This window comes from Streptomyces sp. NPDC048248 (assembly GCF_043201875.1).
Taxonomy (GTDB): domain Bacteria; phylum Actinomycetota; class Actinomycetes; order Streptomycetales; family Streptomycetaceae; genus Streptomyces.
The window spans coordinates 196249-246211 of sequence record NZ_JBICZL010000013.1 but is presented as its reverse complement, the minus strand read 5'-3'; the positions used below and the strand labels follow the sequence as shown (position 1 = coordinate 246211).

At 71.7% G+C, this 49963-nt stretch carries 38 protein-coding genes, 1 tRNA gene and 2 pseudogenes; 25 read left to right on the top strand and 16 right to left on the bottom strand.

Features of this window, described 5'->3' with window-relative positions; translation table 11 throughout:
- A pseudogene (locus ACGFZW_RS28205) lies at positions 1-100 on the top strand (IS481 family transposase); the annotation flags it as partial.
- Between the two features lie 58 nt (positions 101-158).
- Here ACGFZW_RS28205 and ACGFZW_RS28200 read toward each other — a convergent pair.
- A complete protein-coding gene (locus ACGFZW_RS28200; protein WP_393896035.1) occupies positions 159-692 on the bottom strand; it encodes a hypothetical protein in 534 nt (177 codons plus the stop codon).
- Between the two features lie 133 nt (positions 693-825).
- Here ACGFZW_RS28200 and ACGFZW_RS28195 point away from each other — a divergent pair, with 133 nt between their 5' ends.
- Together ACGFZW_RS28195 and ACGFZW_RS28190 are read left to right on the top strand one after the other, a co-directional pair.
- A complete protein-coding gene (locus ACGFZW_RS28195; RefSeq protein ID WP_393896034.1) occupies positions 826-1554 on the top strand; it encodes an MBL fold metallo-hydrolase in 729 nt (242 codons plus the stop codon).
- Between the two features lie 44 nt (positions 1555-1598).
- Positions 1599-2074: pseudogene (locus ACGFZW_RS28190) on the top strand (GNAT family N-acetyltransferase).
- A 93-nt stretch (positions 2075-2167) separates the two neighbouring features.
- On the opposite strand, the gene ACGFZW_RS28185 reads toward ACGFZW_RS28190, so the two are convergent.
- Positions 2168-3211 carry a LacI family DNA-binding transcriptional regulator gene (locus tag ACGFZW_RS28185; protein WP_393896033.1) on the bottom strand — a complete coding sequence of 348 codons (1044 nt, stop codon included), beginning with the start codon at positions 3209-3211 and terminating at the stop codon, positions 2168-2170.
- A 150-nt stretch (positions 3212-3361) separates the two neighbouring features.
- On the opposite strand from ACGFZW_RS28185, the gene ACGFZW_RS28180 reads away from it, so the two are divergent.
- Entirely contained in the window at positions 3362-4057 is a 696-nt protein-coding gene (locus ACGFZW_RS28180) for an alpha/beta fold hydrolase (RefSeq protein WP_393896032.1), read from the top strand.
- A 90-nt stretch (positions 4058-4147) separates the two neighbouring features.
- On the opposite strand, the gene ACGFZW_RS28175 is transcribed toward ACGFZW_RS28180, so the two are convergent.
- Positions 4148-5047 carry a hypothetical protein gene (locus ACGFZW_RS28175; RefSeq protein WP_393896031.1) on the bottom strand — a complete coding sequence of 300 codons (900 nt, stop codon included), beginning with the start codon at positions 5045-5047 and terminating at the stop codon, positions 4148-4150.
- 267 nt (positions 5048-5314) lie between these two features.
- Between ACGFZW_RS28175 and ACGFZW_RS28170 the strand changes: the two genes are divergently transcribed.
- The gene (locus tag ACGFZW_RS28170) at positions 5315-6124 is read left to right on the top strand and encodes a S1 family peptidase (protein ID WP_393896030.1); all 810 of its coding nucleotides are present in this window, start codon (positions 5315-5317) and stop codon (positions 6122-6124) included.
- 236 nt (positions 6125-6360) lie between these two features.
- The gene (locus ACGFZW_RS28165) at positions 6361-9447 is read left to right on the top strand and encodes an endo-alpha-N-acetylgalactosaminidase family protein (protein WP_393896029.1); all 3087 of its coding nucleotides are present in this window, start codon (positions 6361-6363) and stop codon (positions 9445-9447) included.
- A 57-nt stretch (positions 9448-9504) separates the two neighbouring features.
- Here ACGFZW_RS28165 and ACGFZW_RS28160 read toward each other — a convergent pair whose 3' ends face one another.
- Positions 9505-11316, bottom strand: a complete 1812-nt coding sequence (locus tag ACGFZW_RS28160) for a beta-galactosidase (protein WP_393896028.1) — start codon at positions 11314-11316, stop codon at positions 9505-9507.
- A gap of 211 nt (positions 11317-11527) precedes the next feature.
- On the opposite strand from ACGFZW_RS28160, the gene ACGFZW_RS28155 reads away from it, so the two are divergent.
- Entirely contained in the window at positions 11528-12415 is an 888-nt protein-coding gene (locus ACGFZW_RS28155) for a helix-turn-helix domain-containing protein (RefSeq protein ID WP_393896027.1), read from the top strand.
- Positions 12416-12575: 160 nt separating this feature from the next.
- Here ACGFZW_RS28155 and ACGFZW_RS28150 read toward each other — a convergent pair whose 3' ends face one another.
- Positions 12576-14036, bottom strand: coding sequence for an MFS transporter (locus ACGFZW_RS28150; RefSeq protein WP_393896026.1), 1461 nt, complete (start codon positions 14034-14036; stop codon positions 12576-12578).
- A 369-nt stretch (positions 14037-14405) separates the two neighbouring features.
- Here ACGFZW_RS28150 and ACGFZW_RS28145 point away from each other — a divergent pair, with 369 nt between their 5' ends.
- From ACGFZW_RS28145 to ACGFZW_RS28095, 11 genes are all read left to right on the top strand, one after another.
- Complete coding sequence (locus ACGFZW_RS28145) at positions 14406-15932, top strand: aldehyde dehydrogenase family protein (RefSeq protein ID WP_393896025.1); 1527 nt, start codon at positions 14406-14408, stop codon at positions 15930-15932.
- A gap of 45 nt (positions 15933-15977) precedes the next feature.
- Positions 15978-16910, top strand: coding sequence for a VOC family protein (locus tag ACGFZW_RS28140; RefSeq protein WP_393896024.1), 933 nt, complete (start codon positions 15978-15980; stop codon positions 16908-16910).
- Complete coding sequence (locus tag ACGFZW_RS28135) at positions 16907-17785, top strand: aspartate dehydrogenase domain-containing protein (protein WP_393896023.1); 879 nt, start codon at positions 16907-16909, stop codon at positions 17783-17785. Before ACGFZW_RS28140 ends, ACGFZW_RS28135 begins: the two co-directional genes overlap by 4 nt.
- Before the next feature lie 113 nt (positions 17786-17898).
- Complete coding sequence (locus tag ACGFZW_RS28130; RefSeq protein WP_393896047.1) at positions 17899-18669, top strand: alpha/beta fold hydrolase; 771 nt, start codon at positions 17899-17901, stop codon at positions 18667-18669.
- 45 nt (positions 18670-18714) lie between these two features.
- Positions 18715-19236, top strand: a complete 522-nt coding sequence (locus tag ACGFZW_RS28125) for a cupin domain-containing protein (protein WP_393896022.1) — start codon at positions 18715-18717, stop codon at positions 19234-19236.
- The gene (locus ACGFZW_RS28120; protein WP_393896021.1) at positions 19236-19988 is read left to right on the top strand and encodes a 3-oxoacyl-ACP reductase family protein; all 753 of its coding nucleotides are present in this window, start codon (positions 19236-19238) and stop codon (positions 19986-19988) included. Before ACGFZW_RS28125 ends, ACGFZW_RS28120 begins: the two co-directional genes overlap by 1 nt.
- A 46-nt stretch (positions 19989-20034) precedes the next feature.
- Complete coding sequence (locus ACGFZW_RS28115; protein ID WP_393896020.1) at positions 20035-20823, top strand: SDR family oxidoreductase; 789 nt, start codon at positions 20035-20037, stop codon at positions 20821-20823.
- 44 nt (positions 20824-20867) lie between these two features.
- Positions 20868-22526, top strand: a complete 1659-nt coding sequence (locus tag ACGFZW_RS28110) for a thiamine pyrophosphate-binding protein (protein WP_393896019.1) — start codon at positions 20868-20870, stop codon at positions 22524-22526.
- Between the two features lie 47 nt (positions 22527-22573).
- Entirely contained in the window at positions 22574-23509 is a 936-nt protein-coding gene (locus ACGFZW_RS28105) for a PDR/VanB family oxidoreductase (protein WP_393896046.1), read from the top strand.
- 44 nt (positions 23510-23553) lie between these two features.
- Entirely contained in the window at positions 23554-23769 is a 216-nt protein-coding gene (locus ACGFZW_RS28100) for a recombinase-like helix-turn-helix domain-containing protein (protein WP_393896018.1), read from the top strand.
- A 4-nt stretch (positions 23770-23773) separates the two neighbouring features.
- On the top strand, positions 23774-24820 hold the full coding sequence (locus ACGFZW_RS28095) for a Rieske 2Fe-2S domain-containing protein (protein ID WP_393896017.1): 1047 nt from the start codon (positions 23774-23776) through the stop codon (positions 24818-24820).
- Positions 24821-24875: 55 nt separating this feature from the next.
- On the opposite strand, the gene ACGFZW_RS28090 is transcribed toward ACGFZW_RS28095, so the two are convergent.
- A complete protein-coding gene (locus ACGFZW_RS28090; protein WP_393896016.1) occupies positions 24876-25412 on the bottom strand; it encodes a MarR family winged helix-turn-helix transcriptional regulator in 537 nt (178 codons plus the stop codon).
- A 173-nt stretch (positions 25413-25585) separates the two neighbouring features.
- Between ACGFZW_RS28090 and pepN the strand changes: the two genes are divergently transcribed.
- The 3 genes from pepN (at position 25586) to ACGFZW_RS28075 (ending at position 31217) form a co-directional block, all read left to right on the top strand.
- Positions 25586-28129: an aminopeptidase N gene (pepN, locus tag ACGFZW_RS28085; RefSeq protein WP_393896015.1), complete on the top strand. Its 2544-nt coding sequence runs from the start codon at positions 25586-25588 to the stop codon at positions 28127-28129.
- Positions 28130-28338: 209 nt separating this feature from the next.
- Positions 28339-29778 (top strand): pyridoxal phosphate-dependent decarboxylase family protein, encoded by a 1440-nt coding sequence (locus ACGFZW_RS28080; protein ID WP_393896014.1) that lies wholly within the window; start codon positions 28339-28341, stop codon positions 29776-29778.
- Positions 29775-31217, top strand: coding sequence for a lysine N(6)-hydroxylase/L-ornithine N(5)-oxygenase family protein (locus ACGFZW_RS28075; protein ID WP_393896013.1), 1443 nt, complete (start codon positions 29775-29777; stop codon positions 31215-31217). The genes ACGFZW_RS28080 and ACGFZW_RS28075 overlap by 4 nt, the downstream gene beginning before the upstream one ends.
- A gap of 218 nt (positions 31218-31435) precedes the next feature.
- On the opposite strand, the gene ACGFZW_RS28070 is transcribed toward ACGFZW_RS28075, so the two are convergent.
- Positions 31436-33244, bottom strand: a complete 1809-nt coding sequence (locus ACGFZW_RS28070) for a bifunctional metallophosphatase/5'-nucleotidase (RefSeq protein WP_393896012.1) — start codon at positions 33242-33244, stop codon at positions 31436-31438.
- A 225-nt stretch (positions 33245-33469) separates the two neighbouring features.
- Here ACGFZW_RS28070 and ACGFZW_RS28065 point away from each other — a divergent pair, with 225 nt between their 5' ends.
- Positions 33470-34216 (top strand): SIMPL domain-containing protein, encoded by a 747-nt coding sequence (locus ACGFZW_RS28065; RefSeq protein ID WP_393896011.1) that lies wholly within the window; start codon positions 33470-33472, stop codon positions 34214-34216.
- 145 nt (positions 34217-34361) lie between these two features.
- Entirely contained in the window at positions 34362-35798 is a 1437-nt protein-coding gene (pyk, locus tag ACGFZW_RS28060) for a pyruvate kinase (protein WP_393896010.1), read from the top strand.
- Positions 35799-35849: 51 nt separating this feature from the next.
- Here pyk and ACGFZW_RS28055 read toward each other — a convergent pair whose 3' ends face one another.
- Positions 35850-36638: a helix-turn-helix domain-containing protein gene (locus tag ACGFZW_RS28055; RefSeq protein ID WP_393896009.1), complete on the bottom strand. Its 789-nt coding sequence runs from the start codon at positions 36636-36638 to the stop codon at positions 35850-35852.
- A gap of 83 nt (positions 36639-36721) precedes the next feature.
- Positions 36722-36804 (bottom strand) — tRNA-Leu (locus ACGFZW_RS28050).
- Positions 36805-36893: 89 nt separating this feature from the next.
- Between ACGFZW_RS28050 and ACGFZW_RS28045 the strand changes: the two genes are divergently transcribed.
- Positions 36894-37547 (top strand): ANTAR domain-containing response regulator, encoded by a 654-nt coding sequence (locus ACGFZW_RS28045; RefSeq protein ID WP_393896008.1) that lies wholly within the window; start codon positions 36894-36896, stop codon positions 37545-37547.
- A gap of 73 nt (positions 37548-37620) precedes the next feature.
- Here ACGFZW_RS28045 and ACGFZW_RS28040 read toward each other — a convergent pair whose 3' ends face one another.
- The 7 genes from ACGFZW_RS28040 to ACGFZW_RS28010 form a co-directional block, all read right to left on the bottom strand.
- Positions 37621-38337: an ABC transporter ATP-binding protein gene (locus ACGFZW_RS28040; protein ID WP_393896007.1), complete on the bottom strand. Its 717-nt coding sequence runs from the start codon at positions 38335-38337 to the stop codon at positions 37621-37623.
- Complete coding sequence (locus tag ACGFZW_RS28035) at positions 38334-39344, bottom strand: ATP-binding cassette domain-containing protein (protein ID WP_393896006.1); 1011 nt, start codon at positions 39342-39344, stop codon at positions 38334-38336. The genes ACGFZW_RS28040 and ACGFZW_RS28035 overlap by 4 nt, the downstream gene beginning before the upstream one ends.
- A gap of 7 nt (positions 39345-39351) precedes the next feature.
- Positions 39352-41157 carry a branched-chain amino acid ABC transporter permease gene (locus ACGFZW_RS28030; RefSeq protein WP_393896005.1) on the bottom strand — a complete coding sequence of 602 codons (1806 nt, stop codon included), beginning with the start codon at positions 41155-41157 and terminating at the stop codon, positions 39352-39354.
- A gap of 5 nt (positions 41158-41162) precedes the next feature.
- Entirely contained in the window at positions 41163-42092 is a 930-nt protein-coding gene (locus ACGFZW_RS28025) for a branched-chain amino acid ABC transporter permease (protein WP_393896004.1), read from the bottom strand.
- A gap of 126 nt (positions 42093-42218) precedes the next feature.
- Positions 42219-43442, bottom strand: a complete 1224-nt coding sequence (locus ACGFZW_RS28020) for a branched-chain amino acid ABC transporter substrate-binding protein (RefSeq protein ID WP_393896045.1) — start codon at positions 43440-43442, stop codon at positions 42219-42221.
- A 482-nt stretch (positions 43443-43924) separates the two neighbouring features.
- Entirely contained in the window at positions 43925-44398 is a 474-nt protein-coding gene (locus ACGFZW_RS28015; RefSeq protein ID WP_393896003.1) for a PaaI family thioesterase, read from the bottom strand.
- 115 nt (positions 44399-44513) lie between these two features.
- Entirely contained in the window at positions 44514-46826 is a 2313-nt protein-coding gene (locus ACGFZW_RS28010; RefSeq protein ID WP_393896002.1) for an FdhF/YdeP family oxidoreductase, read from the bottom strand.
- Between the two features lie 255 nt (positions 46827-47081).
- Here ACGFZW_RS28010 and polA point away from each other — a divergent pair, with 255 nt between their 5' ends.
- Positions 47082-49820: a DNA polymerase I gene (polA, locus tag ACGFZW_RS28005; RefSeq protein ID WP_393896001.1), complete on the top strand. Its 2739-nt coding sequence runs from the start codon at positions 47082-47084 to the stop codon at positions 49818-49820.
- Positions 49821-49963: the final 143 nt, after the last annotated feature.

Sequence of the window (49963 nt, the reverse complement as noted above, 5' to 3'; positions counted from 1 at the left end):
AGACTTCCTCCACACCTACAACCACCACCGAAGCCACACCGCACTCGGCGGCCAGCCACCCGTCAGCCGAGTTAACAACGCTCCAGGTCAATACACCTAGGGCGTGGAGCGCACTCCAACGCGGCGCCGGGCTCGGCGTGCGGGGGCGTCGCCGCTGGTCAGCCGGTGAGGAGCTGCTTGCCGGTGGCGGCGTCGACGACCTTGCGGTCGTCCAGCGCGCTCTTCAGTCGCACCTTCACCTTGTCGGTGGCGAGCTGCGCGGTGCACATGCCCTTCGGGTTCTTGGGCTTTCCCCAGCCGGAGATGACCACGAAGTCCTTCGACTCGTGGGTGTGCACGCCGTAGCGCGCGTCGCACCCGCCGTGGCCGACGGTCACCGTGATCTCCCGTACGCCGGTGTCCTTGGGGCGGTCCGCGCCGGCCAGCGGCAGCATCGTGTCGTGCCGGCCCTGGACGGCGGAGACCTTCGGCCAGTCCCGCTCTATCTGGTCCGCCCGCTTCTCGAACGGGTCCTTCTTCTTCGGGGGCGCCGTGCCCACCTTCTGGGTGTCGCCTCCGCAGCCGGACAGCGCCAGCGTGCCGGCGGCCGCCATCGCGAGCACGACGGCGAACGGACGGAACGGGGAGCGGACGCGGGAGGGGGCGGCGGTACCGGCCTCGACGGGCGTCTGCTGTGCGGTGGGTCCTCGCATGACTTGCCTCCTTGGGTCACCGGTGGGACGTGGCCGGCCCGCGTCGGGTTCCGATGACCTTCGCCGTACCGCTCGATCCGCCCCCGGCGAAACCGGCGGCGCGGCGGGGGCGTGCGCCGCTAGCGTCCGCTCCATGGACTCCCTCACCCAGGTCGCGCCCCATGTCTGGCAGGTGCCGTTCCCCGTCGGGCATGTCCACGTCGTCGCGCTCCCCGACAGCGGGTACGCGGTCGTCGACACGGCCGTCCCCGGCTCGGCCCCCGCCATCCTCGACGCGCTGGCCCGCCTGGGCGCCAGCCCCCACGACCTGCGGCAGATCGTGGTGACCCACTCCCACATCGATCACATGGGCTCGGCGGCCGACCTCGTCGAGGCCACCGGCGCCCGGGTGCTGGCGGGTGCCGCGGACGCCCCGGTCATCCGTGGCGCCGCCCCCGAGCGGCAGCCGGTGCACACCCCCGCGGAGCATGACCTGCACGAACAGATCATGGTGGGCTTCGCCGCGGCGGGGCTCCCGCCGCTGCGCCACGTCGGTGTCGATGTCGAGCTGCACGACGGCGACACCCTGGACGGCTGGCCGGAGGAGGTCCGGGTCCTGCACGTGCCGGGACACACACCGGGCGGTATCGCCCTGCATCTGACCGGCAGCATGCTGCTCTTCCCCGGCGACATCATCGGCACTGTGGGCGGGCGCGCGGTGCTGGGTCCGTTCAATGTGGACCGCGCCGGGGCCATCGCGTCCTTCCGCCGGCTGGCAGCCCTCGGCGACGTCGACACCGTGTGCGTGCCGCACGGTGAACCGATCCGGACGGGGGCGCGGGAGGTGCTGGCCTCGGCCACTCCTGAGGAGGACTGGCTGTGAAGGCGGGCGCGGACGTACCCGCACGGGGGCCGGGCTCCCCGGCCGTGACGTTGCAGCTGACCGTGCGCGACCTGCTGCCTCCCGACTCCCGGCGTGCGGCTGGTCAGGGTCTCCCCTCCATCTGCGGTCCGTGGCAGGGGAGTTGGAGCGCGCCCGACAGGGCGACGTGGACTACCTGGCGGTGTGCCCGCCGTCCGGTCTGCCGGTGGCGATCGGCGGCGTCGACTACCGGGCGCGTACGGACGCCGGCCTTCTCCGGCAGCTCGCGGTACTGCCCGCTCTTCAGTCCTGCGGCATCGGTAGCGTCCTGATCGCCGGGGCGGAAGAGCGGATCCGCGGCCGGGGCCTGCGCCACGCCGAACTCGCCGTGGAGGAGGAGAACCCGAGGGCGCGCGCCCTCTACGAGCGGCTCGGTTACGTCGCGTACGGGCAGGAGGCCGAGGTCTGGGGCGAGCAGGGGCCGGACGGCGCGGTGCGACGACACGAGGCGATGTGCATCCGGATGCGCAAGGCGCTGTAGCGATGAACTCCGTTTGGCTGTGCGGCCCGCGGGGCGCCGACGGGGCAGCGCAATGCCGCGATGCCACCGGGCCGGTCCTCGCACGGGCGCCCGTCAGCCGGACTCGCGCGCCTCGATGTGGAAGGTGCCCAGGCGGTGCGGGGCGGGTTCGGCGTCGGGGTCGCGAATCAGGGTGTCGACCAGGCGGGCGATCCGGTCCGGCGGGGTGATATCGGCCCGCACACTGGTCAACCGCGGCCGCAGCAGCCGGCCGAGCAGCAGATCGTCGGCGCCGACCACCGCGATCGAGGGGGCGGCGGCGCCGATGGTGTGCCCGGCGTCCTGGAGGGCTCGCATCAGCAGCATCGCGTACTCGTCGTTGTATGCGAAGACCGAGTCCAGACCGAGGTCGGGCCAGGCGGCGGCGAGCCGCGCGGCGGATTCCTCGGTGAGCGACAGGCCGAGCGGCCGGACCTCCGCGCCGGGGTGCCGGGCGGCCGCTGCCCGGACGCCCGACAGACGCGGTGCGGCGAAGGCCGCAAGACCCGGTTCGGCCGGCTCGATGACGCCTATCCGGCGCCGGCCGCGGGCCAACAGGTGCTCACCGGCCCGCATCCCGGCTTCCCGTTGGTCCAGGACCAGGGTGTGGGTGCCCGGGGTGACCGGCGGGCCGTGGGTGAGAACGGCGGCCGTGCCGGAGCGTTTGAGGAGCGCGACGGCGCCGGCGTCCAGCGGGGGATCGTGCAGGGCCAGCACCGCGGCGGGCCGGAGTTCCGCCCAGGCGCGGGCGGCCGCGTCCGGGGAGGCGGCGGGCGCGCCGTGCAGGACGCCGGTGTAGCCGAGGCGGAGCAGCGAGGTCTGAAAACCGGCGAGGAACGTGGTGAAGAGCGGGCCGAAGGCCGGGGCGGTGTCGGCGGGAGCGGCCATCAGCACGAGACTGCCGCGGCCGGCCCGCAGGCTGCGTGCGGCGGCGTGCGGTACGTACCCCAACTCCTCGGCGGCGGCCCGGACCCGCTCTTGGGTGCGGGCACTGACGCGCCCGGCGGCCTGCCCGTTCAGGACGTAGGAGACGGTCGCGCGGGAGACCCCGGCGCGCCGGGCAACGGCCGCGCTGGTCGGGGGTGTTGAGGTGGCACGGGGGCCGGCTGCGTCAGTCATGTGCTGGGCATCCTCGCACAAGGGTTTGTGCGGCGGACGGCGGACGGCGACGCTTCTGGGCGTCGGGGGGTTACACGTGTAATCTTCCGGCGGTTCCCCGGTGCGGAGCCGGGGGCGGCCGGGGGCCGGTGACGGGAGAGAGGTACGGGCATGCAGCTGCACACCCAGGAATGGGGCGCGGGCGACCGGGTCGCGGTGCTGGTCCACGGGATCATGTCCGATCACCGCACCTGGCGCCGGGTCGGCCCGGCACTGGCCGAACGGGGCTACCGCGTCATCGGCGTCGACCTGCGCGGCCACGGCCGCAGCCCCCGTGGCGACTATGCCCCGGAGCTGTTCGCCGACGACCTGGTCGACACCCTGCCTTCCGGGGTGGAGGTGGCGCTCGGCCACTCACTGGGGGGCCTGGCGCTGTCGCTGGCCGCGGAGCGGCTGCGGCCGCGGCGGGCGGTCTACAGCGACCCGGCGTGGTCCCTCGGTGCGTCGGGGCAGGTGGTGGACCCGGCCGTGTTCGTGTCCTTCAAGAGCGCCTCCCGCGCGATGGTGCGGCAGTTCAACCCGCGCTGGGAGGAGGCCGACGTCGACATCGAGCTGGAGACGGTGGCGGCCTGGGACTCCGGTACCGCCCTCGCGCTGTCCGGCACCCGCCTGGAGGATCGCACGCCCGCGCGGCCGGTCGTGCCGTCCCTGGTGCAGATCGCGGGGGAGGGGTTCCTCTTCACCGAGCCGTCGGCGGACCGGCTGACGGACCGCGGCTTCGCGGTCCGTACGGTGCCCGGCGCCGGGCACACCATTCACCGCGATGACTTCGATGCCTTCATGGCGGGCCTCGCGGGCTGGGTGTAGGACGCCGTGCGGGAGCAGGAGTATCGGGGATGTCGCGCCAACTGCTTTCATTCCAGGGCTGGTTGACTGTAGGGGCGTCGCGCTGTCCCGTCAGGTGTCGCAGTCCAGCAGGGTCTTGCACAGGCCGCAACGCGCCTGAACCCGTCCGCGGACCGGTACGCGGATGCGCTGGTGGCAGGTGGGGCACGGGAACGACACCCGCTCCGGCCCCGGCCCTTCGAAGGCGTAACCGTCGCCCGCGGCCGGCGCCGGGGCGCCGGGCCGGGGGTCCCGAGCCGCGCGGCGGTCCTTGGCGTAGCGGTGCCGCGCGGTCCAGCCTGCGGCGGCCAGCGGTGGCCGGCGGGCCTCCCGGCGGGCCATGGCCTGCCCCGCCGTATACGCGTCGTACGCCTGTGGGCTGGTGAACCACGGCGCCGGGTCCTCGTCGAAGAACTGCGCGCGCTGGGCCAGTACGTAGCCGAACTCCTCCGGCGTCAGATATCCGAGCTTCTGTGAGAACGGACCGTGCTCGCGGTAGGCGTCGAGCAGCAGCCAGCCCGCGCCGAGATAGGTGGTGGCGGTGTCGGTGAGGATCTCGTTGTCGCGGGTGCCGGGGAAGGACAGGTCCAGACGGTGCAGCCAGACGTGCGCCACTTCGTGGGCCAGGGCCGCGCCGATGTCCTTGCGGTGGGTCTTGAACCGCTCGTTGAGTTCGATGAAGTACTCCGGGCCCGCGGTCAGTTCGACGTTCGCGGCGTGTTCCATCTCGCGGAAGCCGACGACCACCCGGGCTTGCGGCAGCCGCAGATGCCCGACCATGACCCGGGCGATCCGCTGCGCTCCGAGGTAGAGGTCCTCGCTGTCGTCGAAGGCGACGTCGACGGGCGGCACGCTGGTCGCGTAGGTGCTCACCGTGTCATGACTCAGGCGCCGGTAGAGGGCCGTGACGGCCGCGCGCACCGTCTCGATGTGGGGAAAGCCGTGCTCGATGTCCTTGCCGCCCGTTGCCACCGGGCCACTGTACGGCTGACCGTGATCGACCGGTATGAGCCGTACGGGGCGTCATCGGTACCGGAGTTGGCCGGATGCATCCTCTTGTCACCCTGAACGACCACTACACATAATCAACAGTGCGCTTTACGGACTCATCCCCCACTGGGTTCGGACGCCTTGCGGCGTGCTGCCGTCTTCCACGCACTTCTTGCGGCGGCCACGTCCGGCTCCGGTGGTTGGCATGGGCTCGTCACAGACGTGCAACCCCCCACGAAAGGAAGCCCGTTGCGCAGCTACCTGAAGCACCTCAAGAGAACCACCGCAGTCGGCGCGATCGCCCTGGCCGCCTTCAGCCTCCAGCCCGGCTCCGCCTTCGCCGGCCCCGCGCCCGACCCCACCGGCACCGTTGACACCAAGGTCGTCGGCGGCACCAAGGCCGAGCAGGGTGAATTCCCCTTCATGGTCCGGCTCTCGATGGGCTGCGGCGGTGCCCTCTACGCCAAGGACGTCGTGCTGACGGCGGCGCACTGCGTCGACGGCAGCGGCCCGAACACCTCCATCACCGCGACCGCGGGCGTGGTCGACCTGGAGGACTCCGCCGCGGTCACCGCCAAGTCCACCGAGGTCCTCCAGGCTCCCGGCTACAACGGCAAGGGCAAGGACTGGGCGCTGATCAAGCTCGACAAGCCGCTCGACCTGCCGACCCTGAAGATCGCCGAGGACGACAAGCTCAACAACGGCGACTTCGAGATCGCCGGCTGGGGTGCCGACAAGGAAGGCGGCGAGCAGCAGCGCTACCTCCTCAAGGCGACCGTGCCCTTCATCGACGACGCCACCTGCGAGAAGGCGTACGGCGACTCGCTGACGCCGGGCGACGAGATCTGCGCCGGGAAGCTCGACACCGGCGGCGTCGACACCTGCCAGGGCGACTCCGGCGGCCCGATGTTCCGTAAGGACGAGGCCGGCGAGTGGCTCCAGGTGGGCATCGTCTCCTGGGGCGAGGGCTGCGCACGGCCCGGCAAGCCCGGTGTCTACAGCGAGGTGAGCACCTTCGCCGCGGACATCAAGAAGGCAGCCGGGGAGCTCGGCGGCTGACCCACGCAGTGACGGACGGGCCCGGGGACGCGTTCCCCGGGCCCTTTCGCCGTTGCCGGGGCCCGGCCGCACCCGCGCCGTGCTCCGCCCTCTCGTACCCCGCGCACTCGTGCGCCCCTCCCGGCCCGCGCCCGTTAGTCCAACACCTGTCCCTCCTTTGTCCATAGGCGCACGCGCCACGCGGGAAGCACGCTGTCCGGCGACAGGCAGTGCAGGTGCGAAGGAGGACAGCGCGCGTGAACGAACAGACAGGTGACCGTCGCGGACCCAGCCGCCGGAAGGTCGTCGCCGCCACCACGCTCGCCGGGGTCGCCACCGCCCTCCCGCTCGGCGCGCAGTCCGCCGCGGCCGCACCCCGGGCCGGCCAGGCGGTGCTGCGCTCCGGCGCCCTGGAGGTCCGCGTCGACACCGCCTTCCCCCGGATCGTCTCCTACACCGATCGCGAAAACGGGTCCGTCCTGCACGCCCGGCAGGCACCCGTCACCCAGGTCCTCATCGACGGCACCGCCCGCACCCCCGCCGTCCGCCACCAAGCCGGCGCCGACCGCGCCACCTACGCCCTCACCTTCGACGGCGGCACCGAGATCACCGTGCAGATCGCCGTCGAGGGATGGCAGGTCACCTGGCGCGTCACCCGCATCAAGGACACGGCGGCCCTGCGCGTGGGCACTCTGGAGATCCCCGATCTCGCCCTGCTGAGCGTGCGCAGCGACCAGCCGGGCGCGACGCTGCTGGCCGCCCGCATCGAACTCGACAAGTCCAAGAGCGGTGACACGCTGGTCCAGGTCACCGCCGACACCCCCGCGGAGGCGGCGCCCACCGGATGCGCCTACGCGGTCGTCGCCACCGACGAACTGGCCGCCGCCGTCGAGACCAACACCGTCCAGGACAAGCCCGCCGGCGCCACCACCTGGGAGAACGGCCGGCTGCTGCGGCAGACCGTGCGGGGCGACGGCTGGGTCGAGGCGCAGCTGCGCTGCGGCCAGTGGACGTACCGGGCGGCCGGGCAGTCGCCGGACGCCACCGACCCGCTGCCGTACGCGACGGTGATCGTCACCCGGGACCGCAACGGCGACGGCAGGACCGACTGGCAGGACGCCGCCATCGCCCTGCGCGACATCATGGTGATGCCGCTGGGCGCCGACGAGCAGCATCTGCGCGTCGTGCCGCACATCCCGTTCAACTTCGCCAGCCAGGCCACCAACCCGTTCCTCGCCACCCTCGACAACATCAAGCGGATCGCCCTGGCCACCGACGGGCTGCGGCAGTTCACCCTGCTCAAGGGCTACCAGTCCGAGGGTCACGACTCCGCGCACCCGGACTACGGGGGCAACTACAACAAGCGGGCGGGCGGGCTCGCCGACCTCAACGCGCTGGTGCGGGCCGGCAAGAAGTGGCACAGCGACTTCGCGGTGCACGTGAACGCCACCGAGTCCTACCCGGTCGCGCACGCCTTCTCCGAGACGCTCGTGAACAAGGACGACGAGCAGTGGGACTGGCTCGACCAGTCCTACCGCATCGACGCCAGGCGCGACCTGGTCTCCGGCGACATCGCGCGGCGCTTCGCGCAGCTGCGGAAGGAAACCGACCCGGGGCTCAACACCCTCTACATCGACGTCTTCCGCGAGTCGGGCTGGAACTCCGACCGGCTGCAACGCCACCTGCGCGACCAGGGCTGGCAGGTCACCACCGAGTGGGGGCACGGCCTGGAGCGGTCCTCGCTGTGGTCGCACTGGGCGATGGAGCCCGACTACGGCGGCGACACCTCGCGCGGCATCAACTCCCGGCTGATCCGCTTCGTGCGCAACCACCACAAGGACGTCTTCGCCGACAAGTGGCCCACGCTGCTGGGCGCCGGCCGGATGGGCAACTTCGAGGGCTGGGTCGGCAAGACCGACTGGCACGCCTTCTACAAGATCATCTGGACCGACGCGCTGCCCGCCAAGTACCTCCAGGCCCACCCGATCAAGACCTGGGACGCACACGAGATCACCTTCGAGGGCCCCACCCGGACCGGTGTCAGCGACGCGGACGGCACCCGCAAGATCACCACCGACGGGCGCCTGGTCTACGACGGCGGCACCTACCTGCTCCCGTGGCAGCCGCGCCGCGCCACCGATCCGGACAAGCTCTACCACTACAACCCCGATGGCGGCACGACCAGTTGGGCCCTGCCTCGCGGCTGGTCCGGCACCGCCGCGGTCTACGCCTACCGCCTCACCGACCAAGGGCGCGCCGACGAGACCCGGGTGCCCGTCAACGGCGGAAAGGTCACCCTGACCGCGCGTGCGGGCGCCGCGTACGTCATCCTCCGTGACAAGGCCCCCGCCCAGGAGGACCCTCGCTGGGGCGAGGGCACCGCTCTGCACGACCCCGGCTTCCACTCGGGGACGCTCGCGGGCTGGCAGGTCGGCGGCAGCGGCCCCGCCTCGGTCGAACTCAGCGAAACGGGCGACTACGAGCTGGTCATCGGCGCGGGCGGCGCCGTCACCGTCGGCCAGCAGCTCGCACGGCCCGAGCCGGGCAGCTACGCCGCTTCGGTGCAGGTCGAGGTCGGCGCGAAGGCGGGGGAGCGACGGCGGGCGGGACTTCAGGTGCGCACCGCCGACGGCGTCACCGCGGCCAACTGGACCGAGACCTCCACCGCGGGCAACTACGTCGCCGCCGACCGCAAGTCCGGCACCCGCTTCCAGCGGCTGTTCACCTACTTCACCGTGCCCGAGGGCGGCGGTCCGGTCACTCTCGCCCTCACCGCGGCGGCGGGCGCGGCACGGGTGCGTTTCGACAACGTACGGATCGTTCCCGCGGAGCGCAGCGGCAGGAAAGGCACCCTGGTCCACGAGGACTTCGAGCACGTCCCGCAGGGCTGGGGAGTCTTCGTCAAGGGCGACGCCGGAGGGATCACCGATCCCCGCACCCACATCGCCCAGCGGCACGCGCCGTTCACCCAGCGCGGCTGGAACGGCAAGGCCGTCGACGACGTCATCGACGGCGGGGAATCGCTCAAGTCGCGCGGCGAGAACACCGGGCTCGTCTACCGGACGGTTCCGCACAGCGTGCGCTTCACCGCCGGCCGCCGCTACCGGGTCGGCTTCCGCTACGAGAACGAGAAGGCCGGCCAGTACGCCTGGGTCACCGCCGTCGACGCGCCGGGGACCCGCGAGCTGACCCGCACCCCACTGCCGGTCGCCACCCAACCGACCACGTACACCTACGAGTTCACCGCCCCTGCCGATGGTGAGGCATGGGTGGGGCTGCGCAAGGTGGGGGACGACGGGAAGGCCGAGTTCGTGCTGGACACCTTCGAGGTGCGCGAGCTGTAGTCGCGCGGAAGGGGCGGGCCCGCACGGCCCGCCCCTTCATCTCCCGGCTCCGGCACGTCAGCCCGCGCAGGGATACAGGCCCGGAGACACCGCCCCTTCCCCTGTGAGGCACGGTGCGCTCTCCAGTTCCCACACCAGCAGCTCGTTCTCGCCCTCGCGCAGCACCGGGCCGGGCACGAACAGGGCGCGCTGCGGGCCGACGTGCCAGTACCGGCCCAGATTGAAGCCGTTGATCCAGACGAATCCGCGGGTCCAGCCCGGCAGGGCCAGATCGGCGTCCCCCGGACGGCAGGTCAGCGTCAGAGTGCCCCGGTAGAAACCCGCGGCCGCCGGACCGCCGTCCGCCGGTACGGCACGGAACGGGATCCCGGCCCGCGCACCGGCATCCTCCAGGGCATCCAGCCGCAGCCCGCGCGCCCGGACACCGTGCAGAAACTGCCGCTCGTGCAGCAGCCCGCCGGTGATGCCCTTGGACTCCGCCAGCCGGGGGCCGTAGTTGACGCGCCCCAAGGACTCCACCCACAGCTCCACCGATGCAGGCCCCGCCACCTCTGCGACCAGCGCGTCCTCGTCCTCCAGCACCGGCCCGCGCACTCCGTCGACCGACACGACCGCTCGGTCCCTCAGCCCGCGGACCCGCAGCGGATACGTGCCGCGCGGCCCCGGCACCTCGACGCGGTAGCGCACCACACCCCGGTCCACGCCCAACTCCTCGAACGTGGCAGGGCTCCCGGCCGTCACCTCCGGGCCCCCCAGGCACTCCAGCACGTCCTCGGCCGGCGCCCACTCCGTCACCACCCCGGGCACCGGCGCGTCCAGCGCCCGCACCGGCTCGGGCAGCTCCGGCAGCGGCCCGTCCGCGAACTCGGCCAGCACCTCACGGAACCGCCAGAACTTCTCCGTCGGACGGCCGCGCTCGTCGATCGGCGCCTCGTAGTCGTACGAGGTGACCGTGGGCTCCAACTCCCCGTCGTGCAGCTCACCGGCGCGGTTGGCGCCCGCCCAGCCGCCGAAACTGGTGCCGCCGTGCGCCATGTAGAGGTTGACCGAAGCGCCGCACTCCAGGATCTCCCGCAGTGCCGCCGCCGCGTCCTGCGGAGGGCGCGGGACGTCACGCCGCCCCCAGTGCGCGAACCACCCGCACCAGAACTCCATGCACATCAGCGGCCCGTCCGGCTGATGCCGGCGCAACGTCGCGAACGCCTCCCGGGCGCCGGATCCGAAATTCGCGGTCGCCAGCACTCCGGGCACGGACCCGCCGGTCAGCATGTGGTCCTCGGGGCCGTCCGAGGTGAACAGCGGTACGCGCACTCCGTGGCCGCGGAGCGCCTGCGCGATATGCGCCAGATACTCCGCATCGCTGCCGTACGAGCCGTACTCGTTCTCCACCTGCACCATGATCACCGGCCCGCCGCCGGAGCCTTCGGGCCCCGACGTCTGTGTGCACTGCCGCGCCACGACCTGCGGCAACAGCCGCGCGAACCAGGCGTCCACGGCCCGCAGATACGCCGCGTCCCGGGTCCGCACCCGACGGCCCAGCGGCCCCGTCAGCCACTCCGGCAGCCCGCCGTTCTCCCACTCCGCGCAGATGTAAGGGCCCGGCCGGACGATCGCCCGGAGCCCCGCGGCCTGCGCCGCGTCCAGGAACCGGCCCAACGCCTCCGGGTCCCGGAACTCGCCGGGCCGCGGCTCGTGCAGATTCCACGGCACGTACGTCTCCACGCAGTTCAGACCCAGCGCACGGAGCATCGCCAGCCGGTGGTCCCACTGCGCCTCGTGCACCCGGAAGTAGTGCAGCGCACCGGACAGCAGGCGCAGCGGCCGCCCGTCCAGCATGAAGTCCCGCTCGCCCACCACGAACTGCGCCACGGATTCCCGCCTTGTCTCTCCGCTGTGCTGCCGACTCGCGTGCTGCGCCCGCAGGTCAGGCCCGTCGCACACGCTCACCGGTCACCTTCGCCCTCTGGCGGTGCGGCGGTCCATGGACAAAGATCGGCATTGTTTGGACGGAGCGGCACGAGCGCTGCGGTGGGCCGGGAGGACCGCCATCGCGCGGCCCACGGCGACGGGAGGCCCGGGCGTGTACCACACCTGGATGCGGTACTTCACTCCGAGCCCGGCCCACCACCGGCTCGGTCTTGTCTGCCTGGGCGTCGGGCTCCAGCACGGCGCACTGCCGACCGTCGGGCCGCGCACCCTCGACCACCACGTCGCCATCGTCATCAGCGCGGGCCGCGGCTGGTTCACCGCCCCGGACGGCTCCCGCCTGGCGGTCACCGCTCCCGCGCTGCTGTGGATCCTGCCCGGTGTACCGCACCATTACGGGGCCGACCCCGAGACCGGCTGGGACGAGAGTTTCGTCGACTTCACGGGGCCCGCCGCCGACACCTACACGGAGCTGGGCTACATCGAGCCGGACCGGCCGGTGGTGCCGCTCGCCGACACCGGCCCGGCCCGCGCCGCCGTCGGCCGGATCGCCCGTGCGGCGCGCCGCGGCAACCCGCTGCTGGAGGTGGAGACCTCGGCGGTCGTCCACGAACTCCTCGTCGTGTTGCGGCGGGCACGCGCGGACACGGATGCCGACGGTGACCCGGTGCTCCAGGCGCTGGCGCGGGACGCGTTCCTGCCGCTGTCGGTGGCCGAACACGCGGCCCGGCACGGCATGACGCCCGCGGAGCTGCGGACGGCCGTACGGCGGGGAGCGGGGTGCAGCCCGAAGGACTACCTCCTGGGCATCCGGCTGGGGCGGGCGAAGGAACTGCTGGTGGGCACGGACCTTCCCGTCGCCGCGGTGGCCCGCCGGGTCGGCTACGACGATCCGGCGTACTTCAGCAGACTCTTCACCCGCCGGGTCGGCACCGCACCGGTCCGCTTCCGCGACCGCCAGGTCCGCAGCGTGCCCGGTGGCTGGTCCACTCAGATCCCCGACCCGGACAATCCGCCGCTGGTCAGCGGACACAGCACGTGAGTGCGGCGGGGACGCGACGGCGCCTGTGCGGCGCGACCCCACCGTCCCGCCGGCTTCCGGCCCGCATCGGGCAACGGTCGCCGCAGGACAGCCGGAAGCCCGGCGTCCGATGCGGCGGGCCACCGAGTGACCTGCCGCGCGGCACCGCCGGGCATCCGCTTCAGGGGGAGACCTCCTCCAGTGGCCGGTCGGTGGTCTCCTCGGCGAACACCGCGGCGACCAGGGCGCCGGCCAGGGCGACCGCACCGAGCATGACGAACACCGTGGGCAGGCCGGTGCCGCCCGCGTAGACCGCGCCGACCAGCACCGGACCGAGGATCACGCCGATCCGGTTGAGGGCGCCGCCGACGCTGCAGCCCAGGGCGCGCATCCGCGTCGGGTACAGCTCCGGTGTGTAGAGGTAGAGGCTGATGTTGGACCCGAAGAAGCAGACGGCCGCGAGCGAGGTCCACAGCAGCACCTGGACCGGTGTGCGTGCCCCGAGCACGGCGAGGACGAGCAGGACGGCCGCCGCGCCGCCGAGGAAGAGCGCGAAGATCCGGCGGCGGCCGATCCGGTCGACGGTGAGCGCGGCCAGGAGGCAGCCGAGCAGGCCGGCGACGGATGTGACGGTGGAGTAGAGCAGCGCGTCGGGGAGCGCGAGGCCGAACCGGGTGCCGTAGATGGTCGGGAGCCAGGAGGTGATGCCGTAGTTCACGAAGTAGCCGGTGAACCAGAGGGTGCCGACGACGAGGGTGCGGCGGCGGTAGCGTCCGGTGAACAGGCCGCGCAGGCCGGTGGCGGCGCGCTCGGCCGGTGTCGCCGGTGCGGCGGGCGCCGTGGCCCTCAGGCCGGTGACCAGCGGGTGGTCGGGGTGCTCGGTGGCGTCCGCGCCCGGGGCGGCCCCCACCGGTGGCAGCGGCCGCCCTGTCGCGGTGGCCACCTTGGTCTCGATCAGGGTCATCGTCTCGGTGGCCTCCCGCAGTCGCCCGCGGTCGGCGAGCCAGCGTGGTGATTCGGGCACCGTGCGCCGGACGAGGAGGCAGAGCAGGCCGGGGAGTGCGGCGAGCGCGTACATCCAGCGCCAGCCGAGGACCGGCACGATCCAGGCCGCGCACAGCGCGCCGAGGGTGAGACCGGCGGGGAAGACCAGCTCGTAGAGCAGGACGAAGCGGCCGCGGCCGTGGCTGCGGGTGATCTCGCTGATGAAGGTGGCCGCGACGGGCACCTCACCGCCGATGGCGAGGCCCTGGACGAAGCGCAGCAGCATGAACGGGGTCGGGCCGGGGCTGCCGGCGAGGGCGAGGGAGGCCACGCCGGAGACGCCGATGCACAGGGCGATGACCTTGACCCGGCCGATCCGGTCGGCCATCCGGCCGGAGAAGAGGGCGCCGATCAGCATGCCGATCGACCCGATGGTCAGGACGAGGGTGGACTCCGCGGTCGACAGGCTCCATTCCTGGCGCAGCTCGGGCATCGCATAGGCGATCAGCAGTTGGTCGAAGGCTTCGAAGAAGGTCACCACGCCGATGACGACGCGCACGGTGACGTGCCAGCGGGACAGCGGGAGACGTTCGAACCGGGCGGCGATGTCGGCGCGGGTGGCGTCGGCGTCGCGCTCCGGGGAGGCGTCGAGGCTCATCCGGGATTCCTCCAGACCCGCGCGGACGGCGGGTGAGGGACAAGGGGGAGTGAGAGGGAGAAGGGCGAGGGGGCAGAGAGGGAGAGGGCCGGGGCGGGGCGCGGGCAGTGCGGGGATCTCGCTCGGTGGCGCACCGTCCGTAAGCGCAAAGTTTCTAAGGGCTTAAGTTCTACCGACCTGGGGGGTGTGCGCGTCAAGGGTTTGACCAACCGAACTTTTTCCCGGCTCGGGTCTTGCCAGGAAATAGTTAAGTGCTTAGATTTCTAGCGCTGAAGCAAAGCGGTGGGTTCCGGCCCGCGGGTTCCGCCCCTCGTTCGAGCCCCGTCCCAGCCACCCCACCTCGCCCAAGTCGCCCTCAGGAGGCCGCGGATGACCGTCGAAGAGCCGACGGAGCACCTGGTGCCCGCACCGGAGCGCACCCCGGACGAAGTCCTGGTCGCGGGGGAGTGGCGGCCCGGCGGCGGCGCATCCTTCGACACCGTCGACCCCGCCACCGGACGCACCCTCGCCGTACTGCGCGGCGCCGACGCGGCCGACGTCGACGAGGCCGCGCGCCGCGCCGCGCGAGCCGCCGCCGACCCGGCCTGGCGTCGGCTGCCCGCCCACCGCCGCGCCCGGCTGCTGCACCGCATCGCCGATCTCGTCGAGGCGGCGGCCGCGCGCCTGGCGGACCTCCAGACCGCCGACACCGGCAAGTGCCGCGGCGAGACGCTCGCCCTGGTGCACAGTGCGGCGGCCACCTTCCGCTACACGGCCGCCGCCCTGGAGACCGCCGAGGACGCCCTCACGCCCGCCCGCGGCGACTACGTCACCCTGAGCCTGCACGAGCCGATCGGCGTCATCGGCGCCATCACCCCCTGGAACTCGCCGATCGCCAGTGACGCCCAGAAGTTCGCGCCGGCACTCGCCGCCGGCAACGCCGTACTCCTCAAGCCCGCGGAATGGACCCCGCTGGTGGCCCTCGCGCTCGGCCGGATCGTGCGGCAGGCGCTGACCGAGGCGCGGCTGCCCACCGGGCTGCTGTCCGTCCTGCCCGGGCCGGGCGCGGTCACCGGCGACGCGATCGTGCGGCATCCCGCCGTCGGCAAGATCGCCTTCACCGGCGGCACCCGCACGGGCCGCGCCATCGCGCACACCGCGGCCGACAAGCTCATGCCGGTCTCCCTGGAGCTCGGCGGCAAGTCACCGACCGTCGTCCTGGAGGACGCCGACCTCGAACAGGCCCTGGCAGGCGTGATGTTCGGCATCTTCTCCTCCAGCGGGCAGAGCTGCATCGCCGGCTCCCGGCTGTTCGTCGCCCGCTCCCGCTACGACGCCTTCCTCGGCGAACTCGTCGCCCGTACACAGAAGTTGCGCGTCGGCCCCGGGACCGACCCGGCCACCCAGGTCGCGCCCCTCGTCCACCACCGTCACCGCGACGGCGTCGCCGCCTACGTCGACCGGGCCCGCGCCGACGGCGCCCGCGTGCTCTGCGGCGGCGCACCGCCCGAGGGCGAGCGCTACCGCGACGGCGCCTACTACCTGCCCACCGTCCTGGACGGCCTGCCGCACTCCGCCCCTGCCTGCCAGGAGGAGATCTTCGGCCCGGTCCTGGTCGCGCTGCCCTTCGATGACGAGGACGACCTCGTCGCCCAGGCCAACGACACCGTCTACGGCCTGGCCTGCGGACTGTGGACCCGCAGCGCCGCCACCGCCTGGCGGCTCGCACGCCGCATCGACGCCGGAACGGTCTGGGTCAACACCTACAAGCAGTTCAGCAGCTCCACCCCCTTCGGCGGCATGAAGGACAGCGGCCTCGGCCGCGAGAAGGGCCGCGACGGCCTCCGCGCCTACCAGCGCCAGAAGAGCCTCTACTGGGGCACCGCCGCCGACCCGTTGCCGTGGGCCCTGGGCTGACCCGGCCGGCCCGTACCACCACCCATCCGAAGGAGACCGGAACCGATGCCGCACGAGCCCCTCGCCAGGCTCCGCGCGCTGCGCGCCGTCGAACTGCTCACCCCCGCCCTCACCGAGGCCACCGACTTCTACCGAGAGGTGTGGGGCCTGGAGGTCGTCGCCACCGAACCCGGCACCGCCGGCTGGCTGCGCGGCACCGGCGCCGAGCACCACGTCCTCGGCCTCACCCGCGCCGACCGCACCGGCCTCGGCAAGATCAGCTTCGCCGTCGCCACCCCCGCCGAGATCGACGAGGCCGCCCGCCGCCTGCTCGCCCGCGGCATCACCCCGCTGCACGGCCCCGGCCCGCTCGACCAGATCGGCGGCGGCTACGGGCTGCGCTTCACCGACCCCGAGGGCCGACTGCTGGAGCTCAGCGCCCAGGTGGAGGCCGTCGCCCCGCGCGGGCGGGACGCAGCCGTGCCCGTGGGCGTCACCCACACCGTCCTCAACACCACCGACATCGACGCCGCCGTCGCCTTCTACACCGACGTCCTCGGCCTGCGCGTCTCCGACTGGTCCGAGCACCAGATGGCCTTCCTGCGCTGCAACGCCGACCACCACTGCATCGCCTTCAACCAGGCCGGATGGACCTCGCTCAACCACGTCGCGTACGAGATGACCTCCGTCGACCACTTCATGCGCGGACTGGGCCGGCTGCGCCACCACGGCGTCGTCCCGCAGTGGGGCCCGGGGCGGCACGGCCCCGGGGACAACACCTTCGCCTACTTCACCGACCCCTCCGGGCTGGTCTGCGAATACACCTCCGAGGTCGCCCAGATCGTCGAGGACGCCTGGATCGCCCGGGTCTGGCGGCGCACCCCGGAACTCTCCGACCTGTGGGGCACCGCGGGACCGCCGTCCGCCGAGATCCGCCGGCACATGGCGGGCACCCCCGACCCCGGACCGCTCACCACCGCCCCCGAGGTGACCGCATGACTGCCTCCTCCTCTCCCGCCGCCCCTTCCGACGCACCGGCTCCTTCCGCTCCGCCGGCCCGGCCGGTGTCCGCCGCCCCGGCCCGTGCCATCCGCCGTGTCGGACTCGTCGGCTGGGGCGCCATCGGCCGGGTCGTCGGCCGGTCCCTCGCCGAAGGCGACCTGCCGGGCGCGGAGTTGACGCGCATCGTCGACAACCGGCCGCTGGGTGACGTGCCCGCGCCGCAGTGCGGAGTCGAGGAAGCCCTGGACTCCTGCGACCTCATCGTCGAGGCCGCGGGGCAAGCCGTCATCCGCGAATGGGGGACGCGGGTCCTCGCCTCGGGCGCCGACCTGCTGATCACCTCCACCGGCGCGCTCACCGACCCCGACCTCACCCGCCGCCTCCTGGACGCGGGACCCGGCCGGGTCTACTTCACCGGCGGCGCCGTCGGCGGCCTCGACCTCCTGCAGGCGGTCCGCGCCCTCGGCCCCCTCGACGAGGTGCGCCTGACCACCACCAAGCTTCCCGGCACTCTGGAACAGCCCTGGATGGACGCGGAGTTGCTGCACCGTATGCGCACCGCGACCGGGCCCGTCGAGGTCATGCGGGGCACCGCGCGCGAGGTGCCGGCGAAGTTCCCCCGGTCGACGAACGTCGCCGCGTCCGTGGCGCTCGCCGTCGGCGATCCGGACCGGGTGGCGGTCAGCGTCGTCGCGGACCCGGCGGCCACCCTCACCCGGCATGTCATCGAGGCCCGCGGCGCCATGGGCGACTACCGCTTCGACGTACGCCACCGCCCCGACCCGCACAACCCCGCCACCAGCCAGGTCGTGCCCCATGCCGTGCTGCGCAGTCTGGCCGCGCTCACCGGACGTACGGGGCAGATCCTGTGACGGCCGGGCACCGGGCCGGCGCGGGAGCCGGGAGCGTGGCCGAGCCCGGGGCCACGGCAGCGCCCGGGGCCGCGGCCTCCGCCGCCCGCCCGGCCGACCCCGGCCTCGACGGGCTGCACGTGGAGCAGGCGGGCGACCGCGGCCCCCTGCTGCTCTGCCTGCACGGCATCGGCTCCTCGTCCGCCGCCTTCGCTTCCCAACTCGCCGCCCTGTCCGCCCACATGAGGGTCATCGCCTGGGACGCACCCGGCTACGGCCGCTCCGCGGACCCCGCGGAACCGCCGGGCCTGGACGGCTACGCGGACACCGCCGCCGCCCTCATCCGGCGCCATGGCGGACCCGCCCACGTCCTCGGCGTCTCCTGGGGCGGCGTCATCGCCCTGCGGCTGGCCGCCCGCCACCCCGACCTCGTCGCCGGCCTCATCGTCGCCGACAGCAGCGCGGGCTCCGGCACCGACCCGGACAAGGCCGCCGCGATGCGCAGGCGCGCCGCCGACCTCGCGAGCCAGGGCCCCGAAGCCTTCGCCCGCGCCCGAGCCCCCCGGCTCGTGTCCGACCGGGCACCGCTGGACCTCGTCCACCGGGTCACCGCGACCATGGCCGACGCCGTACGGCTGCCCGGCTACGCCTGGGCCGCTGAGTCGATGGCAGCCACCGACCTGCGCCCGCAACTGCCCACCGTCACCGCGCCGACGCTGGTGCTCTGCGGCGACCTGGACCAGGTCACCGGCGTCGAGGCGAGCCAGCTGATCGCCGGCGCCCTGCCCACCGCCGTGTTCGTCATCGTGGCCGGCGCCGGTCACCTCGCCAACCAGGAGCGTCCCGCGGCCTTCAACGCCTGGGTCCACTCCCACCTGCGGATCACCGCCCGCATCCCCGAATAGCCCCCGTACCCCCGCACGACCCGTACACCCGTCAAGGAGAAGTCCATGCCCCTCACCACCACCGAGTACGACAACGGCGGCGACCTCGCCCGCTACACCGACTCCCTCATCGCCACCAAGGACTCCCGCGAGCCCGACTGGAACACCCTCGCCTTCCAGGCCAAGGCCGGCGACCAGTACCGCAGGGCCCAGATCCGCTACGTCGGCTCCGGCGCCACCGGCAACCACGAGGGCGACAACCGCATCCTGCCCTCCGGCGGCTTCACGTTCTCCAACATGCTGCTGCCGCCCGGCGCCGAGGGCCCCGAGCACACCCACCACGACGTCGAGGAAGCCTTCTTCGTCCTGGAGGGCGAGGTCCGGGTCGGCATCCACCGTGGCGAGGGCGAGGCGGAGTACCGCACGCTCGGCTACCGCGACATGATCGTGGTGCCGGCCGGCGTCGCCCGCAGCCTCAAGAACGAGGGCGACACCGACGCCCTGTTCTGCGTCGTCATCGGCACCCGCAAGCCGCAGGTCCCCACCTACCCCGAGCACTCGCCGATGCACGGCGTCACCCGCGACTGATGGCCGCCGCACCGCCCCGCACCGTCGTCGTCACCGGCGCCGGCCGCGGACTGGGACTTGCCACCGCCCGCCGGGTCGCCTCCGACGGACACCGCGTGGTGATCGCCGAACTCGACCCGGAGCGCGGTGACAGCGCCGCCGCGGGACTGCGCGCCGAGGGCCTCGACGCGCACGCCGTCCCCGTCGACGTCGCCGACCCCGCGTCCGTCGACCGGCTCGCCCGGGAGGTCGCCGCACTCGGCCCGCTGCACGGCCTGGTCAACAACGCGGGGCTGGCCGACGCGGTCGGCGGGAAGCCCTTCCACGAGATCGACGTCGCGGAGTGGGACCGCATCATGGCGGTCAACGCCCGCGGTCCCTGGCTCGTCTCGCGCGCCCTGCTGCCCCAGCTCACCGCCACCGGCAGCGGACGCATCGTCCACCTCGCCTCCGACGCCGCCCTGTACGGCTCCCCGCGCCTCGCGCACTACATCGCCTCCAAGGGAGCGGTCATCGCTCTCACCCGGGCGATGGCCCGGGAGACCGGCGACCTGGGCGTCACCGTCAACGCGGTCGCCCCCGGCCTCACCGAGAGCGAGTCGACGGTCCGCATCCCCGCCGAGCGACACGACCTCTACCGCCTCAACCGCGCCATCAGCCGCCCCCAGACCCCGGACGACCTGGTCGGCGTCATCGCCTTCCTGCTCGGCCCGGAGTCCGGCTACCTCACCGGCCAACTCATCGCCGTCAACGGCGGATTCACCATGCACTGACCCGCCGCTCACCACCCACCACCGCACCACCGTCCGGAGGACACCCATGGACCTCGGCCTGGCCGAACGCACCGTACTCGTCACCGGCGGCAGCTCGGGCGTCGGCCTGGCCACGGTCCGCGCCCTGCTCGCGGAGGGCGCCCGCGTCGCCACCTGCGCCCGCAACCCCGAGACCCTCGCGGCGGCCGCCGCGAAGCTCGGCGCCGGGAGCGACCGGCTGCTCACCGGCTCCTGCGACGTCCGCGACGCCGATGCCACCGCCGCCTTCGTCCGAAGCGCCGCCGACCACTTCGGCGGCCTGGACGGTCTCGTCAACAACGCCGGGCAGTCCCGGATGAAGACGTTCGCCGAGACCACCGCGGAGGACTGGCGCGACGAACTGGAGCTGAAGTTCGCCGGTGTGCTCCACCCGCTGCACGCCGCGCTGCCCTCGCTCCGCGCCTCCTCCGCCCCCGCCGTCGTCAACATCAACGCGGTCCTGGCCAAACAGCCCGAACCGCGCCTGATCACCACCAGCGCCGCCCGCGCCGGCATCCTCAACCTCTCCAAGTCCCTCTCCCGCGAACTCGCCGCCGACGGCATCCGCGTCAACTCCGTCTGCCTCGGCCTGATCGACACCGGCCAGTGGACCCGCCGGCACGCCGACTCCGGCACCGCCGAGCCCTACGACCGGTGGCAGGCCCGCCTCGCCGCCGACCGCGGCGTCGCCCTGGGCCGCCTGGGCCGCGCCGACGAGGTCGCCTACGCCGTGCTGACCCTGCTGGCCCCCCGCGCCTCGTACATCACCGGCACCGCGATCGACGTCTGCGGCGGCGTCGGCCGCTCCGTCGCCTGACCCCCGCCCTCCGGCCCTCCCCCCTCCTTCAGGAGCCCGCTTCCATGCCCCAGCCCAACGGCGGCGATCTGCTCGTCGCCCTCCTGCGCGACCTCGGCGTCGACACCGTCTTCGGCGTCGTCAGCGTGCACAATCTGCCGCTCGTCGAAGCCGTCGACCGCGACCTGCGGTTCGTACCCGTACGCCACGAGGCCACCGCCGTGAACGCCGCGGACGGCCACGGCCGGGCCCGCGGCGGCCTCGGCTGCGCGCTGACCAGCACGGGCACCGGCGCCGGCAACGCCGCCGGCTCGCTGATCGAGTCCCTCAGCACCGGCAGCCGCGTGCTGCACATCACCGGGCAGATCGACAGTGCCCACCTGGGCGCCGGCCGCGGCTTCATCCACGAGACCCGCGACCAGCTCGGCATGCTGCGGGCGGTCAGCTCCCACGCCGCCACCGTCCCCGACGCGGCGAGCGCCGGCGCCGTCCTGCGGGCGGCCGCCGCCCACGCCCTGGGCCCGGCCGGCGGACCCGCCAGCGTCGAATGGCCCATCGACCTCCAGTACGCGGCCCAGGACCCGACCGCACTGCCCGCGGCACCCGCGCCCGCGGAGCCGCCGCTGCCCGCACCGGCCGCCCTGGACGAGGCCGCGCGGCTGCTCGCCGCCGCCCGCCGGCCGCTGCTGTGGGCCGGCGGCGGCGCCACCGCCGCCGGGCCCGAACTCGCCGCACTGCTGGCGGAGGTGAACGCGGGACTGCTCACCAGCAACTCCGGCCGCGGCGCCGTACCCGAGGACCACGACCGGTGCGTCGGCAACTTCGCCACCACCCCGGCAGGCCGCGAACTCCTCGCGGACGCAGACCTGTTGATGAGCGTCGGCACCCACTTCCGCTCCAACGAGACCGCCGACTGGAGCCTGCGGCTGCCCGCCGTCCACGTCCAGATCGACCACGACCCGGCCGCCCTCGGCCGCAGCTACCCCGCGGCACTCACCCTGCACGGCGACGCCGCAACCACCCTCACCGCGCTGCGGCAGCGCCTCGCCGCCGCACCGTCCACCGGCGGGCGGGCCGCCGACGGCGCCTGGACCGCCCGCGTCCGCGACGCCCGCGAGGAGGTCCGTGCCGCCCTGCGCGACCAGATCGGCCCGCAGGCCGCCATCTGCGACGCGATCCGTGCCGCGCTGCCCCGCACCGCCGTCATCGCCCGCGATGTCACGGTCCCCGCCAGCAGCTGGGGCAACCGCCTCCTGGAGATCTACGCCCCGCACACCAACGTCTTCCCGCGCGGCGGCGGCATCGGCCAGGGCCTGGGCATGGGCATCGGCGCCGCCCTCGCCCACCCCGACACCCCCAGTCTCGTCATGGCGGGCGACGGCGGCCTCGCCGTCCACCTCGGCGAACTCCTCACCCTCGCCCAGGAACGCCCCCGGCTGACCCTCGTTGTCTTCAACGACGGCGGCTACGGCGTCCTGCGCAACATGCAGGACCGCTACTTCGACCGCCGCTCCGGCGTCGACCTGGCCACCCCCGACTTCGCCGCCCTCGCCCACGCCACCGGCCTGCCCTACGCCCGGATCGCCGCCCCGGACGACGCCGCCCCGATCCTCACCGCCGCCACCGCGGGAGACGGCCCGACCCTCGTCGAGGTCGACCTCACCGCCCTCGGCCCGATGAAGACCCCCTTCACCCCGCCCGTCGCACTGCCCGCCGCCCGGTAAGGAGGACGACCGTGACCGCACCCGCCCTCGACCTGCTCGTCCACCGCATGACCTGGGAAGCCGACGACGTCCTGGCCATCGAGCTCATCCACCCCGACGGCACACCGCTGCCCGCCTGGGAGCCCGGCGCCCACATCGACGTCCAGGCCGGCGGACACCTGCGCCAGTACTCCCTGTGCGGAGACCCCCAGGACACCGGCCGCTACCGCATCGCCGTCCTGCACACCACCACCTCACGCGGCGGCTCCGCCCATATCCACACCACCCTGCGCCCCGGCACCACCCTCCGGATCCAGGGCCCCCGCAACCACTTCGCCCTCGAACCCGCCGCCCGCTACCTCTTCCTCGCCGGCGGCATCGGCGTCACCCCGCTCCTCGCCATGGCCCGCGCCGCCCGGCGCGCCGGCGTCCCCTGGCGGATGATCCACGGCGGCCGCCGCCGCACCAGCCTCGCCTTCACCACCGAACTGACCGCGCTGGCCGACACCGCGACCGGCGCCGACTACCAACTCCACCCCCAGGACGAACACGGCCACATCGACCTCGACACCGCTCTCGACGACCTCCCCGACAACACCCTCGTCTACTGCTGCGGCCCCGAACCGCTGCTGACCGCCGTCGAGGAACGCTGCGCCGCCCTCGGCCTCGCGCACCGGCTGCGCACCGAGCGGTTCGCCGCGCCCCGGCCCGCCCGGGCCCCGGACGCCGGTGACGACCGGGCCTTCGACGTCGAATGCCGCCGCACCGGCCGCACCGTACGCGTCGAGGAGAACACCAGCATCCTCGACGCCGTCGAAGCCGCCGGCGTCCCCGTGCAGAGCTCCTGCCGCGACGGGATCTGCGGTACCTGCGAGACCCGCGTCCTCGACGGCACCCCCGACCACCGCGACTTCCTGCTCAGCGACACCGAACGCGCAGCCAACACCTCCCTGATGATCTGCGTCTCCCGCAGCGCCGGCGACCGCCTCGTCCTCGACCTGTGACCCGCCCGCGCCGCGCGCACCCAGCCCACCCGCCAGGAGCCCCCATGACCCCGTACCTGGAAATCCACCAGTCCCGCCACCAAGAGCCCACCGCCTACGAGTTCAAGCTCGCCCACACCCTCGAAGAGATCTTCACGCAGGTAGGCCACGGCCTCGCCGACGTCATCGAGGGCCTCAACGCCCGGCAGGTGCACGCCCCCGACGGCGAACCCTGGACCGAGCAGTCCTTCCGCGACGAGATGCACCGACTGGGAGCGTGACCACATGACGACGAACCCCACCACCAACCCCGGCACGGCCACCACCTCAAGCGTCGCCGACCGCATCTACGCCACCGGACTGCGCAACCAGTGGCACCCCGTCGTCCCGTCCCACTTCGTCGCCCCCGGCGGCATGCGCCGGGTCACCGCACTCGGCGAACACTGGCTGCTGTTCCGCCGCGCCGACGGCACCCTGCACATGCTCGCCGACCGCTGCCCGCACCGCGGCGCCCGGCTCTCCCTGGGCCGGCACCTCGGCGACCGGATCTCCTGCTGGTACCACGGCGTGGAGGTCGACGGCACCGGCACCGTCACCTCCGTACCGGGCCTGCCCGGCTGCACCCTCGAAGGCAAACAGCTCGTCCCCAGCCCCCCGGTACGCGAGATCGGCGGCGCGATCCTCGCCTACTTCGGCGACGCACAGCACCCCGAGCCCTGCGAACTGACCCTCCCCGAACCCCTCACCGACCCCGGCACCGACGCCTTCCTGTGCTACGCCGAGTGGAACGTGCCCTGGCGCTACGGCATGGAGAACCTCCTCGACCCCATGCACGGCCAGTTCCTGCACCACGAGTCGCACACCATGGGCGACGGCGACACCACCGCGAAGTTCCGTATCCGCGAGACCGAGCGCGGCTACTTCTTCGAGAAGACCGACCAGCGCGGCGTCAACTTCGACTGGGTCGAACTGTGCCGCACCGGCATCGACTGGGTCGACCTGTCCATCCCCTACCCGCCGTCCGCGGGCCCCGGCGGCCCGTTCGGCATCGTCGGCATGGTCTGCCCCATCGACGCCGAACGCAGCGGCGTCTTCTTCTGGCGCTACCGCCGCGTCACGGGCTGGCAGCGCGACTCCTGGCGCTTCCTCTACCGCACCCTCATCGAGGAACGGCACTGGCACGTCCTCGAACAGGACCGCACCATGCTCGAAGCCCTCCCGCACGACGCCGACCAGGCCGAGAACCTCTACCAGCACGACCTCGGCGTGGTCCGGCTGCGCCGCCTCTACCGCGCCGAGGCCGAACGCCAGGCCGCCGCACTCGCCACCTGACCCCCGCCCCGCCGGCCGGCCGCCCCCGCGCACCGGCCGGCCCGCACCGCCACCCTCAGCCGCCGTCCCGCTCCGCCCGGTCCGCCTCGGTGATCGACCGCTCCAGCTTCGACAACAGCCGTGCCAACTGGCGGCACTCGGCGGGGGAGAGGCCGGCCAGCATCCGCCGCTCGTTCTCCAGATGCTCCGCGAACAACGCGTCGATCTTCGCCAGCCCCTCCTCCGTCAGCCGCGACCGCACCACCCGACGGTCCTGCTCATCGCGCTCCCGCACGATCAGCCCGTCCTTCTCCAACCGGTCGATGCGCAGCGTCACCCCCGCCGACGAGATCAGCCCCGAATCCGCCAACTGCCCCGCCGTACGCCGAAACGGCCTGCCCGCCCGGCGCAGCGCCGTCAGCACGTCGAAGCCCGCCACCGACAGGCCGTGCGCCTCCACCGCCGCGGTCAGCCGCGCGCTGTAGCGCAGATACGTACGGTGCAGCCGCGCCAGCACCTCCAGCGGCGAGGTGTCCAGCTCCGGCCGCTCCCGCCGCCAGTCCTCGATGATCGACGCCACCGCGTCCGACCGTGCCGTCGTCTTCCTCGTCATGTCCCACGCCCTCCCCGGGCTCCGCCGCCGGGCCGCGAGCTCGTACCCGTTCACCACAAAACTTTAGTGCTGAGAAGCCAGGTGCCTAACATTCCCTGCCCGCGCAGCACGCACCACCCTCCCCGAGCCGGTCCCCTCTCCCCAAGTCACCGGCCGTACGGCAGCATGACCCCATGCCCGCACTGCAGCGCGACGAGGCGCAGACCCGAGCCCGGCTCATCGACGTCCACCGCTACGAGGTCGCACTCGACCTCACACAGGGCGAGGACCACTTCGGCTCCCGAACGGTCATTCACTTCACCGCGCGCGACGCCGGCGACACCTTCGTCGACATCCAGCCTGCCGAGCTGCACAGCGCCACCCTCGACGGCCACCCCCTCGACCCCGCCGCCCTCGCCGACAACCGCCTCCCGCTGACCGGCCTCACCCCCGGCGCCCACGAGCTGCGGCTGACCGCCACCATGCGCTACTCCCGCACCGGCGAAGGCATGCACCGCTTCACCGACCCCGCCGACGGCGAGGCCTACGTCTACACCCAGCTGTTCATGGAAGACGTCAAGCGCGTCTTCGCCGCCTTCGACCAGCCCGACCTCAAGGCTGTCTTCGCCCTCACCGTCACCGCGCCCCCCACATGGCACGTCCTCGGCAACGGCATCGCCACCCAGGGCGACCCCGGCCACTGGACCCTCGCCCCCACCCCCCTCATCAGCACCTACCTCGTCGCCGTCGCCGCCGGCCCCTGGCACTCCGTCCGCACCGAACACGCCGGACTGCCCTTCGGCATCCACTGCCGCCGCTCCCTGGCCCCGTACCTCGACGCCGACGCCGACGAAATCCTCGACATCACCCGCCGCTGCTACGACCGCTACCACCAGATCTTCGACGAGCCCTACCCCTTCGACTCCTACGACCAGGCGTTCGTCCCCGAGTTCAACGCCGGCGCCATGGAGAACCCCGGACTCGTCACCTTCCGCGACGAATACGTCTTCCGCTCCGCCGTCACCGACACCGAACGCCAGACCCGCGGCGTGACCATCGCCCACGAAATGGCCCACATGTGGTTCGGCGACCTCGTCACCCTGCAGTGGTGGGACGACATCTGGCTCAACGAGTCCTTCGCCGAGTACATGGGCTACCAGGTCCTGTCCGAGGCAACTCGCCACACCGATGCCTGGACCGACTTCGCCGTCGCCCGCAAGGGCTGGGGCTACGACGCCGACCAGCGCCCCTCCACCCACCCCGTCGCCCCCGCCCCCCAGGATGTCCCCGACACCGCCTCCGCCCTGCTGAACTTTGACGGCATCTCCTACGCCAAGGGCGCCTCCGCACTGCGCCAACTCGTCGCCTGGATGGGCGAGAAGGACTTCCTCGCCGGCATCAACGACCACTTCGCCCGGCACCGCTTCGCCAACGCCGCCCTCGCCGACTTCCTCGACTCCCTCGCCCGCGCCACCGACCGCGACGTCCACGGCTGGGCCGAGCGCTGGCTGCGCACCACCGGCGTCGACACCCTCACCCCCGCCGTCACCGTCGAAGGCGACCGCTGGCGACTGGACGTCCACCACACCGGCAGCCGCCCGCACCGCCTCTCCGTCGGCGTCTACGACCGCGACCTCGCCGGCGCCGGACGCCTGACCCTGCGCGACCGCCACGAACTGGACATCCCCGAGGACGAAGGGCACACCGCGCGGACCTTCCCCACGCCCGCCCCCGACCTCGTCGCCCTCAACGACGGCGACCTGACCTACACCAAGATCCGCTTCGACCCGCGCTCCTGGCAGACCACCGCCCAGTCCCTCTCCCAACTGCCCGACGCCCTCACCCGCGCCGTCGTGTGGAACGCCGCCCGCGACATGGTCCGCGACGGCGACCTCGCGCCCGCCGCCTACCTCCAGGCCGCCCGCGACCACCTCCCCTACGAAACCGACCTGGCCATCGTCCGGGGCGTCCTCGCCTTCGCCCGCGCCCAGCTCACCGACCACTTCCTCCCCACCGCGGACCGGCCCCGCGCCCTCGCGACCCTCACCGCCCTCGGCCGCGACATCCTGCGCCGCACCGAAGGCCCCGCACACGGCCCGCACGCGGGCCTGCGCCTGACCGCCGTCCGCGCCCTCATCGACAGCGCCACCACCCACGCCGCCCTCCAGGACTGGCTCGACGACGGCAGCGTCCCCGGCGGCCCCGCCCTCGACCCCGAACTGCGCTGGCGCATCCTCGGCAGGCTCGCGGTCCTCGGCGCCACCACCCCCGACACCATCGACGCCGAACTCGCCCGCGACCCCAGCGCCACCGGCCGCGAGGGCGCGGCCCACTGCCGCGCCGCCCTGCCCGACCCGGCCGCCAAACAGGCCGCCTGGCAGGCGCTGTTCACCACCGACGAAGAAACCGCCCTGTCCAACTACCTCTTCACCGCCACCGCCACCGGCTTCTGGGCACCCGAACAGCACGACCTGCTCCGCCCCTACGTCGCCCGCTACTTCACCGACGCCCCGGCCCTCGCCCGCCACCGCGGCCCGGCCCTCGCCGCAGCCGCGGGCCGGTACGCCTTCCCCGCCACCTTCGTCGAGGACGACACCCTCCACCTCGGCGAAACCTGCCTCGCCGAGAGCGACCCCACCCCGGCCCTGCGCCGCAAGCTCATCGACCAACTCGACGACCTGCGCCGCGCGTTGCGGGTGCGGGCCGTCGCCGCACACGACCTGCCCGGGGCCGGCTGACCACCACGACGGGACAGCACGGACGAGCGGACCAACGGGTGCCGCCGGAGCAGCGGCCGGCGGCACCCGAACACGTGCGGCAGATCTGTACCACGTATGGGTGGTACCACCACGACCGGTGGATACGCACCGTGCCGGGAAAGTAACTTAGGGCGGCCTAAGGTCCAGAGCGACCGCCACCCGAACTCCCCATACAGAAGAGCACTTTGATGCCCGTGCCCCCTGCCGGCACCGCCCTCGCAGGCGGCACCAACGGCCCCCGCGCGCTGCGCCCCCTCCTCGACACCGTCCTCGAAGCCCTCACCACCGGCGCCGAGGACCGCGCGGGGCCCCTGCCCGCCGGCGGCCCCGACACCGTCGCCCGTGTCGTACGCGACGCGTGCAGCCCGCTGCTCCCCGACCACGGCACCGGGCCCCACGAGGCGCTCCGCACCCTCGTCCACACCCTCGCCGCCGGCGCCGCCGACCCCGCCGACCCGCACTGCGCCGCCCACCTGCACTGCCCGCCCCTCGCCCTGGCCACCGCGGCGGACCTCGCGGCCAGCGCCCTCAACCCGTCCATGGACTCCTGGGACCAGGCACCCGCCGCCTCCGAACTGGAGGCCCTCACCTGCCGCGAACTCGCCACCCAGGTCTACCCCCAGGCCACCGACCCCGACGCACTCGTCACCACCGGCGGGACCGAGTCCAACCAACTCGCCGTCCTCCTGGCCCGCGAGGCCACCCGCCGCCGCGTTCGCACCACCCCCGCACAACGCGGCGACCCCGCCGCCCCGCTCCAGATCGTCTGCGGCGCCAACGCCCACCACAGCATCCACCGCGCCGCCTGGCTCATGGGCCTGCCCCAGCCGATCACCGTCCCCACCCCCGACGGCATCCTCACGCCCGACGCCGTCCACACCACCCTCACCGGCCTGCCCGAGCTCACCGGCCCCCTCCTGCTGACCGCCACCGCCGGCACCACCGACGCCGGCATCATCGACCCGCTACCGGCCCTCGCCGACCTCGCCGACCACCATGGCGCCCGCTTCCACATCGACGCCGCCTACGGCGGGCCGCTGCTCTTCAGCGACACCCACCAAGCCGCCCTCACCGGCCTCGCCCGCGCCCACACCGTCACCCTCGACCTGCACAAACTCGGCTGGCAACCGGTCGCGGCCGGCCTCCTGGCCGTCCCCGACCCCACCACCCTCGCCCCCCTCGCCCACAGCGCCGCCTACCTCAACGCCGACGACGACACCGAAGCCGGCCTGCCCGACCTCCTCGGCCGCTCACTGCGCACCACCCGCCGCCCCGACATCCTGAAGATCGCCGTCACCCTCAAGGCGCTGGGGCGCCGCGGCCTAGGCGAACTCGTCGACCGCACCCTCGCCGCCGCCCACACCCTCGCCGATCTCATCGAGGCCCACCCCCGCTACGAACTCCACTCCCGCCCCACCCTCAGCACCGTCCTCTTCCGCCCCACCGGAGCAGACGACACCGCCCTCGCCACCATCCGCCGCACCCTCCTCGCCGACGGTCACGCCGTCCTCGGCCGCGCCGCCACCCGCAGCGGCCTCTGGCTCAAGGTCACGCTCCTCAACCCCCACACCCAGCCCGGTGACCTCACAACCCTCCTCAACCTCGTGGAAGGCCACATCCCCCGATGACCACCACCCCTCCCGCACACCCCGATGCCGCAGACACCGACCACACCGCCGGCCCCGAGACCCCCCTCGACCTCGCGGGCATCGGCATCGGCCCCTTCAACCTCTCCCTCGCCGCCCTCGCCCAGCCCCTCACCCACCTGCGCACCGCCTTCTACGACCAGCGCCCCGAATTCCACTGGCACCCCGGCCTCCTCATCGACGGCGCCACCCTCCAAGTCCCCTTCCTCGCCGACCTCGTCACCCTCGCCGACCCCGCCAGCCCCTGGTCCTTCCTCAACTACCTCAAGACCCGCGACCGCCTCTTCCCCTTCTACTTCGCCGAGCGCTTCCACATCCAGCGCGCCGAATACGACGCCTACTGCCGCTGGGTCAGCCAATCCCTGACCGGCCTCCACTTCGGCCACCAGATCGACGCCGTCCGCTGGAACCCCGAACACGAACTCTTCGAAGTCGACTTCACCCAGCTCGACACCGAAGGCGAGGCCGAAGCCCTCGGCCGCACCTACGCCCGCAACCTCGTCCTCGGCATCGGCACCGCCCCCCACGTCCCCGAACCCCTCCGCCCCCTCGCCGACGCCCCCACCGTCCCCGTCCTGCACTCCGCCGACTACCTCGACCACCGCGAACGCCTGCTCGCCGCCGACCACATCACCGTCATCGGCGCGGGCCAGTCCGGCGCCGAAATCTTCCTCGACCTGCTCCGCGCCCGCCCCGCAGGCCGCGAACAACTCCACTGGCTCGCCCGCACCCCCGCCTTCGCACCCATGGAATACAGCAAACTCGGGCTGGAGCAGTTCACCCCCGACTACACCCGCTACTTCCACGCCCTCCCCGAGAGCGTCCGCGACGAACTCGTCCCCGGCCAATGGCAGCTCTACAAGGGCATCGACCACGACACCCTCGCCGCCCTCCACGACGAGCTCTACCGCCGCACCCTGCACGGCGGCTGGCCCGACGCCACCCTCACCCCGGGCGTCGCGGTACGCACCGCGGGACGCGTCGGCACCACCAAGATCGAACTCCACCTCGACCACACCCAGCAAGGCACCCGCTCCCGCCTCACCACCGACGCCGTCGTCCTCGCCACCGGCTACCGCGAACGCCGACTCGACACCCTCCTCGCCGCCCTCGACCCCTACCTGCGCCGCGACAACGCCGGACGCCCCCGCATCGACGCCCACCACCGCCTCACCCTGGACCCCGCCGTCACCGGCTCCGTCTACGTCCAGAACGCCGAACGCCACACCCACGGCGTCGGCGCCCCCGACCTCGGCCTCGCCGCCTGGCGCAGCGCCACCATCCTCAACACCCTCACCGACACCCCCGCCTACGCCCTCCCCAGCCGTACCGCCTTCACCACCTTCGGCCTCCCGCAGCCCTCGGCAGGCCCCACCGGCTCCGTGCCACGCCAGGGCTCCACGCTGGTACCCCGCCACTGACCGCACCGCACCGCACCGCACCGCACCGCAGCGCACGGCCACCGATCACCGCACCGCACAGCCACCGCTCACCCGCACCGACGCTCGCGCCACGCCCACGAGGCCGCCGCGCCCAGGGACGCCCCGACCCCTCCGCGCCCGGGCAACCGCCCGGACAAACGGGAGCGGGCCGCCACAACACCGGCGACCCGCCCCACGCCACACCCGCAACCAACCGGTCAGAACACCGGCACCCCGTCGCGCGTCAACCGCCACTCCTCCGACGCGAAGCGCGCGGGATCGATCTCCCCGCTCTCCTGCACCCACCCGATGATCAAATTCCGGATCTCGTCGGACGTCGACCACACCTGCTCCGCCGACGCCACATGCGGGAAATTGCCACCGCCACCGGCCCGGTAATTGTTCACCGCCAGCACGAACCGCGCCGCATCGTCCACCGGCGCACCCTCGAACGTCAGCTTCCCGATCCGCTGCCCCACCGGCTTGGCGATATCGATCTCGTACGCCACCCCGCTGACCGCGTCATAGTTGTAATCCGGCGTATCATCCGCATTCGTCAGCTTCGCCGGATCCACCGGACCACCCGCCGCCGTCCGCGCGTAATACCGCGCCGAGAACTCCAAATACGCCCGCAGCTGCGCACCCGTCAACACCCGCGCCTCCAGGGTGTTGTCGAACGGATACAGCGCCGCCATCGCCCGGATCGTCACCTCCCCGGCCGGCACCTTCGCCGTCCGCGAGAAACACGACGCCTGCGACAACACCGGCAACGCCGCGTGCGCGGAACCGGCGAGCGCCTTACGCACCACCTCCGCCTGCACGAACGCGATGAAATCCAGAATCGCCGTGTCCTTCACCGGCGCCTCCGCCGCCGTCATCTCCGCCTTCGACCGGCCGATCACCTGGTTGACATACGCCACCACCTTCTTCTGCTCGGCCCGCAGCAGAGTGGTGATCCGGGAATCCTCCACGACGGAATTCGCATTCAGCACCTTCGACGCCACGGACTCCACCTGCCACCGCCCCCGGCGCCACTCCACCTCCACATCGAACACCGTCAACCGCTGCCCCCACTTCAGCGGCTCGGAGAGCACCACCTCCCGGCCCGTCTCCTTGTTCACCACGCGCCGCTCCGCAACCTCCACATGCGCATGCCCGACCAATATCGCGTCGATTCCCGGCACCTGCTCGGCGACCAGCACCGCGGCATTCTCCACATACGGCAGCTGATCCCCGTACGAAGACGTCCCACTGGTCCCCGAATGCGCCGACACGATCACCACGTCCGCACCCATCGACCGCAGCTTCGGAACCCACTCCGCCGCCTGCTCCACCAGCCCCGGAAACGCCAGCTTCCCCTGCACATGCGCCTTGTCCCAGATCGCGATACCCGGATTCGTCAACCCCAGCACCGCCACCCGCACATCGCGCCCGCACGGCGTCCGCAACCGCTTGACCACATAGGGCGGGAACGCCGGACGCAACGTCTTCGCATCCACCGCGTTCGCACCCAGCAGCGGAAAGTCGCAGCTCTCCTCGAATTTCCGCAGTACCGGAATCCCGTAATTGAACTCATGATTTCCCAGCGCCGCCGCGTCATAGCCGATCGCGTTCATCGCCCGCGCCATCGGATGCACCGGCGCGTCCGGACCGGTGATCGGCTCGACCTTCGCGTAGTAATACGCCAGTTGCGTGCCCTGAATCGTGTCGCCCGCGTCGATCAACAGGGTGTTGTGCCGGCCCTTCTCCCGCCGCACACCCTCCACCAGCGTCGACACCTTCGCCAGACCGATGTCGTTGTGCGCCGCGTCGTCGAACTCCGCGTCCGTGACGTAGTCCCAGTTGAAGACATTGCCGTGCAGGTCCGTGGTGCCCATGACGGTGAACGCATGCCGACGGCGCCCCCGTCCCGCACCCGGCCCGCCGGCCTCCGCAGCTTCCGCCGCCGGCGCACCGGCCCCCGCGAACGCCACCCCGGCCCCCGCCACCACAGAACGACCCACGAACTTCCTACGGTCGAGCGACATGCCAACTCCCTCTGGACGAACGGCGCCACGCACATGGCGACGCGCGTAGATTCTGGCGCAGCCGCCCCCCGCGCAACACCCCTCGCGGGTTGCGATCGCATGACCGGCCCCCCCACCACGGCACCCGGTATGCCACCCTTCAGCCCGCACACCCCATACACCCGCACACCCCATACACCCGCACACCCGTATGACACCGGCCGCCGACAAACCAGAGGAGCCCCCATGACCGACCCCACCGAGCACCCCGCCGCACACCCCACCGACAACCCAGCCGCCCCCCACGCCCCCCTGCCCTACGGCACCCCCGACACCCCCCGCCTCGCCGTCCGCGGCGAAGCCCGCCTCGAATTCGACCCCGAGATCGCCCGCATCAGCGTCACCGTCAGCGCCCGAGGCACCGACCGCAAAGCCGCCCTCACCGACCTCACCCGCCGCAACGAACAAGCCCTCACCCTCATCAAGAGCTACGGCCAGGCCATCGAAAAGCTCGAAACCGGCACCTTCAGCCTCACCCCGCAACTCACCGACAAAGGCCGCCACGAACGCATCCGCGCCTACCACGGCCGTGTCAACCTCACCGCAACCCTCAACGACTTCACCGCCCTCGGCGAACTCACCACCCGCCTCGGCGACCTCGAACTCACCCGCGTCGACGGCCCCTGGTGGGCCCTGCGCCCCGACTCGCCCGCCCACCGCGCCGCCCGCACCCACGCCGTCCGCGAAGCCGTCCAGCGCGCCCGCGAATACGCCGAAGCGCTCGGCGCCGGCCTCGACGCCCTCGTCGAACTCGCCGACCTCGGTGCCGAGAACGCCGCCCCCGCGGCAGCCCCCACCATGCGCGGCTTCGCCGGCTACGGAGGCCCCCCGTCCGACCCGGGAGCCGCCCCGGCCCTCGACCTCGAACCCCAGCGCCAAACCGTCTACGCCAACGTCAACGCCCGCTTCACGATGACCCGTCCCGCACTCTGAGACCCGGCCGCGCGAAGGCGGAAATCCGCTCATCGGAGCGCCTTCGTGCCCATTCCAATACTTGTCAACAGCCTTTCACCGAGCGGACGTTGAGCAGTCACTTCCCCACACTCCCCTACCGATGGGTAAGTCATAGGGTCGAAACATGCGCCGAGCAAAAATCGTCTGCACCCTGGGACCCGCCACCGACACGTACGAGCAGATCAAAGCACTCGTCGACGCCGGAATGGACGTGGCCCGCTTCAACCTCAGCCACGGCACCTACGCCGATCACGAGGCGCGATTCGACCGGGTCCGCAAGGCATCCGAGGAAACCGGCCGCAGCGTCGGCATCCTCGCCGACCTTCAAGGCCCGAAGATCCGCCTCGGCCGATTCCGCGAAGGACCGGTACTTCTCGAACGCGACGACGAGTTCACCATCACCGTCGAACCCTCCGTCGAAGGCGACCGCCACCTCTGCGGCACCACCTACGACGGCCTCGCATCCGACGTCACCACCGGTGAACGCATCCTCGTCGACGACGGCAAGGTCACCCTCGAAGTCACCGGTGTCGACGGACCACGCGTCCGCACCAAGGTCATCGAGGGCGGCATGGTCTCCGACCACAAGGGCCTCAACCTCCCCGGCGTCGCCGTCTCCGTCCCCGCCCTCTCCGAGAAGGACCGCGACGACCTCCGCTGGGCCCTGCGCACCGGCGCCGACGTCATCGCCCTCTCCTTCGTCCGCAGCGGCCACGACATCGAGGACGTCCACCGCATCATGCGCGAGGAGGACCGCTTCCTCCCCGTCATCGCGAAGGTCGAAAAACCCCAGGCCGTCGACAGCATCGACGACATCGTCGCCGCCTTCGACGGCATCATGGTCGCCCGCGGCGACCTCGGCGTCGAAATGCCCCTGGAAACCGTCCCGATCGTCCAGAAGCGCGCCATCAAACTGGCCAAGCGCAACGCCAAGCCGGTCATCGTCGCCACCCAGATGCTCGACTCGATGATCGACAACTCCCGCCCCACCCGCGCCGAGGCCTCCGACGTCGCCAACGCCGTCATCGACGGCACCGACGCCGTGATGCTCTCCGGTGAGACCAGCGTCGGCAAATACCCCACCGAGACCGTGCGCACCATGAGCCGCATCGTCGAGGCCGCCGAGGAGGACATCCTCGCCAAGGGACTCCCGCCGCTCACCGAGCGCAGCAAGCCCCGCACCCAGGGCGGCGCCGTCGCCCGCGCGGCCGCCGAAATGGGCGACTTCCTCGGCGCCAAGTTCCTCGTCGCCTTCACCCAGTCCGGCGACACCGTCCGCCGCCTCTCCCGCTACCGCTCGCCCATCCCGCTCCTCGCCTTCACCCCCGACCCCGCCACCCGATCCCAGCTCAACCTCACCTGGGGTGTCGAGACCTTCCTCGGCCCCACCGTCGACTCCACCGACGAAATGGTCGCCCAGGTCGACGAGCAGCTCCTCAAGATCGGCCGCTGCCAGAAGGGCGACGTCGTCATCATCACGGCCGGCTCCCCGCCCGGCGTCCCCGGCTCCTCCAACCTCGTCCGCGTCCACCACATCGGCGAGGACGACCACCCGAAGTAGCCCCAGCCGCACCGCGATCCCGCTGGGCCGAGGTCCTGACTGCCGTCCCCGTCAGTACTTCGGCCCGATGTGCCGGTCCATGAGCGCCACGGAGGCTTTCCGGGCCACGGAGATGTTGAACGGGTCGCTGCCGCGTCGGGTGACTCTCCACTCCACTCCGACCTTCGTCAGGGTGTCCGAGAACAGCTGACGGATGTCGTCGGACTTGTTGGTGAAGAAGTACCGCGGATACTCGTAGCGCTTGCGCTCGCCGCCGACCACGCGCGTCGTCCAATTGGTGATCCGGCAGCCGTCGGAGTGGATGAGCCCGCGGAGGAACTCCCAGGGATGCTCGTCCACGATCCGCTGCTGCCAGGCTTCCAGGGCGATCAGCCGCTCGTGCTTCTTGCCGGGGCCGTGCTGGGGGAACAGGCACCATAAGTGCTTGGAGTAGAGCTTCACGTTGTGGCAGCCGGTCCTGCTCACCCGGCACACGGAGTTGTCCGGGAAGACCGCCCGCATGGCCGTCTCGCAGGCGTCCATCACGCCCGGCCAGGCGTTGGCACACGCGATCATGAGACTCGGCACCCGATGCGCCGAGTACTGAATGATGTGGCCGTCGCCCAAGTAGAGGGCCAAGAGGTAGGAGTACGCCGCCTCGTCGAGGTCACGGCCGTGGCATCGGGGGCATTGCCGTTCGTCGGCGCCCGGACACTCGCCGCGTCGGCTGCGGTCCATGTGCAGCCAATAGCCGACAGTGCCGACGGGGACATTCAGGGCGCGGGCCACATCGGAGTTCTTGGCTCCGGCGCGGAGCCGAGCGAGTGCATCGTGTCGCACGTCTGTGCCATGAAAGATCATGCCATCACTATGCGTGACGAATAGCGTGGGTGGGGACACGGAGCGTGAGAATCACGAGAACGTGAAATTCCGTATCTAAGAAGTGCCGGGTGCGGGACTCGAACCCGCAAGCCCTTTCGGGCAGATGTGTTTGAGACATCCGTGTATGCCATTCCACCAACCCGGCCGGTGGCTTCAGACACCATACCGTGTGCGCCCTGCCGACTGCCTCTAGGTAGGCTGCAAGGGCACCACCTGCCTGTAACGAGGAGTCCCGTGAGCGCCGCCGAGCCCGAGCAGCCCGTCGCCGATGACGATCAGTCGCACGTACCGCCGCTGACCACGCGCGTCGTGATCGCCGAGGACGAGGCGCTCATCCGCCTCGACCTCAAAGAGATGCTGGAGGAAGAGGGCTACACCGTCGTCGGCGAGGCCGGGGACGGCCAGCACGCCGTCGAGCTGGCCCGCGAGCACCGCCCCGACCTGGTGATCCTGGACGTGAAGATGCCGGTCCTTGACGGCATCTCGGCCGCCGAGGTGATCGCCGAGGAGAGCATCGCGCCGGTGCTGATGCTGACCGCGTTCTCGCAGCGTGAGCTGGTGGAGCGGGCGCGGGACGCGGGCGCGATGGCGTATCTCGTGAAGCCGTTCTCCAAGAGTGACGTGGTGCCGGCGATCGAGATGGCCGTCAGCCGGTTCACCGAGCTGCGGACGCTGGAGAAGGAGGTCGCCGACCTCACCCAGCGGCTGGAGACCCGCAAGCTGGTGGACCGGGCGAAGAGCATTCTGCAGACGCAGTACGGGCTGACCGAGCCGGCCGCGTTCCGCTGGATCCAGAAGACGTCGATGGACCGTCGGCTGTCGATGCAGCAGGTCGCCGAGGCGGTCATCGAGGACGCCGAGGAGAAGAAGCAGCAGTCGGACCAGTAGCGTCCCGCGCCGACGTGAACGGCCCCGTACCGGTGATCATCGGTACGGGGCCTTCGGCGTTCCCGGAGCGGGGTCAGTCCTCGCCGAGGTAGGCCTTGCGGACGGATTCGTCGTGCAGGAGTTCCGGGCCGCTCCCGGAGAGGACGATGCGGCCGATCTCCATGACGTGTCCTTGATCGGCGAGGGAGAGCGCGGCCTGGGCGTTCTGTTCGACGAGCAGGATGGTGGTGCCCTGGGAGCGCAGCTCCCGGATGGTCTCCATGATCTTCTGCATCATGATCGGGGAGAGTCCCATGGAGGGCTCGTCGAGCATCAGCAGTTTGGGTCGGGACATCAGGGCCCGGCCCATGGCGAGCATTTGCTGTTCGCCGCCGGAGAGGGTGCCGGATGCTTGTTTGCTGCGTTCGCCGAGGATGGGGAAGAGGTCGTAGACCCGTTGGATGTCCTTTTCTATGCCTGCGGTGTCCTTGCGGAGGAACGCTCCGAGTTTGAGGTTCTCGCCGATGGTCAGGCGCGGGAAGAGGCGTCGGCCTTCGGGGGAGTGGGCAAGGCCGCGTTCGACGATCTTGTGGGCAGGTACCCCGTTGAGTGGTTCGCCGTCGAATGTGATCTTGCCGGCGAGGGGCTTGAGCAGGCCGGACAGGGTGCGCAGGGTGGTGGTTTTGCCTGCGCCGTTGGTGCCGATGAGGGTGACGGCCTGGCCGGCTTCGACGGAGAAGGAGATGCCTTTGACGGCTTCGATCTTGCCGTAGGCGACCCGGAGATCCTCGACTTCGAGCAGTGCGGTCATGAGGTTTCTCCGGTCTCTCCTTCGGCCGGCTGGTCCGCCGGGGGTGTTGGTGCGGCGGGTCCCTTCGCCGGTCGGTCGGGCGGGCTTGCCGCGCGGGTGGAGTCGGCTCCCGGGTCGGTTCGGGCGGGGGCCGGCGGGCTCGCGGTGTCCGTCGCGGTCTTCGCCGTGCTCACGGTGCCCGTCGGGTTCGCCGTGCCGTCGGTCGTGTCGTCGACCGGGGTGCCGAGGTAGGCGGCGACGACGCGTTCGTCGGCCTGGACGACCTCGGCGGTGCCTTCGATGAGTTTTTGGCCCTGGACGAGGACGGCGACGCGGTCGCAGAGGTTGAAGATGAAGCGCATGTCGTGCTCGATGACGAGGACGGCGGTGCCCTTGTCGCGGATGGCCAGGACCAGGTCCTGGGTGGCGCGGGTTTCCTGTGGGTTCATGCCGGCGGTCGGTTCGTCCAGGAGGAGGAGGCCGGGTTCGCTGGCGAGGGCGCGGGCGATTTCCAGCTTGCGTTGTTCTCCGTAGGGGAGGTTGCGCGCGAGGTGGTCGCGTTTGTGGGCGAGGCCGGTGAATTCGAGGAGTTCCATGGCGCGTTCTTCCGAGGTGCGTTCGGCTTTCTTGAAGCCGGGGCCTCGGAGGAGGGCGGACCAGAGTCCCTCTTTGGTGCGGGTGTGGCGGCCGACGAGGGTGTTTTCCAGGACGGTCATGTTGGCGAAGAGCCGGATGTTCTGGAAGGTGCGGGCGACGCCGGCCTGGGTGACGAGGTGGGGTTTGCGTGAGAGGCGGGTGCCTCGGTAGCTGACGGTGCCTTCGGTGGGCACGTACAGGCCGGTGAGGCAGTTGAAGAAGGTGGTCTTGCCGGCGCCGTTGGGGCCGATGAGGCCCACGATTTCTCCGGCTCCGACGGTGAGGTCGACGCCGCGTACGGCGGTGAGTCCGCCGAAGCGCATGGTGACGCCGGAGGCTTCGAGGACGGTGCCGGTGTCGGCGCGGTGTGCGGTCCTGGTGGGTGTGGTCATGGTGTCGTCACGCCTTTGCCTTGGTGACGCCGATGGTCGCGTCTCCGTCGGGGAGGCGCTGATCGGGCACGTCGAGCTGGCCGGTCTCGTGGAATTCGAGCTGCTTCCTGCGGTCGGGGATGAGTCCCTCGGGCCGGTAGCGCATCAGCAGCACCAGGGCGATGCCGAAGAGGAGCAGTTGGTAGTCCTGGAGGAAGTCGAGTTTGGCCGGGATGAGGAAGAGCAGTGCCGCGCCGACGAGGGGGCCGCTGAGGGTGCCCATGCCGCCGAGGATGACGGCGGCGAGGAGGAAGGCGGAGTTCGGGGGCTGGGGGCCGGCGAACTGGAACTGCTCGGGGGTGGCGGTGGTGACGACGTGGGCGTGGACGGTGCCGGCGAGTCCGGCGAGTGCGGCGCCGAGGGCGAAGGCGAGGAGTCGCAGCCGGAAGCTGTTGATGCCCATGGCGATGGCGGCGGTCTCGTCCTCGCGGATGGCGATCCAGGCGCGTCCGATGCGGGAGGCGGCGGCGCGGCGGAAGACGAGGACGACGAAGGCCGTCACGAGGATCATCAGCAGGTAGTAGTTGCCGTAGGTGGCGACGGGGAAGCCGAGGATGTTGTGGGATTCGCCGAAGTTGAAGCCGAAGATCTCCAGGTTGGGGATGTTCGGGATGCCCATGGCGCCGTTGGTGACGTCGGGTCCTGTGGTGCCGTTGAGGTTGAGCATGGCGATGCGGAAGATCTCACCGAAGCCGAGGGTGACGATGGCGAGGTAGTCGCCGCGCAGTCGCAGTGTGGGGGCGCCGATGAGGACGCCGAAGAGGAGGGAGGCCGCGGCGCCGGTGAGGAGGGCTGCCCAGAAGGGGAAGTGGAGTCCCAGGGCGGATTCGGGGGAGCCGGAGACGAGGGCGGCGGCGTAGGCGCCGACGCCGAGGAAGGCGACGTAGCCGAGGTCGAGGAGGCCGGCGAGGCCGACGACGACGTTGAGGCCCAGGGCGACGGTGGCGAAGATCAGGATGTTGGCCCCGATGATCGTGTACTGGTCGGTGTCCTGGGTGAAGGGGAAACAGGCGGCGGCGATGAAGGCCGCGCCGAGTGCGGGGCCGCGGTGTTTGAGGGTGAGTGCGGTGAGCCGGGCGATGACTCCCGCCCGGTTGAGGGCGGGGACGGCCAGCACCATGAAGAGCAGGTAGCCGACGAAGGGGGCGCCGTCGTCGGTGTCGATGCCGTAGGTGAAGGCGACCAGTCCGGCTGCGAACGCGCCCGCGATGATCAGGATCTCGGTCCAGGCGGGGAGTTCGCGGGTGGGGCGCTTGACGGTGGTGGCGGCGAGGGTGCCGGTGAAGCGTTGCCAGGTGCCCGCGGGTGGTTGGTCCGGGGTGCGGTCGGCGGGTAGGCCGAGGGCGCCGAGGAGGGTGACCAGGGAGGTCGCGGCCGCGATGAAGCCGCCGGGTTCGAGGTTGACCAGGCCGCCGAGTTCGATGGCGATGGCGATGAGGGTGAACCAGGTGGCCGCGAACGTGCCGAGTGCGGCGAGGAGGACGGAGGCGTTGCGGCCGCCGGGGGTGAGCCACTGCAGGCCGCGGAGGCCGAGTCCGGAGGCGGTGAGGAGGAGGGTGAGGATGCCGCCGGCGAGGGTGACGATCTGGAGGCCGGCAGGGGACCCGTAGTAGGTGAGCTCGCCGGGGAAGTCGTTGCTCCAGGTCCAGGCGAGGCCGGTGGTGGCGGCGGTGGCGAGGGCACCGGCGGCGGTGGTGATGCGGGCGGTGCGCTCGGGGAGCGGGAGCGCGCCGGGGTGGATGCCGGGGGTGGTCTTGGTGATGTCTGTGGTCATCGCTATCACGCCCGATCCGCGACGCGTTCGCCCAGTAGGCCCTGTGGCCTCAGGAGGAGTACGAGGATGAGGAGGACGAAGGCCCAGACGTCCTTCCAGGCTCCGCCGCCGAATTGCTGCATGCCGGGTATTTCTTCGATGTAGGCGGTGGCGAGGGCTTCGGCGACACCGAGGACGACGCCGCCGAGCATGGCGCCGTAGATGTTGCCGATGCCGCCGAGGACGGCGGCGGTGAAGGCCTTGAGGCCCATGATGAAGCCCATGCGGAATTGCACCTCGCCGGTGCGCAGGCCGTAGGCGACGGCGGCGACGCCGGCGAACGCGGCGCCGATGGCGAAGGCGAGGACGATGATGCGGTCGGTGTTGATTCCCATCAGTTTGGCCGTGTCGGGGTCCTGGGCGGTGGCCTGCATGGCGCGGCCGCTGCGGGTCTTGGCGACGAAGAAGCCGAGGGCGACCATGCAGGCGGGGGCGGCGATGAGGACGAAGATGTCGCCGCGTTGCACCGTGGCGCCGAGGATCTCGAAGGAGTCGCCCTTGAACTGGGGGAAGACACGGGCCTGTTTGCCGTCGGGGTACCACTTCCAGATGGCCTGCTGGAGGGCGATGGACAGGCCGATGGCGGTGATGAGGGGGGCGAGTCGGGGCGCGCCGCGGAGGGGTCGGTAGGCGAAACGTTCCGCTGCGACGCCGACGAGGACGGATACCGCGATGCCGCCGATGAGCATGACCGGCAGGGCGAGGAGGAGCGAGGTGTGGGCGGGGAGGGCGAGGTAGACGCTCAGTGCTCCGAAGCCGCCGACCATGAATATCTCGCCGTGGGCGAAGTTGATGAGCTGGACAATTCCGTAGACCATCGTGTAGCCGATCGCGATGAGTCCGTACATCGCGCCGAGGATGAGTCCGTTGGCCAGCTGTTGCGGCAGTTCGTTCACCGCAGGGCCTCCGTTGTGTGGGAGTGACGAGGTGCCGGGGGGTTCCGGTGTGCCGCGGGCCGCGCCAGGGTCGTTCGTGGCGTCCTGGCGCGGCCCGGGGTGGATCGGGTGTGTCGCTTCGGTCGGTCAGCTCTTGTCGATCTTCTTGAACTCCGCGCTGAAGCGGGAGACCCAGGCGCCCTTGTCGACCTGGTAGGCGGTGATCATGGTGTTGGTGGTGTCGCCGTACTTGTCGAAGGCGATGGGGCCGGTGACACCGTCGAAGGCGACCTTGTTCATGGCCTCGGTGACCTTCTTGCGGGCGTCCTCGGGGAGCTTGCCGTCGTTGTCCTCGACGACCTTCTTGACGGCCTGGATGACGGACCAGGTGGCGTCGTAGGTGGAGCCGCCGTAGGCCTCGTAGGCCTCCTTGAAGCCGGCTGCCTTGTAGTCGGCGATGAACTTCTTGGCGGAGGGGAGCTCTTCGACGGGCTTGCCGACGGAGGAGGCGTAGTCGCCCTGAGCCTTCTTGTTGAGCTTGATGTAGTCGCCGCTGTACATGCCGTCGCCGCCCATCAGCGGGACGGTCACGCCGCCGTCCTTGAGCTGCTGGCTGAGCGGGCCCGAGGCGGGGTATTCGCCGCCGTAGAAGACCAGGTCGGGCTTGGCGGACTTGACCTTGGAGACCACGGCCTTGAAGTCGCGGTCGTCGGGGCTGACGTGCTCGGTGCCCACGATCTTGCCGCCGAGCTGGGCGAACTGGTCCTTGAAGGAGGAGGCCAGGCCGACGCCGTAGGTCTTCTGGTCGTCGATGATGTAGGCCTTCTTGGCCTTCATCTTCTCCCATGCGTACTGGCCGTCGAAGGCGCCCTGCACCTCGTCGGTGGTCGCGGTGCGGAAGTAGGTGGGGAACTGGCGGACGCGCTTGTCCTGTTTCCAGTCCTTGCCCTGGGTGAGGTCGGGGGTGGTGTTCGCCGGGGAGATCAGCGTGAGGTCGTTCTGCTTGGAGACCTGCTGCATGGACTGGGCGACACCGGAGTTGAGCGGGCCGACGACGCCGAGGACGTCCTTGTCGCCGGCGAGCTTGGTGGCGTTCTGCTGGCCGACGTTGGGCAGGGCCTTGTCGTCGAGGGCTTCGAGCTTGAACGTGACGCCGTCCACTTCGCCGGCTTTGTTGGCGTTGTCGACGGCGAGCTGGGCGGAGTTGCGGATGCCCAGGCCGAGGGCGGAGAGCTCCCCGGTGGTGGGGGCGTCGAGGCCGATGACGACGGTCGTCTTGGAGCCGTCGCCGCTCTTGTTGTCGTCGCCTCGGGAGCCGCACGCGGAGAGCGTGAGGGCGCCTGCGGTGACCGCGGTGGTGAGGATGAGCAAGGAACGGTGACGCACGATCAGTCCTTTCCCTGGCGCGGCCATTGCTGTCGCATGGCCGTTCGCGCGCCGGGCTGTACGGGGCCATACAGGGTCCGTGCTCGCAGCGCGCCCGGCGGCGCGGTGACTGGCGGTGACTCTAGAGGGGTGTTCGGCGCCCTGGCAGTGGCGCTGACCAGGATGTGACGCTCTTGTTATGACATGCGATGAGCGTTTTGCCTCTATGGTCCTTACAGCCGGTGGGCGGACGTCGTGCGGAGGGCGAACTCGCACTTCCCTGGGGTGGCGCGCCGCGCTGTGACGGAAGGGCGTCCGGATACCGGACGTGATGGGCGCGGTGGGGCCGGTGCCGGTGGGGGGCCCGGGATGCGCGCATGGTGCCTGATCGCGCACTTGCTACGCAGCGTGAGGAAAATGCGTGCGGCCCCGCTCCCGTTGCCGGGATGCGGGGCCGTGCGGACGGCGCCCGAGGTGCCGCCGTGGTGTCAGCTGCGGTACACGTCGGCGTCGACGTCGCGCAGCATGCAGGTGAGGCGGGCGGTGCAGACCCGCTTGTCCTGTTCGTCGCTGATCACGATTTCGTAGGTCGCGGTGGAGCGGCCGCGGTGGACGGGCGTGGCGACGCCGGTGACCAGGCCGGAGCGGACGCCGCGGTGGTGGGTGCAGTTGAGGTCGACGCCCACGGCGAGCTTGTGGGGGCCGCCGTGCAGCATCGAGCCGACCGAGCCGAGGGTCTCGGCGAGTACGGCGGAGGCCCCGCCGTGCAGCAGTCCGTAGGGCTGGGTGTTGCCCTCGACGGGCATCGTGCCGACGACTCGGTCGGGGGCGGCCTCGGTGACTCGCACGCTCATCCGTTCGCCGAGGTGCCCGGCGGAGAAGAGGGCGGGCAGGTCCAGGCCGAGGCCGGTCCACTGGTCGAGGATCTCCTGCGGAAACATGGTCGTGCTCTGCTCGCCCACCTGCTGCTCCGTTCGCTCGCGCGTGATCGCCGTGATCTGTGCCTGTTCCTATCAGGCCGCCGGGCAGGGCTCGGCGCGCGGGTGGCCGTTTCCCGCGGGGTGTGGCCCCGGGCGGTCAGCTTTCCCGGGGGCTCTCCATGCGGATCACCACGGACTTCGAGGCGGGGGTGTTGCTGGTGTCGGCGGTGTGGTCGAGCGGGATGAGGACGTTGGTCTCCGGGTAGTAGGCGGCCGCGCAGCCGCGGGCCGTGGGGTAGTGCACGACGCGGAAACCGGGGGCGCGCCGCTCGCTGCCGTCGGTCCATTCGCTGACGAGGTCGGTGTAGGCGCCGTCGGCGAGACCCAGGGCGTGGGCGTCCTCGGGGTGGACGAGCACCACGCGGCGGCCGTTCTTGATGCCGCGGTAGCGGTCGCTGAGGCCGTAGATGGTGGTGTTGTACTGGTCGTGCGAGCGCAGGGTCTGCAGCAGCAGGCGCCCCTCGGGGATCTTGGGGTATTCCACGGGGGCCGCGGTGAAGTTGGCCTTCCCGGTGGCGGTGGGGAAGCTGCGGCTGTCCCGGGGGGCGTGCGGGAGGGCGAAGCCCTCGGGGCGGGCGACCTTGGTGTTGAAGTTCTCGAAGCCGGGGATGACGTGGGCGATGCGGTCCCGGATCGCGGCGTAGTCCCGCTCGAACTCCTCCCACGGCGTACGGCTCGCCCCGCCCAGGACGCGGCGGGCCAGCCGGGCGACGATGGCCGGTTCCGACAGCAGGTGCGGGCTTGCGGGCTCCAGTCGGCCGCGGGAGGCGTGCACCATGCCCATGGAGTCCTCGACGGTCACGAACTGTTCGGCGCTGCCGCCGTCCGGGGCGGTCTGCAGGTCGCGTTCGGTGCGTCCGAGGGTCGGCAGGATCAGGGCGCGCGCGCCGGTGACGACGTGCGAGCGGTTGAGCTTGGTGGAGACGTGGACGGTCAGGCGGGCGCGGCGTATCGCGGCTTCGGTGACGTCGGTGTCCGGGGTGGCGGAGACGAAGTTGCCGCCCATCGCGAAGAAGACCTTGGCCTGGCCGTCGCGCAGTGCGCGGATCGCGCGGACGACGTCGAAGCCGTGTTCACGGGGCGGCGCGAAGCCGAATTCCTTCTCCAGCGCGTCGAGGAACGCGGGTGCGGGGCGCTCGAAGATGCCCATGGTGCGGTCGCCCTGGACATTGCTGTGGCCGCGTACGGGGCAGACGCCGGCACCGGGGCGGCCGATGTTGCCGCGCAGCAGAAGGAAGTTCACGACTTCCTGGATGGTGGGCACGGAGTGCTTGTGCTGGGTCAGGCCCATCGCCCAGCACACGATGGTGCGGCGGGAGCCGAGCACCATGCGCAGCGCGCTCTCGATCTCCTCGCGGCTCAGGCCGGTGGCGCGCAGCGTGGCGTCCCAGTCGTCGTCGGCCCGTGCGGTGCGCGCGAACTCCTCGAAGCCGTGGGTGTGTTCGCGGATGAACTCCTCGTCGACCGCGCCGGGGTCCGTCTCCGCCGCTTCGAGGATGAGGCGGTTGAGCGCCCGGAAGAGCGCCTGGTCGCCGCCGAGGCGCACCTGGAGGAAGAGGTCGGTCAGCGCGGTGCCGCCGCCGGCGATGCCGCGCGGGGTCTGCGGGTTCTTGAAGCGCTCCAGGCCCGCCTCGGGCAGCGGATTGATCGAAATGATCTTTGTGCCGCCCGCTTTGGCCTTCTCCAGGGCGGTGAGCATCCGGGGGTGGTTCGTGCCCGGGTTCTGTCCGGCCACGATGATCAGGTCGGCCTCGTAGAGGTCCTCCAGCAGGACGCTTCCCTTGCCGATGCCGATGGTCTCGGTGAGCGCGGAGCCCGACGACTCGTGGCACATGTTGGAGCAGTCGGGGAGGTTGTTGGTGCCGAATTCGCGGGCGAAGAGCTGGTAGAGGAAGGCAGCTTCGTTGCTGGTGCGCCCGGAGGTGTAGAAGACGGCCTCGTCGGGGGAGTCGAGGGCGGTCAGTTCGTCCCCGATGATGTCGAAGGCCCGCTCCCAGGGGACGGGTGTGTAGTGCTTTGCCCCCTCCTCCAGGTACATGGGCTGGGTGAGGCGGCCCTGCTGGCCGAGCCAGTAGCCGCTGCGTCCGGCGAGGTCGGCCACCGGGTGGGCGGCGAAGAAGTCCGGTGTGACGCGGCGGAGGGTGGCCTCCTCCGCGACGGCCTTCGCGCCGTTCTCGCAGAATTCGGCGGTGTGCCGCTTCTCGGGCTCGGGCCAGGCGCAGCCGGGGCAGTCGAAGCCGTCCTTCTGGTTGACCCGGAGCAGGGTGAGGGCGGTGCGGCGCACCCCCATCTGCTGCTGGGAGATGCGCAGGGCATGGGTAATGGCCGGCAGTCCCACGGCGGAGTGCTGCGGTTCGCTGACCTCGGGTGCGTCCTGGACGGGGTCCGATGCGGGCGGCTTGCCTGCCATGGCGCTCTCCCTTGAGCCGTGCTGTGCCGTCTCCACCGGCACGCGGCGGATCGTTGCCGTACGCATCAGATCTTGTCATGCGGGGGGCCGGGCGGAGTAGGGAGCGGCGTGGGTCCGCCGGCCCGCCCTCCCGGCGGCTGCGGACGGTGACCAACCGGCCACGCGCGCGGTGGCGGAGCGGCGGGGAGGGGGGCGGAGGCGCCGCCGTGGCGACCGCGGCGGGGATTGTCAGTGGGGCGTGGCAGGATCGGGGGCGTGGCAGCAAAGGCAGCGAAGAAGAGCGAAGCGACCGGCACCGAAGCGGCGGGGGGCGGCCGTCCGCGGCTGCTCCTGATGGACGGGCATTCCATGGCGTACCGGGCGTTCTTCGCCCTGCCCGTGGAGAACTTCACGACCGCCACGGGGCAACCGACCAACGCGATCTACGGCTTCGCGTCGATGCTCGCGAACACCCTGCGCGACGAGGCGCCCACGCATTTCGCGGTGGCGTTCGACGTCTCCCGCAAGACCTGGCGCTCCGAGGAGTTCGCGGACTACAAGGCGAACCGCTCCAAGACGCCCGACGAGTTCAAGGGCCAGGTCGAGCTGATCGGCGAGCTGCTCGACGCGATGCGGGTCAAGCGCTTCGCGGTCGAGGGCTACGAGGCCGACGACGTCATCGCCACCCTCACCGAGCAGGCCACCGCGCAGGGCTTCAAGGTCTCGATCGTCACCGGTGACCGCGATGCCTTCCAGCTGGTCTCCGAGGACGTCACGGTCCTCTACCCCACCAAGGGCGTCTCGGAGCTGACCCGATTCACCCCGGAGAAGGTCGAGGAGAAGTACGGCCTCACCCCCTCCCAGTACCCGGACTTCGCGGCCCTGCGCGGCGACCCGTCCGACAACCTCCCCGGCATCCCGGGCGTCGGCGAGAAGACCGCCACGAAGTGGATCAACCAGTTCGGCTCGTTCGCGCAGCTGGTGGAGCGCGTCGATGAGGTCAAGGGCAAGGCGGGGCAGAATCTCCGCGATCACCTGGAGGCCGTGAAGCTCAACCGACGGCTGACCGAGATGGTGCGCGACGTCACCCTGACCTGCGGCCCCGACGCGCTGGTCCGCGAGGCCTATGACCGCGAGGCCCTCTCGGTGTTCCTCAACGGCCTGGAGATCCGCAACCAGGGCCTGCGCGACCGGCTGCACGCCGTCGACCCGGGTGCGGAACAGGCCGCCGAGGAGGCCGCGCCGGCCGCCGGCGCCGAGATCGACGGCACCGTGATCGCCACCGGCGAGCTCGCCCCGTGGCTGGCCGAGCACGGCGCGGGACCGCTGGGCGTGGCGACGGTCGATGTCTGGACGCTGGGCAGCGGCAGCGTCGCCGAGGTGGCGCTTGCCACCGGTGACGGCCCCGCCGCCTGGTTCGACCCCGCCCAGCTGGACGAGGCCGACGAGCGGGCCTTCGCGGCGTGGAGCGCCGACCCGGCCCGGCCCAAGGTGATGCACAACGCCAAGGGCCTGATGAGGGTCTTCGGCGAGCACGGCTGGAGCATCGACGGCGTCTCCATGGACACGGCGCTGGCCGCCTACCTGGTCAAGCCCGGCCGCCGCTCCTTCGCCCTGGACGCCCTCTCCATCGAATACCTGGGCCGCGAGGTGGCCGCCCCCGCCGCGAGCAACGGACAGCTGGCCTTCGGCGCGGACGAGCAGGCCGAGGCGGAGGCCCTGATGGGCCAGGCGCGGACGGTCCTCGACCTGGGCGAGGCCTTCGAGGTCAAGCTCGCGGAGGTCGGCGCGGCCGGGCTGCTGCGCGATGTGGAGCTGCCGACCAGCGTGCTGCTGGCCCGGATGGAGCGGTCCGGTATCGCCGCCGACCGGGGCTGGCTGGAGCGCATCGAGCAGCAGTTCGCGGCCGCGGTGCAGCAGGCCGTCCAGGAGGCGCACGCCGCCGCGGGCCACGAGTTCAACCTCGGCTCGCCCAAGCAGCTCCAGGAGGTCCTCTTCGGGGAACTGGGCCTGCCCAAGACCAAGAAGACCAAGACCGGTTACACCACCGACGCCGACGCTCTCGCGTGGCTCGCGGCGCAGACCGAGAACGAACTCCCCGTGATCATGCTCAGGCACCGTGAGCAGGCCAAGCTGCGCACGACCGTCGAGGGCCTGATCAAGACCATCGGTGCCGACGGCCGGATCCACACCACCTTCAATCAGACGGTGGCGGCCACCGGCCGGCTGTCCTCGACCGATCCGAACCTGCAGAACATCCCGGTGCGGACGGACGAGGGCCGGGCGATCCGCCGCGGTTTCGTCGTCGGGGAGGGCTTCGAGACCCTGCTGACCGCCGACTACAGCCAGATCGAGCTGCGCGTGATGGCCCACCTCTCCGAGGACGAGGGCCTGATCGAGGCGTTCACCACCGGCGAGGACCTGCACACCACCGTCGCCTCCCATGTCTTCTCGGTCGCCGCCAACGAGGTCGACCCGGAGATGCGCCGCAAGATCAAGGCGATGAGCTACGGCCTGGCCTACGGCCTGTCGGCATTCGGCCTCTCCCAGCAGTTGGGCATCCAGCCCGATGAGGCCCGCAAGCTGATGGACAACTTCTTCGAGCGCTTCGGCGGGGTGCGCGACTACCTCCAGCGTGTCGTGGAGGAGGCCCGCGCCACGGGCTACACCGAGACGATCCTCGGCCGTCGCCGCTACCTCCCCGACCTCAACAGCGACAACCGCCAGCGTCGCGAAATGGCCGAGCGGATGGCGCTGAATGCCCCGATCCAGGGCACCGCCGCCGACATCGTCAAGATCGCGATGCTGAAGGTCGACGCGGCCCTGCGCGCGGCCGAGCTGAAGTCCCGGATGCTCCTCCAGGTGCACGACGAAATCGTCGTCGAGGTCGCCGGGGGCGAACGCAAGCAGGTCGAGGAGCTGCTCCGCCGGGAAATGGCCGCCGCCGCCGAACTGCGGGCACCGCTCGACGTCTCGGTCGGCGCCGGCCAGGACTGGGAGTCGGCGGCCCACTGACCGCGTACGGCGGCCCACCGGCCGCCGAACCGGGCGGGGGGGGGGGGGGGGGCCCCCCCCCCCCCCCGGCGCGGGGGGGGGGGGGGGGCGGCGCGCGGCCGGGGGGGGGGGGGCGCCCGGGGGGGGGTGGTGGTGCCAGCGGG

Excerpts from the sequence above, each read along its gene's own strand:
- ACGFZW_RS28200 (WP_393896035.1), bottom strand. The coding sequence starts at position 692 with ATGCGAGGACCCACCGCACAGCAGACGCCCGTCGAGGCCGGTACCGCC.
- ACGFZW_RS28195 (WP_393896034.1), top strand. The coding sequence starts at position 826 with ATGGACTCCCTCACCCAGGTCGCGCCCCATGTCTGGCAGGTGCCGTTC.
- ACGFZW_RS28185 (WP_393896033.1), bottom strand. The coding sequence starts at position 3,211 with ATGACTGACGCAGCCGGCCCCCGTGCCACCTCAACACCCCCGACCAGC.
- ACGFZW_RS28180 (WP_393896032.1), top strand. The coding sequence starts at position 3,362 with ATGCAGCTGCACACCCAGGAATGGGGCGCGGGCGACCGGGTCGCGGTG.
- ACGFZW_RS28150 (WP_393896026.1), bottom strand. The coding sequence starts at position 14,036 with ATGAGCCTCGACGCCTCCCCGGAGCGCGACGCCGACGCCACCCGCGCC.
- ACGFZW_RS28145 (WP_393896025.1), top strand. The coding sequence starts at position 14,406 with ATGACCGTCGAAGAGCCGACGGAGCACCTGGTGCCCGCACCGGAGCGC.
- ACGFZW_RS28140 (WP_393896024.1), top strand. The coding sequence starts at position 15,978 with ATGCCGCACGAGCCCCTCGCCAGGCTCCGCGCGCTGCGCGCCGTCGAA.
- ACGFZW_RS28135 (WP_393896023.1), top strand. The coding sequence starts at position 16,907 with ATGACTGCCTCCTCCTCTCCCGCCGCCCCTTCCGACGCACCGGCTCCT.
- ACGFZW_RS28125 (WP_393896022.1), top strand. The coding sequence starts at position 18,715 with ATGCCCCTCACCACCACCGAGTACGACAACGGCGGCGACCTCGCCCGC.
- ACGFZW_RS28120 (WP_393896021.1), top strand. The coding sequence starts at position 19,236 with ATGGCCGCCGCACCGCCCCGCACCGTCGTCGTCACCGGCGCCGGCCGC.
- ACGFZW_RS28115 (WP_393896020.1), top strand. The coding sequence starts at position 20,035 with ATGGACCTCGGCCTGGCCGAACGCACCGTACTCGTCACCGGCGGCAGC.
- ACGFZW_RS28110 (WP_393896019.1), top strand. The coding sequence starts at position 20,868 with ATGCCCCAGCCCAACGGCGGCGATCTGCTCGTCGCCCTCCTGCGCGAC.
- ACGFZW_RS28105 (WP_393896046.1), top strand. The coding sequence starts at position 22,574 with ATGACCTGGGAAGCCGACGACGTCCTGGCCATCGAGCTCATCCACCCC.
- ACGFZW_RS28100 (WP_393896018.1), top strand. The coding sequence starts at position 23,554 with ATGACCCCGTACCTGGAAATCCACCAGTCCCGCCACCAAGAGCCCACC.
- ACGFZW_RS28095 (WP_393896017.1), top strand. The coding sequence starts at position 23,774 with ATGACGACGAACCCCACCACCAACCCCGGCACGGCCACCACCTCAAGC.
- ACGFZW_RS28090 (WP_393896016.1), bottom strand. The coding sequence starts at position 25,412 with ATGACGAGGAAGACGACGGCACGGTCGGACGCGGTGGCGTCGATCATC.
- pepN (WP_393896015.1), top strand. The coding sequence starts at position 25,586 with ATGCCCGCACTGCAGCGCGACGAGGCGCAGACCCGAGCCCGGCTCATC.
- ACGFZW_RS28080 (WP_393896014.1), top strand. The coding sequence starts at position 28,339 with ATGCCCGTGCCCCCTGCCGGCACCGCCCTCGCAGGCGGCACCAACGGC.
- ACGFZW_RS28075 (WP_393896013.1), top strand. The coding sequence starts at position 29,775 with ATGACCACCACCCCTCCCGCACACCCCGATGCCGCAGACACCGACCAC.
- ACGFZW_RS28070 (WP_393896012.1), bottom strand. The coding sequence starts at position 33,244 with ATGTCGCTCGACCGTAGGAAGTTCGTGGGTCGTTCTGTGGTGGCGGGG.
- ACGFZW_RS28065 (WP_393896011.1), top strand. The coding sequence starts at position 33,470 with ATGACCGACCCCACCGAGCACCCCGCCGCACACCCCACCGACAACCCA.
- pyk (WP_393896010.1), top strand. The coding sequence starts at position 34,362 with ATGCGCCGAGCAAAAATCGTCTGCACCCTGGGACCCGCCACCGACACG.
- ACGFZW_RS28055 (WP_393896009.1), bottom strand. The coding sequence starts at position 36,638 with ATGATCTTTCATGGCACAGACGTGCGACACGATGCACTCGCTCGGCTC.
- ACGFZW_RS28040 (WP_393896007.1), bottom strand. The coding sequence starts at position 38,337 with ATGACCGCACTGCTCGAAGTCGAGGATCTCCGGGTCGCCTACGGCAAG.
- ACGFZW_RS28035 (WP_393896006.1), bottom strand. The coding sequence starts at position 39,344 with ATGACCACACCCACCAGGACCGCACACCGCGCCGACACCGGCACCGTC.
- ACGFZW_RS28030 (WP_393896005.1), bottom strand. The coding sequence starts at position 41,157 with ATGACCACAGACATCACCAAGACCACCCCCGGCATCCACCCCGGCGCG.
- ACGFZW_RS28010 (WP_393896002.1), bottom strand. The coding sequence starts at position 46,826 with ATGGCAGGCAAGCCGCCCGCATCGGACCCCGTCCAGGACGCACCCGAG.